Origin of the sequence: Alteromonas sp. LOR, from assembly GCF_000753865.1 — a bacterium.
GTDB lineage: Bacteria > Pseudomonadota > Gammaproteobacteria > Enterobacterales > Alteromonadaceae > Alteromonas.
Genome location: NZ_JQFW01000030.1, coordinates 1 through 57,671 on the forward strand (window position 1 = coordinate 1; position 57,671 = coordinate 57,671).

Consider the following 57,671-nt stretch of genomic DNA (forward strand, 5'->3'; position numbering starts at 1 on the left):
CCCGCCTAACGGCGGGTTTTTTGCTTTCTGCCCCAAAAAAATAATGGGGGTCAGAACCGCATTAATAAATGGGGTCAGAACAGCATTTATCTCCAATCTAAACAAACATAATCAAACTCAACGAACATAAAACAGGGTCAGAACCCAATATATTGTCGTCTTCAGTGTGAGTCTGGCTGTCAAACTCAAAAATAAACGAGGTCAGATCCCTATTTCTCATTATCCACAGTCCTTACAGCGGACAAACGATCAAAGAATGTGGTTCTGACCCCATTTATTGTTACCCCCTTTATTTTTTTGCGTAAAGATTTTCATACCTTATTTATGCAATACCATTGTCGTAAATTATGTCTTTCAATCAAATGGTGATATATAGACTATCCTTAATATATTGTTCTCATATTTGGTAACGAAATGCGTAACTTTTGTGGTTCTATGGTGCTTTCTCTAATGATTTTTGCAGCCTCGTTGCCACTTTCGGTTTTTGCGCAGGAAGAAGTTAAAACCGTTACTCTGGGGATCGTAGTATTTCCTCCACTTGTGATAAAAGACAGTGAAACTGGGCGGTGTTACGGTGAAGTGGTAGAGATGTCCTCTAAGCTTTTAAAGCAGCTTGGGTACGAGATGAGTATTGAATGTATTCCCCCTATACGGCTTTTCGAAAGGGTGAAACAAGGCGAGATTGATTTAACAGTTAACGTAAAAGGGACGGCTGCACTCGACGATCATGCTACGTTTATTGATAAGCCCGTAACAAACCTAACGCTAATGAGAGTGACAAATAATGCTCGCTTAAATGAAAAATCCATAGCCGGTATAAGAGGATACGATTACGTAGGTGAGCGCATTCGTCTAGTTGAAGAAGGGTACGAATTTGTCGATATGCCCTCAAGTGTAGATTCTATCAAATTTTTTCTCTTTGATAGAACAGCAAACCTTATAACCTACGAGCGACCTTTTTATTATTTTCTTGGCGACAATGAGCTTAATGACAGGACAAGTTCAATAACATTAAAAAAGAATATTCCCACATTCTTCGCAGTATCGTTACAAAGCAAATATAAAGATGATCTTCTAGAAAAACTTTCAGCCTACAGTGAGTCCTTCAAGGAAGGAACTATCTTAGAACATGCCACGAAACCCACACCACAGCTTTAAAATATTTAAGTCTGCGCAGTATTTTCGCGAGGGTGTTCACTCTCAAATAAAAAATATTAAGAAAAGTTAAAAATTTGTGAAAGCAAATTGTTAACACCTCGGTCTTATTTATTGAACGTCAACATTGTGGTTTAACAATAGAATAAATTTCCGAGGGCTAAAAATGAAGCAAATTAATAAAACATCAATAGCAACAGCGTTAGGTGCCGTAGTTATCGGTTCGTTAGCATCAAGTGTAGCTGTAGCAGATTCAAATCCATTCGGTATGCAATCTCTTGAGTCTGGTTATAGTCAATTTGCCGCAGAAGGAAAATGTGGTGAAGGTAAATGCGGCGGCGATAAAGCCGCAAAAGAAGGCAAGTGCGGCGGCGATAAAGCTGCAAAAGAAGGCAAGTGCGGTGGTGATAAAGCTGCAAAAGAAGGCAAGTGCGGTGGTGATAAAGCTGCAAAAGAAGGCAAGTGCGGCGGCGATAAAGCAGTAAAAGAAGGCAAGTGCGGCGGTGATAAAGCCGCAAAAGAAGGCAAGTGTGGCGGCGATAAAGCTGCAAAAGAAGGCAAGTGCGGTGGCGATAAAGCCGTAAAAGAAGGCAAATGCGGCGGCAACAAAGCAGTGAAAGAAGGTAAGTGCGGTGAAGGTAAATGCGGTAGCATGTAACCATTGCTTCCTATGACCCGTAAGATGGCCGTCAATTGATGGCCTTTTTTTTCAGTGCTGTTCTTGGAGACTAAGAGTGAATAATATCAAAGGTGCTGGTTTAGGCTTCAGACGTGAAATGCTTGATGAACTTTTTCCTACTCTTCCTAAAGATGTCGACTTTTGGGAAGTGGCGCCAGAAAACTGGATCCCTCTTGGTGGCATTTATCAAAAACAATTTAACCAGGCCACTGCACAAGCACCATTTAGTACCCATGGACTGTCTCTTTCAATAGGTAGCAGTGATAAGCTTGATGTTGAATTTATAAAAACCGTAAAGCAGTTCTTAGATGCCAACAATATAGGCCTATACAGCGAGCATTTAAGCTATTGTTCTGGAAGCGGCCATATGTATGATTTGATGCCTATTCCATTTACTGAAGAGGCAGTTAAGCACGTTGTCTCTAGGGTTGTGCAAGTACAGGACATTCTCGAGAGACCTCTCGTATTAGAAAATGTGTCTTACTATGTTGCGCCAGATCAGGATATCTCTGAACTTGAATTCACCAACGCAGTTTTATCTGAGTCTGGCTGCTCTATGTTGCTAGACGTTAACAATGTGTACGTAAACAGTATTAATCACAACTATTATCCACATGAATTTATTAAAGGACTGCCGTCTCACAAAATAGTCTACGGTCACATTGCGGGGCATTACGACGAGGCTGCAGATTTAAAAGTGGACACACACGGAGCCGATGTTATTGAGCCAGTATGGAAACTATTAGACTATGCGTATAGCGTACATGGCGTTTACCCCACTTTGCTAGAGCGTGACTTCAACATTCCGTCTGTGGATAATTTACTCAACGAAGTGCGTAAAATTAAAGCAATACAGTCAAAACACGCGTCTACTGAAATGAACTCTTCAAGTAGGGGAGTTGCGTGATGCCTTCGTTACAACAAAGCCAGAGTGAATTTGCACAAGCGATAAAAGACCCTTCAACGCTCAACGCGAAAAATGATGATCACTTAAGACGGATGAAAATCTACCAGTCGCTATTTTTCAGCAACATAAATGGTTTCGTTAGCTCAGCACTTCCAGTTTTAAAATCTATTATTATTGCTCAACATGGCGAAAACCAATGGGAGCAAGTAATCCGTCAGTTCTTTATTGAACATCAATGCAGGTCTCCTTATTTTAACGACATCAGTAAAGAGTTTGTAGAATACTTAGCGACATCTCCCGCTTTGGGTTTTGAACTACCAGCGTTTTCTTGTGAACTAGCCCATTATGAATGGCTAGAGCTAGAAATGGCCACGCGTAAAAGCAGTGAAAGCATCTCGTTTTACTCAGCAGGTGAGGATATTACCGAGGTAAAAATTTCACCGTTCGCCACCCTAGCGTCATATTCCTATGCGGTGCACCTTATTGGACCAGACCACTTACCCGACGGGCCTATGGACGCGCCCCAATATTATATCGTATATCGAGATGAAGAATATCAAGTTCAATTTGTTCATTTAACCGCGATGACCGCCATGCTGGTGCATACCGTAGAGGTAGCTGAAGAAGGCATTTCACTAGAGGTATTAGCTAACCAACTGATTGAGCAGGCGCCAAGTATTCCTCAACCAACGCTCAAAGCGGGAATAGAACAAACTGTCGTCGATTTGCTTCAAAAAGGGATATTAATGCCGGTATAAGCCTGCAAAATCTCTAAATATAAACAGCACAGTGCTTAATTTTTTATCATTTGATGTGTCTATTATTAACTTTACCCACCAACTGTATTTATTGTGAGCGTTTAACTATATTAGCGCTGTCAATCGGGCTTGCTTTCGATTAACATTTACGACCATTTTTTTGTTCACAATTATTGTTTAGGTAGTGCATATGGCTGACAATGAAGATTTTAAAGAAGTCTATAACAAGTGGTACTTCTTAGGTTCATTAGTAACTTTACTCGCTTTTCCGTTGATGCATATCATCGCCGGTTGGTTCACGTTCTGGTTATAAAGCAGACATATAAGGTATTATCGTGACTGCAGAATATATAAAATCAGTAGTGAAAACCGTTCCTGACTATCCCAAGCCAGGTATATTATTTAGAGATGTAACTAGCGTTTTGGAAGATCACAAAGCGTTTAAAAGCTGTATCTCATTACTTGTTGAAAAGTATCAGGGCATGGGATTTACAAAGATCGCAGGCACTGAAGCTCGCGGCTTTTTGTTTGGCGCGCCTTTAGCAATTGAAATGGGGATCGGGTTTATCCCAGTACGCAAACCTAATAAGTTGCCCAGGGAAGTCGTCAGTGAAAGCTACGAGCTGGAATATGGCACAGATACGCTACAAATCCATCGCGATGCAATTGTCCCTGGCGATAAGGTATTATTGATTGATGATCTTCTGGCTACTGGCGGAACTATCGCAGCATCGGCTAAGCTCATTCGCTCATTGGGTGGTGAGTTAAACCACGCTGGGTTCGTTATTAATCTACCCGATTTAGGTGGTCATAAAAAATTGACCGAACTAAACATTGAAAGCTATTCAATTTGCGAGTTTGAAGGCGAGTAGTTAGCCATTTAAACGGGCGCAAGAAAGCCACAATAAGGCGTGATTAAGCTTGATGAGGCGTAACAAGGCGTGACGAGGCAAAGAGTACAATAATGAGCTATCAGGTATTAGCAAGGAAATGGCGACCAGGGAAGTTCGGTGAACTTGTCGGCCAAGAGCATGTGGTGTCAGCCATTTCAAATGCCTTAGATAACGATCGTTTGCATCACGCTTATCTGTTCACTGGCACACGAGGCGTTGGAAAAACGACAATAGCGCGTATTTTTTCTAAAAGCTTAAATTGTGAAGAAGGTCAGGGAGCCAACCCCTGCGGGCAGTGCCATACTTGCAAAGAAATTGAGCAAGGAAATTACGTTGATTTGCTCGAGATTGATGCAGCTTCAAGAACGAAAGTAGAAGATACGCGAGAGCTTCTGGACAATGTTCAGTACAAGCCAACTCGTGGCCGCTACAAGGTGTATCTCATAGATGAAGTACACATGCTCTCGAAACACAGTTTCAACGCGTTGTTAAAGACGCTGGAAGAGCCGCCCCCTCACGTAAAATTCCTTTTGGCGACCACCGATCCACAAAAGTTGCCCATCACCATTTTATCTCGCTGTCTTCAGTTTAATCTCAAGGCCATGTCGCGAGAGCAAATTGTTGGTCAACTTACCCATATTCTAGAGCAGGAGCAATTGAATTTCGAGCCTCAAGCGCTGTCGCTGCTTGCAAGAGCCGCACAAGGCAGTATGCGTGATGCGCTCAGTTTAACTGACCAGGCCATTGCGCAGGGCGGAAACCAGGTAACTGCATCGGTGGTTACTGACATGCTTGGTTTAATGGACAAAAACCAGCTGCTCAAAATTATCAATGCGGTGGTAAATAAAACACCCAATGATGTGATTCAGTTGGTTAACGACTTGGCTGAGCAGGCGCCAGATTATGACAATGTTCACGGTGAATTGGCGAGCTTACTTCATCAGATAGCCTTGACCCAATGGGTGCCGGAGGCATGTAAGCTAGAGACAACATCGGCAAAAGCGATATATCAACTGGCTAAAACCATCCCCGCTGAACAAGTACAGTTGCTCTATCAAATTGCAATTCAGGGGAGAAAAGACTTACCTTTCGCAGCAGACGGTAAGAGCGCATTTGAAATGACATTAATGCGAATGATGTCGTTTGCACCTGCAACGCCTCCTGATAATGGTGCAGATAATATTGAGCGCGGAGGTAGTGAGCACAGCCTTCCCGTTAAGACCGCTCCTGAATCACAGACTGGTGATCCGGGAAACGTCGGTAAGCAAGAGGAAGCGCTTAAAAGCGAAACTCTTGCAGATGCCACACCACAAACAGAAACAGCAGAGCCGCAATTTCAAGGGCAGCCTACTTTTGATATAACTTCTGAATCTGATGTACAGCCTGAGCCTGATAAACAGCCTGAGCCAGAGCTTTCAGAGGCGTCTCACTCAGCTTATCGCGGTGGTGATACGGATACTGTTGAATCAGAGCCTTCAGCCGGACAGGAGCCTTCAGCCGGACAAGAGCCTTCAGCTAATAAACAGCCTTCTGAAAATACAGTGCCTGAATCCTCAGCTGATGCTATGAATGTCGCGAACCACGCCAACACTGCAAACGTTGACTCTGATCCTCAACTGGGTGAATCCCAGCATAGCGGGTCACTAAAGGCTGAATCGCAACGTCAAGTATCTCAACAGCCGGAACCCGAGCCGCAGCAGATAGACGCGAGTTCTGAAGCTTCGCACCCGCAAAGTGAGTTGTCGCCATTTTCTGATAATGAGCCTCCGTTAGATGCCTACTTGGATGATATGCCGCCTGCCAGTGATGAAGAGTATCCACCAGATATTGATAGCGGTTTTTCTCACCATGCTGACAGCGAGCAAAATAGTTCGCAAGACATTGCGCCAGAAACTGCACAGCCGTCTCCAGAAGAGCAGTTGAGTGCTACTGCAAGCATGCTTGCGCTTAGACAAAAAATGAAACAGCGCAAGGCACAAGACACAGAAGATAAAAAAGCGCAGGTATCTGCAGAAAGTCCTTCGCAGGACGCCGCTGATAGAATGCCTAACACCCTGCGTTCTCGATTCTCAAATGCTAACGCAACGCCATCAGCGCAGGATAACCAAGCCCAACCTTCGCAGCAGCATATTGAACATGAGCAATCAGACCCAAATCAATCACAGCTTCAATCTCAAATGTCAGAGGCAGAGGGTAGTGCGAATAAAGTGGTACCAGTTTTATCAGACTCAGTGAATTCAGCCTCTGATAATACAAGCTCGCCCATCACAGCAGATTTTCAGCCTTCTGTTAACAGTGACGAGAGCGGCCAAGGCAGTGCATTTGACGATGACGAGTTTTTCGATGCCGAATTTGAAGAAGATATGCCGTTTGCCAGTGACTCGCAGCCCGATTCGCCTGATTCGCAGAGCGCTTTATCGAACCAAGGCTCATTACAGCAAGACTCATTACAACAAGGCTTATCACAAGCAACTTCATCACAAAAGAATGCTAACGAAAACTTTTCCACAGAAGACCATCCACCGTGGGACACTGCACAGAGCAACGACTCTGCCGATTCAAATGGTACTGTGGCTTTTAATGATACTGCGGCGAGGGATTCATTACACAATACAAATGCTGAACAAATGCCTTTCCAGAGCGCTAATCAGCCAATTGATTCCCAGCAGCGCAATTACGACCAGGGCACTAGCTTCCAGTCTAATGTAGACTATTCATCAAGCAATGCTGAACGCGGCGATGGCTCAGAAGTCATTACCAGCACCCCAAGCGGTAGTTTAAGTGCATACCTCGAAGATGGAACTAAACTTACCCATGCTAGCCAAATAGATGAGTGGAGTAACTTAGTTGAGCAGATGCCAATTGCCGGGCTGTTAAAACAATTGTTCCTTCATGCTTCTTTTTCTCGAGATAACGGTAATGTGTCACTTGAAATTGATAACAGTCAGTCTCATCTACTTAATGAGAGCGCGAAACAGCAATTGCTAGACACACTGCATCATGGGTTGGGAGAGAACGTAACGGTGAATATTACGTTAGGTAAACCAAATTCAACGCCATTTGCACTGCAGCAAGATATTCATGCAATGCGCCAGGCGCATGCACATTCAGTTGTACAAACTGATGAAAAAATTCAAGCGCTGCTATCAATTTTTGATGCCTCAGTGCTGACCGATTCGGTTAAAGCACGATAGCAGATTAACTTAATACCAAACAAAGTGAGATAAAAATATGTTTAAAGGCGGTATGGGCAACATGATGAAACAGGCGCAGCAGATGCAAGATCGCATGCAGAAAGTGCAGGACGATCTCGCTAAGCTGGAAGTTACCGGTGAAGCCGGTGCAGGTATGGTTAAAGTTACCATGACGTGCAACCACAACGTACGCCGCGTTGACATCGACGACTCGCTAATGGACGACGATAAAGACATGATTGAAGACCTTGTTGCAGCAGCGTTTAACGACGCCGTCCGCCGAGTTCAAGAAACCAGCAAAGAAAAAATGGCTGATGTAACTGGCGGAATGTCACTTCCACCAGGTATGAAACTGCCGTTTTAAATCATGATAATTGGCTAATGCCAATGAGTAATGAAAAAGGCCGCGTTTACTCACGTAAACGCGGCCTTTTCGTGTTTTCAGGAACGTTAAATGTTAATCACTTCCTATATCGCAAATCACGTGATGAGCTACTCCATAACAGGATAAGGTAACCCTACATATTGCTTTGCAATGACCTCTTGACCAGCGCTATCATTTAAATAGAAGTCGAGTTCTGATTGCATAAAGCGATCAAACGTTTTCGCATCTAACTGACTCTCACTGTCAGCTTCATCATTAAAATCATGAAGCATATTACTCATCCACCATGAGAAACGTTCTGTTTGCCATACTCGCGTTAACGCTAACTCTGAATAGCGCTGTGTGGCGCAACTATCTTTGTCTACATAGTGTTTCACTAACAATTTGGATAAAATCGATACATCGGACGCAGCTAAATTCAAGCCTTTTGCGCCCGTGGGGGGCACGATATGAGCCGCATCACCAACTAAAAACAACTTTCCAAACTGCATGGGTTCACAAACAAAACTTCTTAGTGGTGCAATACTCTTCTCAATACTTTTGCCGGTGATTAATGATTCAGCCATCTCTTGCGGTAAGCGTTTCTTCAGTTCACTCCAAAATTGCTCATCGCTCCAGTTCTCTACTTTGTCTGTTGCCGGTACTTGTAGGTAGTATCGTGAGCGCGTCAATGAACGTTGGCTGGCTAACGCGAACCCTCGTTCTGTTTTGCAATACACTAGCTCAGCACTGACTGGCGGAGTGTCACTGAGTACTCCTAACCAGCCAAAGGGATAAACTCGTTCGAATTCTTCTCGTTTGTTTGCAGGAATAGTTTTGCGCGATACCCCGTGAAATCCATCGCAGCCAGCGACGAAATCGCACTCAATTGTGTGTTGGACTCCATCTTGTTCAAAACTCACTGACGGCGTATTGCTTTCAACATCGTTAATAGTGACGTTCGATGAACTGTAATAGGTGGTCAGTCCTTTTTCACTGCGCGCGTTCATCAAGTCTCGCGTCACCTCAGTTTGCCCATAGCACATAACCGTCTTACCGCCGGTCAATTTTTCTAAGTCCAATCGGTATGGGACGCCATAATAGCTAATCACAAATCCTTCATGCCTATGTCCATTGGCCTCCATATTTTGACTTACACCTGCCTCGTGTAAAAGGTCTACTAATCCTTGTTCTAAAATACCAGCACGTATTCTCTTCAGAATGTAGTCAGGAGATGCACGTTCAACAATAACGTTGTCAATCCCATGTTTGGCAAGTAATTGCCCTAGCAGTAAACCCGATGGGCCTGCGCCCACGATCATGACCTGTGTCTTAATGTTCATAGCCAATCCACTTATTATTTGAATTAGCTGTAATACTCGTCTAATTCCGCCGTGTTTGTAATGTATTAAATTGCCATGTTATTGTACTTTTTCGTCATCATATCTTAGTATTTCTATTCGTTTTATACGTAGATTTTGTGATGTCTCATACTATTCCATTTTATGATTTATATGGTGAAAGCCTTGTTAATAGGGCTCTTCATCATGTTCATGTTGAAGATATTGCGTTTCGCAGTAAAGGGCTGGGTTGGAAAATAAAACCGCATAGGCACGATAAGCTAGTGCAGGTGGTTTGTACATTTGATGATGCAGTGAGTGTTCAACTTGACGATTCAAAATACGAGCTTAATCACAGTTGTCTTGTAGTGATCCCTACAGGTGTAGTGCATAGTTTCAAATTTGAACCCAACATAAAAGGCTACGTTGTATCGTTCAGCACTGAAATACTCAATGCCATGGCCAAAAATGATGAGCGGTTTAATCTGCGGGAAATCATGCTGCAGCCCCAAGTACTATCGTTTCGCAACCCGTATCAGATGAAACGATTTGCTAATTATGTGGAGCTGCTGCGAGACGAACTTGCCCATTCAGAGCCAGATCAGCAGTGGGTTCTCGAACAATTGGTGCAGCTTTTGCTCATATCTGTAAAACGTCAGCAACAGCTTGAAGCGTTCAGTGATGGCGAGGCAGGGCGAGACGCTAAAACGTTACTAAACCTCAAGCATTATATCGATAAGCACTTTCGCGAGCATTTATCTGTTGCCGAGTATGCCAGTATGCTCCATGTATCGGTTTCTACCCTGAATCGACTGTGTCAATCACGGTTGAACCAAGGACCAAAAACATTGATAAATGAGCGGTTAATTACACAAGCTAAGCGGCTGTTAATTTTCACGCAACAAAGTATTTGCGATATTGCTTACGGCTTAGGCTTTAAAGATCCAGCGTACTTTAGTCGCTTCTTTAAGCAGTCAGTTGGAATGAGTGCGGGGGAATTTCGCAAATCTCATGATAGCCAGTGAACCATTAATGTTGTAAAAAGCAAAGACCCTCAACTTCAGATACTCAGTGTGAACTGTATTCAAGGACGTTGTGAAATTACCTTGGAGGGCAAAGACCAAACAGCAGCTATCTTCTTATTCTTTGATATTCAAAAAGATAACTCGATGGGAGTAATCGAGTTAATGACCCCAACATTTTATGTGGATGACGAGGGAAATTATTGGCTCTATAGAACCCTTACATACGCGGTAAATTAGCTTTCGCGCGATTATTGCGAGGCAATTGATTAAATCTGCTATAAACGGGGTTTCACCAGCTTTTACGCTATTAATGCATTACAATCGCGAGAATTTTGGAGCCATTCACAATGGCATCTCGTATTATCACTATCTAACATCGCTTATTAGGGCGTGTTGAGCTTTATTCTGCACTTTGCAGCGGTTTGTGTGCTGTTAAAATAAGGTCAACATGCTCTGACTATTTCTAGATAAAAAGGAACCCGTCTTGATCAGAAAAGGTTTGGTCACATCCACTCTCATTCTTATTCCTATTGCTATCGTATTAACTGTTTTCAGTATCTATTCCTTATTCAGTATAAAAACAGTCACCGTCGACCCGAAGTTAAGGGAGATATCGGGTATCGAGTTTGATAAAAAGCAGCGCCTTTGGGCGATTAACGACAGTGGCGATGGCCCCATTCTTTATATGCTAAATAAAGACGGTTCAATCGCTCGTGAAGTGACAGTGTCAAATGCTAAAAACGTCGATTGGGAGGACATGACGCAAAACCAGTTTGGTCATTTTTTCCTAGGCGATTTTGGCAATAACGACAACGATAGGCGTTGGCTTACTATTTATAAAATTGAAAATCCTATTGATATTAAAACCGACACCACGAAGGCTGAAATCATAAAGTTTACTTATCCTCAAATGGAAGAAGGCGAGATTAAACCAGAAGATAAAAACTATGATCTAGAGGCATTTGTTGAATTTAAGCGGCACCTTTATCTGTTTACCAAAAACAGAACTAAGCCCTTTGACGGTATTACCAAACTGTACAAAGTGGGCGATCACGCTGCTAATTTTGATGCTGAATTAATAGGCGAATTTAAAACCTGTACCACCCTAGAAAAGTTATGCTGGATAACCTCAGCGGCAATAAGCCCAAATAGAGAAAAGTTGGTTTTACTTGATTCAACCAGTCTTTGGCTATTTGAAAATTTTGATGGCGATAATTTTTTCAGTGGTGAGGTATCGCGCATAGACTTAGGCATTATTACGCAAAAAGAAGCGGTAACGTTTTACGATGACAACACGCTTGTATTTACCGATGAGGAATTCAAAGGCCTGGTGGGCGGAAATGTTTATGAAGTTAAACTCGACCAAGTAAAGCGTAACGTGATTAAATACCCTCAACAAAACGATAGCGAACGAACAGCGAAGTAGTCTCATTATGAAGTTCAGTCCCTTACTTGCAGAACTCATTCAGGCGTTAACGTGTCTGCCTGGTGTTGGTAACAAAAGCGCTCAGCGAATGGCATTTCATTTACTCGAGCGAAACCGAAAAGGTGCCGTTGCCTTAAGCGATGTATTGCATAACGCAATGGAGCACATCCACCATTGTAAGCGCTGCAGAACCTTTACTGAAGATGAACTATGTGACATATGTCGCCACCCTGAGCGTGAGGCCAGCGGCCTTCTGTGTGTGGTGGAGAGCCCGCAAGATGTATTGGCAATAGAGCAAACCATGAGCTTTAAGGGGCAGTATTTTGTTTTGATGGGGCACCTGTCACCTATTGATGGCGTGGGACCAGAAGAAATTGGTTTGAATGAACTGGAAGCACGGTTTGCTGCAGGGGGGATCTCCGAGGTAATACTTGCGACCAATCCTACCGTAGAAGGTGAAGCCACTGCCCATTACATCGGTCAGCTGTGCGCGTCAAACGACATCGATGCCTCTCGTATTGCTCATGGCGTGCCGGTGGGCGGCGAATTAGAATACATTGATAACAACACATTAACCCACGCCTTCTCCGGGCGGCGTAAACTTTAGTGTGATAAAAAACAAATAAATTTTCTCTCTTGTAGTTGAAAAACGCGCTTCGAGTCCACACCTGTCTATCAGTAACGTGATCCATTCAACGAGGAGATACTGGATTATGGCTGAAGCAGCCCATAAAGAAACCCACGGTTTTCAGACGGAAGTAAAACAACTTCTACATCTGATGATTCATTCTTTGTACTCAAACAAAGAAATCTTCTTACGCGAGTTAGTGTCTAACGCCGCTGACGCCGCAGATAAACTCCGTTTCCGCGCTTTGGAAAACGACAGTCTCTATGAAAACGATGGTGACTTGAGCGTTAAGCTAAGCGTAGACAGCGAAGCGAATACCATCACGATTGTCGACAACGGCATTGGTATGTCTCGAGATGAGGTAATCGCTAACCTTGGTACTATTGCTAAGTCTGGTACAAAGGACTTTTTCAGTAAGCTGTCTGGCGACAGTGCAAAAGACTCACAACTTATCGGTCAGTTTGGCGTAGGTTTCTACTCTGCGTTCATCGTGGCTGATAAAGTGACTGTTCGCTCTCGCGCCGCTGGTGCGGATGCGTCAACGGGTGTTGAGTGGGTTTCAGATGGTGGCGGCGAGTTTACTATTGCCGACATTAACAAACCCACTCGCGGTACCGAAATTACGCTTCACCTTCGTGAAGAAGAAAAAGAGTTTGCAGACACATGGCGTCTTCGTTCAATCGTAAGTAAATACTCAGACCACATCAGCATTCCGGTGCATATGTGGAAAGACGAAGTGCCTGAAAGCGAAGGACCTGACGGCGAGAAAATTGAAGCTCAGCCTGGTGAATGGGAAGCGGTTAACAAAGCAACTGCGTTGTGGACTCGTGAAAAGTCTGATATCAGTGATGACGAGTACAACGAGTTTTACAAGCATATTTCTCACGACTTTGCTGATCCGCTTTCGTGGGCACACAACAAAGTGGAAGGAAAAACGGAGTACACTAGCTTACTGTATATCCCTTCAAAAGCGCCGTTTGATATGTGGAATCGTGACCAAAATCACGGTTTGAAGCTGTATGTTCAACGCGTATTTATCATGGACGACGCCGAACAGTTTATGCCTACGTATCTTCGTTTTGTAAAGGGGCTACTCGATAGCAACGACCTACCACTGAACGTGTCTCGTGAAATTCTTCAAGATAATAAAGTGACTCAAGCGCTGCGCCAAGGTTGTACTAAACGCGTGCTTCAGATGCTTGAAAGAATGGCCAAGAACGACTCAGACAAGTACCAGACTTTCTGGAATGAGTTCGGTAATGCGCTTAAAGAAGGACCTGCTGAAGACTTTAGCAATCGCGAAAAAATCGCCGGTCTACTTCGCTTCTCATCGACTCACGGTGATTCTGATGCGCAAACCGTGTCACTTGCCGACTACATTGAGCGCATGAAAGAAGGGCAAGACAAGATTTACTTCGTTACTGCAGATAGCTTGCAAGCGGCTAAGTCGAGTCCTCACCTTGAGATATTCCGCAAGAAGGGTATTGAAGTGTTGCTAATGGGCGAGCGCATTGACGAGTGGTTAATGTCTCACCTGACTGAGTTTAACGAAAAGCAGTTTGTTTCAATTGCGAAAGGCGACTTGGACTTAGGCGATTTGGAAGACGAAGAGTCTAAGAAAGCCCAAGAAGAAGCTGAGAAAGAAATTGAAGGCGTGCTAGAAAGAGCAAAAGCGGCGTTAGGCGAGAAAGTGGTAGATGTGAAATTTACCCATCGTTTAACCGACTCTCCTGCGTGCATCGTAGCCGATGACAACGGCATGACAACGCAGATGATGAAGCTAATGCAAGCTGCTGGTCAAAGTGTACCAGACGTTAAGTATCACTTTGAACTTAACCCTGAGCACAGCCTAGTTAAAAAGCTAGCCGACACTCAAGACGAAGAGTTGTTCAATGAATGGGTAGGGGTGTTATTCGACCAAGCTGCACTTTCAGAACAAGGCAGTCTTAAAGACCCTGCTACCTTCGTTCAAAACATGAATGCATTGTTGATGAAGCTGGCAAAATAAGCGGCTTTTAAGCCACTGCAAACTTTAGAAAACGGGCTTTACGCCCGTTTTTTGTTTTTATATCTTAAAATCGAGTATACCCTTAATAATATGCTATATTTTCAGGCCTTAAATACGCAGCCGACACTGCTATTACGTGTGTGGGGTATAAAGCGTGTAGACAATGGCCGTTATCGTCGCAGTTTATGCGTTGCTCACAAAGTGACTATAAGTTGAACGTATATTCGCCATTAGTCGTAAGATTAGCCTTGGGGTACTGCTTACACTTGTCACTAATGTATTGAATGTGTAAAGTGCCCGAAGTAAAAATTTTAAAAAATCATAAGCGGAGAACGCACTCATGCGAATCATTCTTCTCGGCGCTCCTGGCGCGGGTAAGGGCACACAAGCTCAGTTTCTAATGGGCAAATACGGTATTCCACAAATTTCTACAGGCGATATGCTTCGCGCAGCAATAAAAGCTGGTACTGAACTTGGTTTAAAAGCCAAGCAGGTAATGGATGAAGGTAAGCTGGTTTCTGACGATATCATTATTGGTTTGGTGAAAGAGCGCATTGCAATGGATGATTGCAAAGACGGTTTTTTACTCGACGGCTTTCCTCGCACTATTCCGCAAGCGGATGCAATGAAAGAAGCCGGTGTGAAAGTAGACCACTGCATTGAATTTGATGTTGCAGATGACGTGATTGTTGAGCGCATGGGCGGAAGACGAGTACACCCTGCATCTGGTCGTGTTTATCACGTGGTATACAATCCGCCTAAAGAAGCAGGCAAAGACGACGCCACTGGTGAAGACCTTATTGTCCGTGAAGATGATAAAGAAGACACTGTACGTAAGCGTTTAGCTATTTATCATGAGCAAACTAAGCCACTTGTTAACTACTACATGGCAGAAGCAGATGCTGGCAACTGCGAGTACCACAAACTCGACGGAAACCGCCCGGTTGATGACGTTAGCGCTGACCTTGAAAAGCGCTTGAGCTAACCAGCTCGTCACATTACAAGAGGCCGCATTAATGCGGCCTTTTTATTGTGCAGATTTTATTATGCCTTTAAAGTGGGAAGACGGCGTGAGTTGCGTGTGCTGCCCCTTGAATAATGACTAACAGGAATAAAGTTAACAGGGAAAGAGTTAAGAGGGCTAGTAACTAAAAGTGTAACTGAGAGCGCTAACTAATAACGCATCACATTCAGCTATACGTTGTTAAAATCTCTATGCTACCTTAGAGACATAAGTTGCAAAAACGGTTGCAAGAATAATTATAAAAATTGGAGTTGATAATGGTTTTACCAATTACGGCCTTTTACGCCAGCTTATTAGGTATATGCTACCTTTACCTATCGTTTCTTGTTATTGGCGCACGTCGCAGGCACAACGTCAGCCTAGGTGATGGCGGCCATGAAGATCTGGGGCGCTTAGCCCGAGCCCATGGCAACTTTAGTGAATACGTACCCATCACGCTAATTATGATCGCGTGTTTTGAAGCTAATACGGGTCAAGCATGGGCTGTGCATGCATTAGGAAGTGCTATTTTGTTTGGAAGGGTATTGCATGCCTACGGTCTAGGAAAACACGCTGGCGTTAGCTGGCAGCGTTTTGCAGGTATGATCCTCACCTTTCTCGCTATGTTAGTTACCGCCGTTGGTAATTTAGCGTTAATTCACTTTGGGATGTAGTGAATGCCGTGTAAGCTTTTGCTAGCAAAGCGTCAACAACAAATAATGAGTCTAAAAAAGCCCGCGACGCGGGCTTTTTTTATGGCGATGACCCGTCCTAAATAGCGTTGACACTTTTCAAAATTATTTTGGAGAGTGTAATGCAATCAACAACTAAGCGTAGTCAACGCGATTATTCCCTTGCTTTTAAATTGGCAGTTGTAGAGCAGGTAGAAAAAGGAGAAATGACCTACAAACAAGCCCAGGAACACTATGGTATTCAAGGTCGTTCAACCGTTTTAGTTTGGCTTCGCAAGCATGGTCGGTTAAATTGGTGTGAAGGCACACCTGAACTTTTTAAGCGAGACGGTCGCGTGGATAAATCTAACACAGCGCTCACGCCTGAGCAGCGTATCAAGGCCTTGGAAAAAGAGCTCGCAGATACTAAGATGAAAGCAGAGTTTTTTGAAGCGGTAGTTAATGTGCTTGAGACTGATTATGGAGTCAGTGTTGTAAAAAAGCGCAAAGGCAAGTCATTCAAAAACAGGTAGTGAATAAGCTATCGATATCAAAGGCATGCGGATTCTTAGGCATATCGCGACAAGCTTACTATCAGCACCATACACGTTGTTTGAAACGCGCTGAATATGAAGCCCGAGTTGTACAGTTTGTTCGCTCAGAGCGAATGCTCCAACCTCGCATCGGCACTCGTAAGCTACAGTACCTAATGAAGGCTCACTCCATGAATATTGGGCGCGATAGATTGTTTTGTCTATTGCGCCACAACAGGTTATTAGTGGCGCCAAAGCGTGCTTATCATAAAACTACCAATAGTCATCATCGATTTAGACGTCACCCAAACCTCATAAAAGAGGGTTTCGTAGCGCAGCGGCCTAATCAATTATGGGTTGCAGATATTACTTATCTGCCGACTAGAGCAGGAGAAAGTTACCTTAGCTTAGTAACAGATGCTTACTCGAGAAAAATCGTCGGCTATAGCCTTGATGACAACATGAAAACAGTATCAGTGAAGAGAGCATTCCATGGCGCGTTAATGGGCAGGCACTCTGACGAGAAGCTGATCCATCACTCTGATAGAGGTATACAATATTGTTCAGCAGAGTATCAACAGCTTCATGAAAAATATGATGTGAGCTGCTCGATGACTGATGGATACGACTGTTACCAGAACGCACTTGCTGAAAGAGTCAACGGGATACTGAAAAATGAATATCTGTTGAGCAAGCCCAATGACTTAAACGAAGCTAGAAAAATGGTTAGAGAGTCTATTGAAATTTACAATAGTCGAAGGCCACATTTATCATTAAAATACAAAACGCCCGATGAGGTTCATCGAGCGTTTTTAACTGAAAAAAGTGTCAACTTATATCAGGACTAGTCACGAATTGATTCTACCAATCCGCATAGATCATTGGCCACTCAGAAGGTAATTATCTATGCGGACTAATGGTATTAATTCAGTGTCAACAAAACGCGGTCTTGCCTCGGTAAATAATAGTGACTTTTATCAAGAGAGAAAGCCACAGAGGTGGCCCTGCCTTGTATTTCAGAGATAGGGAATAGTCCATAGTAGCGAGAATCCATGCTGTTATCTCTATTGTCTCCCATAGCCAATATATAGCCTTTGGGTATGGTCACTGGGTGAAATGAGGATGCGGGGTTTTCAATCGAGGGGGGAGTGACGCCGCTGCTATCAATGTAATCACTGTTAGTCAGCGCAATAGTGCGAGAGTCACCTAGAAGCGCCTCTTGATAAAAAGGTGCAGAAAGTGGCGTGATGGTAGCTGATTCACCGTTTATAAAAAGACGATTGTGGCGAAGTTCAACAGTGTCGCCCGCCACGGCAACCGCACGTTTAACCAATCGATTCTGTGCTGCGCTGCTATTGATAATCACAATGTCGCCTCGCTCTACGTCGCCAGTATTGGCAATGACAATGTCACTAAAAGGCAATTCTAGGGTGTAAGCTGTTTTATCTACCACTATTCTGTCGCCCACTTGAATTGTCGGTTCCATCGAGCCTGAGGGCACATGATACCAGTCGGCCATACTGCTTCTGAATGAAAACATAAGGACGATAAAAAGAATAAAAGGGAGATTTTCTTTAATCAGGTTTTTTGCGTTTGGCAAAGCCGTGTCTTTGTTCAAGAGGGTATCCATCTAAAGTGTATGCTGTATTTAGTTAGATACCTAGAAAACAAAATGTTCATTATCAAGATGTAAAAGAGTGTGTCAGCACAAAAAAGCCCATCGTTATGACGGGCCTAATGGATTAACGTATCCGCGTAAAAGCTATGTTAGCTTTTAAAACTTACAAAGGGATTGGGTCACAAACTCTGTAACTGTATTTTCTTCTCTGGCCTTGATAGAAATCTTTTAACTTACAAGTTGAGCCGCTCTCGCCTCGGTGTAATGGAAAAACCTCATTTTCATCAACTGGAGAATCAGACTCAATATCTGTAGAGGTCATAGCGACAATGCCCAAAGCCGCAGCTTGTTCAAAGCGCTTTTCAATGCACGCGTTATCTATGAGCAGAGGCTTGTTGTTGTCTCTTAGTGATGAAAGGCTATAACCTGCTACTCTTGAAGCACCTTCGTTAATTTCAAAGCTCGTTATAACCCTATCATTGGTATCGTATCCAACAATGTCTACCGAAAAAACCAGTCGATCAAAAATTGAAGAAGGCCGTTCAGACTCACTGAAATTTAGTATATATGATTCAGTCCTCGGGTTGCCTATCGCAACTCGTGCCTCTGCTCTGGCATCACTTAATTTATTCGGATCCAAAAGTGTGGCTAAAGCGGTATCCGTTGGGCACGCAGAGTTCCATGATGTATTTCCTTGTTGCTCGTTATTCGTGGCGACGTGACTTGCAAACGCAATAGCAGCGGTAATAAAGCATCCTAGTATACGTTTCATCATTAACTCCTTGTAGCTGTTAACAGCAACCTACTCATTCAGGTTCTGCTTCACTCTAACAAGGTTTCTATCCGCTCGCAATTCGTGCAATTAAACACCCTTATACTCACAAAAAAGCCCATCGTTATGATGGGCCTTTTGCGTAAATAAGCGCTTATCTAGGAGCTTTTTTAGCAGCTTATTTAAAAAGAAGCGTTAAGAAGTTACTTATGGCGCTCTTGTAATACGCTCAGCGCATCGTTTAGCGACATATCGCTGGCTTGTAACAGCACGGTGAGGTGATACAACAAATCAGCAGCTTCGTTTTTAAGCTCTTCTTTGTCGTGAACTGTTGCGGCTAACGCGGTCTCAACGCCTTCTTCACCCACTTTTTGCGCAATGCGTTTAATGCCTTTGTTATAGAGGCTGGCAGTATAGCTGCTTTTAGGGTCGGCTGTTTTACGTGATGCCAATACGCGCTCTAAGTCGGCTAGAAACGTAAACGCAGGCGTACTGCCTTCAAACCAGCAGCTTTCTACACCAGTGTGACAGGTCGGGCCGTTCGGGTTTGCTAATACTAGCAGTGAATCGCTATCGCAATCACACGCAACACTCACCAAATCTAACGTATTACCCGATACTTCTCCTTTCATCCACAAACGCTGTTTAGAGCGGCTGAAGAATGTAACTTTGCCACTTTCTAGGGTTTTGGCCAGTGCGTCTTGGTCCATATAGCCTTGCATTAACACTTTGCCAGATAATGCATCTTGCACAATCGCAGGCAAAAGATTATCCATCTTCTCCCAGGCCAAGGTATCGCTGTTTTCATTCGTAATGATCATGGGTTAACTCCTTCTGCTTGCGCTGTTAAGCCATGACGCTTGCGCATAGGGACGCCGTTGGCAGTTAACTCTGCTTTCAACTCGTCTATATTAATAATGTTTTTATGAAATACTGAGGCGGCAAGGGCCCCATCGACGTCAGCTTGCTGAAACACGTCGGTAAAGTGTGCAATTTCGCCTGCACCACCTGATGCTATTAACGGCACTTCGCACGCATCTCTTACCGCTTTAAGCTGTTTAACGTCGTAACCATTGCGTACGCCGTCTTGATTCATGCAGTTAAGCACGATTTCACCAGCACCACGAGACTGCACTTCTTTTATCCAGTCTATGGTTTGCCACTGACTTTTTTGAGTGCGGCTTTCATCACCAGTAAACTTGTACACTTCATACTGATTAGTGGCTTCGTTGTAAAAGCTATCAATACCGATAACCACGCATTGCTGACCGTAAACGTCGTGTAACGCGTTTATCAAATCAGGGTTATTGAGAGCAGGGGAGTTAATGGAGATTTTATCAGCGCCCATTTCCAGAATGCGCCCAGCATCTTCAATACTCTTGATGCCGCCAGCAACACAAAACGGAATATCAATTACCTGCGCAATGCGGCTTACCCAGCTTTTATCAACAACGCGAGCATCAGAGCTTGCCGTAATATCATAAAAGACCAGTTCGTCAGCGCCTGCCTTGGCGTATTGCTCAGCAAGTGGAACAATATCGCCAATTATTTCATGATTTCTAAACTGAACCCCTTTTACTACCTTGCCGTCGCGAACGTCTAAACAAGGAATTATGCGTTTTGCCAGCATGCGATAGCCTCCTTCACGGTAAACTTACCTTCGAGTAAAGCGCGACCTAAAATAACGCCATCAACCTTGGTTGGCTTTAAAACGGCAATGTCATTTAGGCTTCCAATACCACCAGAGGCCTGCCATTTCACATTAGGAAACTGAGCTGCCATTTCTTCATACAGCGCTTTATTTGCACCTTGTAAGGTACCGTCACGGCTTATGTCTGTGCACAACACGTGTTTAGCACCCACAGTAGAGAAATCGTCTAACAGCCCCTCAAGGGCAACGCCTGAGTTTTCTTGCCAGCCATGGGTGGCAATCAGTTTTTCGCCGCTTTCGCTGATATTAATATCTAAGGCAAGTACGATATGTTCTGGTCCGTACTTCTCAACCCAAGACTTCACTAGCTCAGGTTGTTTAACGGCAAGAGAGCCAATCACAACGCGACTTACACCCGTCTCAAGTAGCTGTGCTACCTCTTCTTCAGAGCGAATGCCGCCACCAGCCTGAAACTTCATGCGCTTGGTGTCTACCATAGATTTAATCAATGACAGTTGACGTTTGCTGGTATCTTTTGCACCCGTTAAGTCAACGATATGTAGCCACGTAGCGCCTTGGTCAGCATAGTCGTGTACTACTTCTACAGGGTCTAATTCGTATTGTGTCTTTTGCTCGTAATCGCCTTGGTAAAGACGAACCACGTGTCCGTCAATAAGATCAATCGCTGGAATTATCATTATAAGTTCACAAAGTTGGTAAGAAGTTGTGCGCCAGCCTCGCCGGAGCGCTCTGGGTGAAACTGCACGCCATAAAAATTGTTTTTATTAATGGCCGCAGAGAATGACCCGCCGTAATCGCAACGGGCAAGGGTATGAGCATAATCAGGCACGGCAAAGCTGTGTACAAAGTAGTAGTAGGTGTCTTGCGGTATGCCTTTAAACAGTTCATCGTCACTGTGCTGTACAGTGTTCCAGCCCATGTGAGGTAAACGCAAACCGTTAGCTTCCATGCGCGCTACGTGCCCGGGCATAAGCGAAAGACACGGAATATCACCACTCGTGTTATTCATTCCACCTTCCGCACTGCTGTCTACCATCAACTGCATGCCTAAACACACGCCTAATACTGGTTGAGTGAGAGACTGTAGTGTAGCAACAAGTTCTTTTTGTTTAATGCTCGCCATCGCAGCAGAAGCCGTTCCCACGCCAGGTAAAAACACTTTATCTGCGGCGGTGATAACGCTTTTATCATCAGACACTTCTACCTCTACCCCTAAACGCTCTAATGCAAATCGCACGGAAGAGATGTTGGCGCAGCCAGTATTGACAATAACTATTTTCTGTCGCTGGTTTGTGTTTACCACGGACATTACAGGGCTCCCTTACTGCTTGGTAGTGCGTCGCCTTTTAATGCAATGGCTTGACGCAGCGCGCGACCAAATACTTTAAATAAGCTTTCAACCTGATGGTGCGCATTACCTTCGCTTGTCGATAAGTGTAGAGATAAGCCCATACTTTGCGCTAAAGAATAGAAAAAGTGTGGCACCATTTCTGTGGCCATTTCACCCACTTGGTCACGGCTAAACTCCGCTTCAAATTTAAGGTGAGGGCGGTTTGAGATATCCATTATGCATTCTGCGCGACACTCATCCATAGGCAGTGCAAAGCCAAAGCGACCAATACCGCGTTTGTCTCCTAGCGCTTTTTTAAGGGCTTCTCCAATCGCTAGCGCGGTATCTTCAACGCTGTGGTGATCGTCAATGTGCAAATCGCCATCTACAGACACATTAAGCTGAAAGCCACCGTGAACGGCAATTTGATCGAGCATATGATCGAAAAAGCCAAGCCCCGTGTGAATAGCCGATTTCTCTTGAGAGTCTAAATCTACACGCACTCTAATATCGGTTTCAGACGTAGTACGAACCACTTCTGCAATACGAGACGAAGCAAGAATGGTCTTTTGAACTGTGTTCCAGTCAAGGTTGTCGCGGTTGTATTGCAGCGCCTTAATTCCCATATTTTCAGCAAGCTGAACGTCGGTCATTCTGTCGCCAATCACATAAGAGCGGGTAAAGTCTACTTTGCCTTGCTGAAGGTAGTCTTTCACCATACCAAGCTTGGGTTTACGGCAGGTGCAGTTGTCTTCATCAAAATGTGGGCAAATAAGCACGTCGTCAAAGGTAACACCTTGGCTTTCAAAAATGCCCATCATGGCATTATGCGCTAGGTCAAAGTCTTTTTGAGGGAAGCTGTCAGTACCTAAACCGTCTTGGTTAGTTACCATTACCAGCTTAAACCCTGCTGCTTTGAGTTTTAACAGTACCGGTATAACGTTTGGCTCGAAGACCAGTTTTTCTAAACTGTCTAATTGCTTATCTACAGGCGGTTCTTCGACAAGAGTGCCGTCGCGGTCTATAAATAGTATGGCTTGCTGACTCATGCCCCGTCCTCATTTATAAAATCATTTATTAATTGCATTAATCGTAAATTTTGTTCTTCGCTACCAATGCTCACTCGTAGGCAGTTAGTAAGATTAAGCTGTTTAGACTGATCGCGTATCAGCATTCCTTTTGATACTAAGTACTGCATTAGCGCTGCAGACTTTGCATATCTAAATAGGATGAAGTTTGCCTTCCTGTCACCAACTAGATGAATGCCATCAATTTCTGACAGCGCAGTGGCAAGTATCTCTTTCTCGCGATTAATCGTGTCTACCTGCAGTTGTAAAAGCGTTAACGACTCTGTGGACAGTGCTTTTCCTGCAATTTGAGCAACCGGCTCAGGAATAGGGTAGGGCGCTATGACTTTCAGCAGTGCCTGAATAACAGGCTCTTGGGCTAAGGTAAATCCACAGCGAAGCCCTGCTAACGCAAAAGCCTTCGACAATGTGCGCAGTATAACAAGATTAGGGTAGGCCTCTAGGTCATTTGCCCAGGTGTTGTCGGCATCAAACTCAATGTAGGCTTCGTCTACTACCACTAACGCTTTATCTGCAAAGTGAGTTAACACTTGTTTAATGTCATCTCGAGCAACCTGGGTGCCGGTTGGGTTGTTAGGCGCACAAATAAACACAACATTGACGTCGTCGGTAGCGCAAACGCCATCTACGTCTAAGCTAAAGTCTTCGTTAAGCGGTACTTTTTTCACACCCACATTGCAGGTTTCAGCGCTTATTGCGTACATACCATAGGTAGGGGGACAAATAAGAATATTGTCTTTACCTGGCGTACAAAAAGTTCGAATGAGTAGCTCAATACCTTCATCGGCGCCGCGCGTAACAATAAGGTTGCTACTCTCGACACCCGCGTAAGTGGCATAACCATTCACAACATTGTTTGGCTGGCATGAAGGGTAGCGATTAAAGTTGCTGCTATCTACCGCGTAGTCGTTAGCATAGGGCGATTCATTCGCGTTTAACCAATCTTGCCCGCCAGAAAATAAACGTCGAGCAGACTCGTACGGCTTCAGGGGCACTAAATTTTCATTAATCAGCGTGTCTACTAAGCGGGACATTAGGCGTTGCTCCCATTATTGACATCAGCGTCATTGGAAGTGTCGTTCATGCCAAGCTTGTTCATACGAAGCGCCACAGCCTGCTCGTGAGCATCTAACCCTTCTGCTTTAGCGAGGGTCATGATTGCTGGACCAAGGTTGCGCATACCGTCGGCTGATAACTCTTGAATCGTGTAGCGGCGCATAAAGTCTAACAAGCCTAAACTTGAGTAGTTTTTCGCATAGCCATAAGTAGGCAAAACGTGATTGGTGCCTGATGCATAATCCCCTGCTGATTCCGGCGACCATGGGCCCAGAAAAATAGAGCCTGCGTATTTTATTTTTGGCAAATAGCTTCGTGCATCTTCAATTTGAACAATCAAGTGTTCCGCCGCATAAGCATTGCTTGCTTCTATTGCTTCGTCTATGGAACTGGCCAAAATATAACGTGCGTTTTCCATGGCCGGTCTGGCTATTTCAGCGCGAGACAAAGTAGCAAGCTGTCGTTCAACAGCGGCTTTCGCTGCGTCGATTAATTCACGGCTATCACTGACTAAAATTGCCTGTGAGTCTGGACCATGTTCGGCCTGAGAGAGTAAGTCGGCGGCAACAAATTCAGCATCAGCAAATTTATCTGCCAGTACCAAGACCTCAGAAGGGCCCGCCGGCATATCGATTGCCGCACCATCAGCACGTTGACTCACTTGCTGTTTAGCTTCGGTAACAAAGCTGTTTCCAGGGCCAAAAATCTTATCAACCTGTGGAATACTTTCAGTGCCTAATGCCATTGCTGCGACGGCCTGAGCGCCTCCGCATAAAAATATTTTGTCAATGCCGCATTTGCGAGCAGCATAGGCAATTTCAGGTGCAATGCGCTGCTGTTTATTGGGCGGAGTACATAAGAGCTTGCGCTCACACCCGGCCACAAGCGCAGGCACACCAAGCATCAATACGGTAGATGGCAAAGGTGCACTGCCGCCTGGAATATATAAACCAACGGCATCCAAAGCAGTAAAGCGAAGCTCACACTGCACGCCAGGCGTTGTTGTCAGTGAAATATCAGAAGGTATCTGCGCTTCGTGGAACTGCTTAATATTGTCAAAAGCGGTATCGATAGCGTTGGCTACTTCTACACTTACCTTCGAGGCCAATTCATCAATGTCGCTATGCGAAAGCACTAGCGACTGTAAATCAGGGCAATCAAATTTGCGGGTGTAATCTAAAACCGCACTGTCGCCTTTGGCCTCAACGTTAGCGATAATCTCGCTAACGGTTAGTTTAAGTTGCTGGCTATTGGCCATAGCCGGGCGCGAGAGCGCCTGTTTTTTCTCATCATTAGAAAGAGATGACCAAGTAATCATAATAGTCTGCCTTTAGCCCATCATTTTTTCGATTGGCATTACAAGAATAGAGCTACAACCAAGGGCTTTTAATTTTTCCATGGTTTCCCAGAATAAGGTCTCTGTTGATACTACATGGATAGCCACTTGTTCTTCATTGCCTGCAAGAGGAAGTACAGTTGGGTTTTCAGCGCCTGGTAACAAGCTTTTCACTTGCTCTAAATACGCCTTTGGTGCGTGAAGCATGATGTACTTACTTTCTTTCGCTAACAGCACACCGTCTACGCGAGGCATCATACGATTGATCAATGCTTGTTTCTCATCGCTCATTTCGCCGCCAACGCGCTTAATCAATACCGCTTTGGAGCGGAAAATTTCTTCTTTTTCAACTAATCCGTTAGCTTCTAACGTGGCGCCAGTGGACACTAGGTCACAAATAGCGTCTGCAACGCCAGCGCGAGGAGCAACTTCTACAGAACCCGTAAGCATGACGGCTTTTGCGTTAATACCTTGTTCTTCGAAATAACGTTCAAGAAGGTAAGGGTAGGTTGTTGCCACTTCTTTGCCATCAAGAGATTGAACACCATCGTAATCCATCTCATTAGGTACCGCGATGGATAAGCGACAGCCACCATAGTCTAGACGACGAAGAGTTTCGTATTCAAAAGGCTTTCCTGCAGCTTTTCGCTCAAGAGACTTTTCTTCTAACTCGTTCTCGCCAATAAAGCCTAAGTCAACCACACCGTCCATGACTAAGCCCGGAATGTCGTCATCACGCACGCGCAATAAATCAATAGGTTCGTTTGTAGAATGCGCAATCAGCAGACGATCACGAATATTGAGTTTTATGCCGATTGCCTTTAATAGTGCAATGCTGTCATCGCTCAAGCGGCCTGATTTCTGTACGGCAATTCGAAGTCTTTTGCTGTTACTCATTAAAACGTTCCTTACACATGTTGTGTTTACTTGTGATTGCGCAAAACATAAAAAACCCCCGGAAGTTTCCTTCCGAGGGCCGAGAATTTTTTATCTGCGCCATTGGAAGGAGACATAGACCTTCCAGCACGAACCTGAAAGGTTATGCTATGTGGTGATGGTGGTGTTTTGCAGCGCAATTGATCATTTTGAAAAAATATGTCCTGAAATTTAACGAGCGAAACATTAGCGGTTTGAGGCAAAATTTGCAAGGCTAAAGTGAACTCTTTGGCTGCAATACGTACAAATTAATAGGCATATAGTAAAACTTTTTGATCTGAGCGAAAGTAAATCTTTTTAAGCTGTGCTTAAATGGTTGTTATCTTGAAACAGATATGCCTTTATTCGGCGAGGCTTTTAATAGTGGAAGATTCTGTTAGTTACAGAGTTTATCGTTTTATTGGGTTAAGGTTTAAATAGGCGAAGACACAGCGGAGATACAATTATTATGAGTAACGACTTATTGTTTCCTATTTTACCGCGCAATACGAAGATTGTGATTGAAGAAGACAAGCGTGTAAAAAAAGTGGAAAAATCAAAAAAATCTGAGCACCTCTCTGAAGAAGATAGCGACCAGTTCGATGAAGTAAATCGCGCCGATGCGTTAGAGTACGCAACCAAGCACAGACACGAAACTAATAAGAAGGACGGCGACGTTAATAACGAAGGGGGGTTAAAGCATATCGACGTAGACGTTTGATAACCGGCAAACACATTATCTGTTTGCCGCTCATCAAACGTTCTAATACCACTGATTAGTTAAGTGTTTTGTCTACCCAAAACTTTGTACCTTTAACGGTAGCTTGCAGCGCCAATCCGCTTTCAGTCATGGTATACACAGTGACATCACCTAAATAACCTTCACCCTCAGCAGATGCGCCTTTGTTTCCAGCCTTAGCCGCTGCGTCAGCATTTGTACCTAATGTCCAGCCATTCTCAATAAAGTACGACATGGCTTTTTGCGAGTGGAAGACCATGACAATGCGATAGTCTTTAGCGCCTAAACCAAAGCCCACGCCTCCTTCAGCCATATTCATATAGGTTTTATTACCCGTTGCATTGTTGTTTACCACACCGTAACCCGTTCCTGCGGCAAAAAACACAACGTTTACATTAGCATTGGTAAAAACCGCATATCCCGCAGCATTTTGTAACTGTGAGCGCGTGTCGGGCTTTTCGCTGTAAAGACGGGTTAATGCATTTTGCTGCATGTCCAAAATAGCCTGTCTTTTTTCAGCAACACTTCCGTCTCCCATTGAGGCACAAGCGCCAAGCATAAAAATTGCAGCGAAAATCCATGCGTAAGAAGCTAACCATCTGAATTTCATATTTTTCTCCATAACGTATTCGTCTTGTTTATTACTAGGTGAAAACGGGAAATGTCTTCAACTTATTGGTGTACAGCACTATTAAAATCATTTTTCATTTATCTACACGTGCTCTATGCATTTACTCTGCCAGCTAATAGCTTGTCGAAATTCATGTGCACTGTGTTTTTGAGTTCAACGAATAGAATTAGTTGCACTATTTAAGAATAAACGCTGCCAGAGTGTCACGGCTGATGTCGCTAAAAGCAGGTGGTGTCGTTTTAAAGAACTTTAATACGATAGAAGGTAAATACGATAGAAGGTAAATATGAGAACTGGCTGCAGAGAAACTGCATAAGTGGCGCGCAGTAAAAGCGTCGTGGTGTTGGTGTAATGTAAAAGGATGAAATAAGCTGAGCGCAAATCATTGGGTTTAATAAACCGTGATGTTGACGAAATGGCTCAGCTTAGTTTTTACGGTAGCGCTTACGTAAAAGCTAACGGTAAAGCTAACGCAAAAGCTAGCGTTAGAATTACCGTTCTAGCGAATTAAAAGCTAAAAGTGCGAGAAATAGAAAATACGACTCGCTCATCAGCAGTGTCATAATCCAGATTCGTATTTTCCGCCGCCACTTCTATAGCAAAATTTTGATAACTCGTTTGATATGCAAGGCGATAGTGGTAATACGACGTTCCATCATCTTGCCATAGCCACTTGTCACCATCTAAAGAGTTAGACACATCGAAACTTGCCCGCAGGTTATGGTTCGGTGCAAGCTCAAAGGTATGGGCCACCATTGCAATAGCGTGTCCGCCACCGGTACCAAAATAGTCCCAGCTATACCAAAAGTTAAGCTCTGAGTTACCGTAGTCATTGGCCATACCAAATTTGGTATATACCTCAGGGTAGTTACCGGCACTGGAGTTATCACCCCCGTGATAGGAGTAGTACGCGATGCCGTAGTCTATGCTAACAGCATCGGTCAGCGTGAGATATCGCCCTACATAAAAATCCCATTCCACGTTAGTGTCGCCACCAAAATCTACATTAGATGCCCATGTTCCTGCGTAAGTGCCGTTGGTAAAGGCTTTGTCTAAACCTCCCTGAATGGCTGGGTCGTTTTGTGTCTGGCTTACGCCATTAAAAGTATAATCAGACACGCCAGATATATTGGCACTCCAATTTGCAAATGAAGGCGTGGCGAAAAGCGCTGCTAGTGCAGCAAAAAATGATACTACTATTTTCATATTATTAGTTTACGTTCTCTATTTTTGTGAAATCGATTTTGTTTTCTTTAGGCGATGTTGTGATTGTGGTCACCGACTTGAACCGCTTGCTCATAATGAACGCGAAGCAACCAAAGAAAAGGGCTATAACCAGTGCGCCTACCCATTGAATTTGCAAAAAGTTGAGCTTAAACAACAGGGTAAGTAGTGACAAAGCCAGCACATTCAACGCTATATAATTTGTCTTACCCAAACGCGCCACCGTAATGTTGAGGTTGTCGGTATAAAGTCGTATGAGTGAGTCAAGCGAGTTGATAACAAATACAACACCCACAAACACCATAGCCATATTAACTAAGCCGTCAGTTGGAATGCCCGCACTGTGATAGTGATAAAGCACGGCGAACCAAGCACCAATTGGAATGGATGGAAATACCAGCATTGCCAATAGCACCTGATAGGTACGAAGCCCACCCACAAAGCGCGAAGTGAACTGGCCAATCATAATGCTCCAGGCAAACCACCAAAATAGATAGAACTCGTGATACTCATTTATTGGCAAAACAAAGTGATGCAAATTCGCAAAGTATCCGCCAATTAAACCCATGTTGGTCATGTACTGAGTTAATTCGCCTTCACCGAAGATAAATGCGCTTGCCCACATTCCTACAATAAGTGCAATAAATACCCACGTGGTGGTTATGCTTAAGATGCGAACGTATTTAATGTTGGTGCTTGAATAAACAGCAAAGGCAATTGAAGCAAAAACAATAAGATAGAACTCTGGCACCAGTGACTCTCCGTCACCTAGCATGGGTAAATACCATGGCAAATTCGACAGTAGTAGGAACGCAGTAAATGCGCAGGTGCCAATAATCACCACGTTATTTATAAATTTAACCACAGGAATTTCGAAGAATTTGACCTTCGGCTCTACTACGCAGAAATAAAAACAAGTTAAAAAGTAAAACGCCCAAATGAAGAAACCCCAAAATCCAAATTCAATGGCGAGTGGATTGGTGAATGCATATTCAGGACTTGCGCTTATGTCAGCATAGCCAGCGAACTCGGTAAGCGGAAACATGATCAGTCCCACATCGAGCCCAGAGGTAAAAAGAATGGCAATAAAGGTAAAAGTTTTGACCGGAGTTACTCCCACTACCTTCATATTGCCCCATTTAAAGACAATATAGGCCACTGAAAGTAAGGTGAATAGAATGCCTGCACTAAGCCATGCCGTCATTGTCACCCTCCCAATACTGATAAAAATGTAACATCTTTTTTCCTTTTTTTAGTTATCAAGTGCTCACATCAAATACGCACAAACCGTGCACGTTTAACCTTGTGAGCGCGTTGCGATAAAATACCCGCAAGCGGTTATAAACATAGCGTCAACACACGCTGTTAGCGCTGGGCATGCTGCCAGTTCGAATTTATGTGAACCTGTGCGTTGCTGCGAGGTAGCGGTTCTTTGCCTAAAATTATGTCGGCGGCTTTCTCTGCCACCATAATGGTAGGGGCGTTAAGGTTACCGTTTGGAATAGTCGGAAATATGGAAGAGTCAACAACTCGAAGGCCACTTATGCCATGTACTTCTGTGTTTGAATTAACGACTGCCATATCGTCCTCACCCATTTTGCAAGAACAGGATGGGTGATAGGCGCTTTCGACTGCTTGTCGTACAAACGCATCAATTTGCTCGTCTGTTTGAACATGTTCCCCAGGCTGAATTTCGCCATCGCTAAATGCCTCAAAAGCAGGCTGCGAGATAATCTCTCGGGTTAGCCTTACGCAAGCGCGGAACCCTTCTATATCATCTTGATGCTCTAAATAATTAAAGCGAATGTTTGGAGCAACGGTAGGGTCGCTTGACACTACCGACACACTGCCACGGCTTTTCGGTTTATTGTGACCAACATGAACCTGAAACCCGTCGCCATCAAAGGCTGATTTACCGTCATATCGTATTGCTGCTGGCAAGAAGTGATATTGAATGTCTGGCCATTCGACGCCTGCTTTAGAACGAATAAATGCACATGATTCAAAATGGTTTGTAGCGCCAAGTCCTGAGCGATTCACTAACCACTGAGCGCCAATCATGCCTTTAGATATAACATCTAGTTTGCGATTAAGAGTAATAGGCTTTTTGCACTTGTACTGAAAGTAAAACTCAAGATGATCTTGTAAATTCTTTCCTACGCCAGGTAAATGATGAAGCGTATCAATGCCTGCGTTACTCAACACCTCAGTATCACCAATGCCTGATAGCTGTAAAATATGCGGTGAACCAATTGAGCCCGCGCTTAAAATAACCTCTTCAGCGCACGATGCTATTTGGGTTTCGCCTTTCACACGGTACTCAACACCTTTTGCAACTTTGTTGTCTAGTATTACCTTAGTCACAAGGGCGCCGGTGACTATGGTTAAATTGCTGCGAAATTTAATAGGGTCGAGATACTCTCGGCTGGTTGAGCTTCTCACTCCGCCTTTTACCGTCATGTGCATTGGGCCGAAGCCTTCTTGCTGCTGGCCATTGTAGTCGCTGGTGATATCGTACCCGGCTTGCTCTCCAGCTTTAACGAACGCGCCGTAAAGCGGGTTCTTCATTTCATTACCGTTATTTACGCCAATGTTGCCAGTGTCGCCACGATATGTGTCCGTGCCTTTGTACCAGGTTTCCGCTTTTTGAAAGTAGGGCAGGCACGACTGATAATCCCAGTTTTTGGCGCCGTGTTGCTCCCATTCATCAAAATCTTTCGCGTGGCCGCGCACATACACCATGCCGTTAATGGATGATGAACCACCCAACACCTTGCCGCGAGGACAGTGCATTTCGCGATTGTCTAAATAAGGCTCTTGTTCCGTTTGAAACTGCCACGCGTACTTTTCAGTATTCATGGGAATTGAGAGCGCAGTGGGCATTTTTATAAAGATGCTTTTGTCAGAACCGCCGGTTTCTAAAAGCAAAACCTTATTCGTGGGGTTTGCAGATAGTCTGTTCGCCAGCACGCAACCGGCCGAGCCAGCACCAACAATAATATAATCATACATAGTCATAGCGGCTCCTAAAACGGGCTTTCAATGTCAGTCATACCCACATAAACAGACTTGGTCTGTGTGTAGCTATTAAGTGTTTCAACGCCGTTTTCACGACCTACACCCGACTGTTTATAACCACCTACTGGCATTTCAGCGGGTGAATTTCCGTAGCTATTAATCCAACATATTCCGGCTTTTAGCTGGTGGATAACACGGTGAGCCCGCTGAATGTTTTGGCTAAACACACCTGCGGCAAGGCCTAAAACGGTATCGTTTGCACGAGAAATAACCTCTTGCTCATCGTCAAACACAAGTACACTCATCACTGGCCCAAAAATCTCTTCTTTCACGATAGTCATGTCGTCCGTACAGTCTGTAAATACTGTGGGCGCGACAAAAAAGCCATTAGGTGCTGATTCAGGAGATAGGGTGTGGCCGCCAGTTAATAGGGTCGCACCTTCTTGTTTACCTTTTTCGATGTAACTTAACACCAGGTTGCGATGATTTTCTGAGATTAACGCGCCTAAGTTCACTTCTGGGTCGAGAGGATCACCGGCAATGATGTTGCTGTTGGTACGTGAAATAAGTTCATCAACAAACGATTGATACACCGAGCGGTGCACAAAAACTCGGGTGCAGTTAGTGCATACTTCGCCTTGGGTATAAAAGTTACCAAGCATAGCTGCACTCACCGCTTGGCTTACATTGGCATCGTCAAACACAATAAGGGGGGACTTGCCGCCAAGTTCCATCGTGACATCTTTAAGATTAGAGGCGGCGCTTTGCATTACTTTTTTGCCCGTGCCCACTTCGCCGGTAAACGACACCTTCTCAATATCAGGGTGTGTTGTCAGCCACTGCCCAACTTCTGCAGCGCCCTGTACAACATTGAAGACACCATCGGGTACGCCGGCTTCCGTAAATATTTCGGCTAACTTTATAGCACCAAGAGGCGTTTCTTCAGATGGTTTGAAAATACATGCGTTGCCAGCGGCTAGGGCAGGGCCAGACTTCCAGCATGCAATTTGAAGAGGGTAGTTCCACGCACCGATACCCGCACAAATACCAAGCGCCTCTTTACGGGTGTAGAAAAAATCGCTGCCTACCTGTTGTTGCGAGCCTAATTGAGTTGGAGCAAGGCCTGCAAAATACTCGATTACATCGGCACCTGTTTCAACATCAACGCAATTTGCCTCTTGAATAGGTTTTCCGGTATCAAGTACTTCTACTGTTGCTAATTCATCGTTTCGTTCACGTAATAGCGCCACGGCTTTGTTTAAAATACGGGTGCGCTCGATAGGCGTCATAGTGGACCATTTCTCAAATCCGGCTTTTGCGCTTTCAATAGCCTGCTTCTGCACAAACTCATCAGCAACTTCAACGTGGTATATCACTTTACCTGTTGCTGGATTAGTAACAGAAAACGTTTCTCTGCTTTTATTCGCGAGAGCTTTACCGTGAATGTAATTCTGATAAGTAGGTAATGACATTGATAAGTTCCTAAAGTTGCTGGTTAACCATTGTGAACAGTCGCTGACAGACAGTGCTTCAATTGAAAAAAACTACTGCATAACACTACGGGGCACTTCTTACCTAAGCGTATGAAAGTCCGTCGATTTACTATTTTCAGCGGCCATTTAAACCCATGTTAAACGACGTATTTTATTTTGATTGACCATTCAATAAAGAATAAATTGTATAGTGTTCTAACTATTGATTCAAGTTGGTGTGCTGGTTTTTGTCCGTGAAACGTGTGATTTCTCAATGCTTTTTAATATGTAACTTTTTGTATTTTATTGTTTTTATCATGGTTTGGTTAGTGCGTGAACTTTATTTATATAAACTGAAATGCACATAAAATACTTAGTGCTAACAGTATTTTTAATGTTGAATTTACCTTCGCACTCCCTTCGCACTTTGCCTCTTTAAAATAGTAGGCTCAACTACTGACATAGTAAGGGCGCGTTGCGACTTTTAATCGTGGTAACATATTAGTAGGTAACATATTTACAGTTAGCTTATTGGTAATAGCTTAACTGCAGTAACGCAGTTAAGGTCATTACAAGTAGTCATTGGATAAATATTTGGAGTTCTAGCATGCCCAAGGTGGGAATGGAGCCGGTTCGCAAAAAGCAATTAATTGAAGCGACATTAGAAGTGATGACAGAGGTTGGCTATCACGGGACAACGATTAGCTTAATTAGCAAAAAAGCGGGATTGTCATCGGGGATCGTGAGCCATTACTTTGGAGACAAGCAGGGGCTTATAGAAGCGACGATGCGGCATCTATTGGAAGCGCTGAAAATAACCACCCATATTGCCGACCCGCTAGAGCGGATAGACTTTATTATTGAAAATAACTTTTCGCAAACACAGGGCGCAAGTTCGGCGACAAATACGTGGTTTAACTTTTGGGCGCTGTCATTGCACAATAAAGGCTTGCACAGGTTACAGTGCATTAACCACAGGCGCCTTGAAAGTAATTTAGCGTACAGTTATCGACAGCTTTTACCGCCCAATGAAGCAAAAAACGCAGCAGCGTCAACCGCTGCGCTTATCGATGGCTATTGGCTGCGTTATTCCATGGGAAGCGTTGGCAACGGCAACTTCGAAGAGCCGGTAGTGAGAATTAAGCAATACGTAAGAGACACTATCAATCTCTTTGCTGGCTGAAGGCCTAATCGGTAAACCATCGGCAATAAAAAAGAACCTTAACGGTTCTCTATAATTCAATTTCCAGCTCTAGTGCGCCTGGGTGATCGGTCTGGCCAACCATTTCTTCATAGGGTGTATTTTGTCTTAGCCACACGTGTTCAAAAGATTGTGTGTCGAAATGCTCCCTTATTTCATTCAAACAATGAAATGTCTTTGGTTGCGAACTCTTGTCCCTTACAAGTGCACGGGATGCTCCGACACCGGTAGATGCAAGATAGTTACCGCCTTCTAGTGATTCAATGTACAAGTTCATAGCTGAATTTCTCCTTAACGTTACCTAATGCTTAGTCGAAATATTTGAAAAGTGATCATTAATTATGATTCATTTATATAAACCGACGCGCCGCCGTGGCTAAATCTGGCAGCAGCTACCACCATTTATTGCTGCATCTCAGTAGGCCTGCCGATGTCAGGTGTGTAGAGAGTTGGTCTTTATCTGATTCGTTTAAAAAACTGCCAACCTCACACTCACATAAATCGTCTTTTAAAATAATTCGGGGTAACCGGCCAAAACGGGTGTCCTCAATAAAATAGAGATAGGACGCGGTTTTGTTCAACATCCAGCGATTACCTTGGGAGGTGGTAATTTCGATAGTCGCTGGGGTAATGGTGATATCTTCCCATCGATAGGTTGCGCGAGAGGTAATATACATAACACAAATGAGTGCAAATACTTCAGCGCCAGCAAAAGGAAGGATTACCCATGCACCCGCTACAGCCCAAGCGGTCGCTATTGAACTAATAAATAGCGCAAAGGCTAGCATAAGAAACTTTGTCTGCTTCCACGTGGCAGACCTATTCGGCGTTATATGAATAACGGTGTCGTTATTTTCTGTTGATACTACTATCATGTCGCTGCGTTAACGATACGGCCGTGAAAACAAACATGAAGCCTTATACGTATCGATTTAAGCATTTAGATTGAAATTTGTTCAGTTGCAGGTGGCAACTCGTACACTCAGTTAATTCGTTGTAGGAAAAAGAGACTTGTCATATTCCCTATCATTGCCACTGTTTTCTCGCAAAAGAGCGTGGTTTTTTGCCTTTGTTGCGGTATGGGCTTTTGTTATTTTTTCACAAAATGATGTGAGGACTTTGCTGCAAGAATATGGCTTCTTTACCTTTGTCGGCATAGTAGGGGCGGTATTTGCCAATGCCACAGGTGCTGGTGGCGGCGTGATTTTTGTCCCCTTTTTTGCATATCTCTCCTTTACCCCTGACAGTATTGTAGCAACAAGCTTTGCTATTCAGTGTTGCGGTATGACGGCTGGAGCCATTACATGGGCTCGCTTTTTTTGCTCTCAACGCCAAACAGACCAACATAAAACAGACAGTCAGTGGGGCGCATTGCCAAGTGCTCTATTATTAACTGTCATACCTTCTCTTTGTGGTGTTCTCTTTTCGCAATACACCACACATGGCTCAGCGCTTCTACTCAATATATTGGGTGGGCCTGAAAACCTGCATACGGTATTCGGCGTGTTCTCCGTTATATTGGCCATTGCAATAATAGCGTCAATTCCGCTGATGAAGCGCCAGGTGTTCAGCAACGCGTTGGCAGGAAACGATATTGTTTGTCTTCCCACCATCGCCTTCTTGGGCGGGTGCATTACTGCTTGGCTTTCTATTGGTGTGGGCGAACTCGTCGCGGTTTACCTCATTATCCGCGGCTTCAACGTCACCATGTCTATAGCGGTGGCGGTTATTTTATCTGCGTTTACAGTGTGGTCAGCACTTCCCTTTCATGTACTTGTCAGCCATGCCATAGTATATGACGTTGTCATATTTGCTGGCGCAGGCGCTATTTTGGGTGGTGTTATGGCTAAATACCTCGTGCTGGCTTTTTCTACGCAATCACTAAAGCTATTTTTTGGGTTATGGGTATTTTTACTAGGCGTAACCAGTTTACCTATTTTTTAGCGTTTTTTTATATGTCGCTTTATATTTAGCAAAGATAAGCGACTGACCCTTACAGGGAGTTAGTCTATGGAATTTGACGTAACACCTCGTCCTCTATATCGGGTATCGCAACCCAAGTGGTCTTCCCACGCGGTTATTTATCAAGTAAACACCCGGCAGTTCAGTACTAAGGGAACCTTTGATGGGGTGACTGAAAGCCTTGAGCATATTAAGAGCCTAGGCGCAGATATTATATGGTTAATGCCAATTCATCCTATTGGTAAAAAAAACAGAAAAGGGCAGCTCGGTAGCCCCTACGCGGTCAGTGATTATCTCGATGTAAACCCAGAGTTCGGCAATAAAGAAAGCTTCAAACAGCTTGTATCTCAAGCTCATAAGCTCAACCTTAAAGTCATTCTAGACTGGGTACCTAATCACAGTGCATGGGACAACGCACTTGTCGACTCTCACCCTCATTGGTATGCAAAAGATCACAAAGGCGACTTTCGTCCATCGCCCTGGTGGGATTGGTCTGACATTATCGAGTTTGATTATTCCCAGCCTGGTCTGAGGGAATACATGATTTCTGCAATGCGCTATTGGGTAGAAGCGTTTGATATCGATGGATTTCGTTGTGATGTTGCAGGCTATATCCCCGACGACTTTTGGGAGCAAGCTCGTCACGCTCTCGACGCCATTAAGCCGGTATTTTTGCTTGCTGAGTGGGAAAACAGAGATTTACACGAGAACGCTTTCAATATGACCTATGCGTGGAGTTGGAATGAAACTCTTCACGAATTAGCTAAGGGGCGCTGCAGTTTAGACCGACTCAGAAAATACTACTCATGGAATGAGAGAGCATGGCCGCATAACGCCTATCGCATGACGTTTGTGAGCAATCACGATAAAAACGCATGGGACGGCACGCAGCGTGAGCAGTTTGGTGACGCACTCGAGGCGTGTATTGCGCTTTCAGTTATAGGCGAGGGGATGCCCCTTATTCACAACGGACAAGAAGCTGGAGAGACCAAACGTCTGGCCTTTTTTGAACGAGATCCCATTGAGTGGCAAGAACATCCTATTGGCGAACTGTACCGAGAACTCATCGCCCTTAAAAAGTCGAAGCCATTTTTAGGCAATGGTGAGTTCGGAGCACGCATGATTCAAGTGCCTAACTCATCCATGTCTCAGGTATTTAGTTTTGTAAGACGAGAAGAGCGCGAGGACGACAAAGTCTTTGTGGTGATTAACTTTTCTGATGTGCCCGTTACGGTGACATTTGAAGAATCGTTGCATCTAGGTACGCTGCAACATTGGAAGCGAAATAAGAAAACGACGTTTTCATCCGATACTACGCTCACGTTAAAACCCTGGGGCTTTGAAATATGGCACATTTGAAATCTGGCACAAATAACAGGGGGAGATGTTTATTTTTACATGTGTTGTTCGATAGGTTTTCAACGCTGTTTTTGGCATAATGCGCGCCTAACAATGCAATGTATTTGAAACGTCCCAAAAATGCCCACTATTAAAAATGTATTTTCATCTGATGGCCTGCTGGCAAAAACCATAAAAGGGTTTGTGCCAAGAGAGGCGCAAACCGATATGGCCAACGCGGTAAAGCACGCTATCGATACAACGGGCAGTTTGGTGGTAGAAGCCGGTACCGGAACGGGCAAAACCTTTGCTTATCTTGCGCCGGTGTTAATCAGCAGTGGTAAAGCCATTATTTCCACCGGAACGAAAAATCTGCAAGAGCAGCTTTTTCATCGCGACCTACCGCTAGTAAAAAAAGCGTTGAGCAGCAAGCGCAAAACGGCACTGCTAAAAGGGCGGTCGAACTATTTGTGTTTGCACCGATTATCTCAGCATGGCGGTAACTCCACCTTGGTAGAAAAAGAGGTGTTAGGTCAGCTATCTGAAGTGAAACGCTGGTCAAGTACAACCAAAAGCGGAGATATGGGAGAGCTTAAAACCCTTCCAGAAGATGCGCGAGTGCTGCCCATGGTGACATCTACCGTAGACAACTGTTTAGGCCGAGAGTGTCCAGACTACGAAGACTGCTACCTAGTTAAAGCCCGCCGCAAAGCCCTCGATGCCGATATTATTGTGGTTAACCATCACCTTTTCTTCGCCGATATGGCGCTGAAAGACACGGGGTTTGGCGAGCTTATTCCCGAAGCCGATGCCATTATTTTTGATGAGGCCCACCAAATCCCTGATATAGCCAGCGACTACTTTGGTGAGTCATTGTCTACGCGCCAAATTCAAGATATTGCCAAAGACATTACCTTACTGTTTAGAACGGTACTCAAAGATGCTGGGCAGCTAGATAAAGCCGCTGATAAATGCCGTATGATTGCGTCAGATTTACGCCTGCTTTTTCCTCATGATCCTGAGCGAGGAAATTGGGCACTCGCACTCGATCGCGACGAAGTTCGCCTACAGGTGGGTAAGCTTGCCGAAGCATTAGGTGTGCTTTATGAAGTGTGTAAACTGCATTTGGGCCGCGATAAAGACTTAGACAATATGTACGAGCGCATTGTTGCATCAAGAGAGCAACTTGACGCATTGAGTGATAACAAGCAACAAAACGTAAGCTTGTGGTATGAAACAACGCAGCGTCATATTGTTATGCACTTAACGCCATTGTCTATTGCCGCAAAATTCAGACGCTTTGTTGAGTCGCCGCCGCGAGGCTGGGTGTTTACGTCGGCCACGTTGATGGTCAATGGTGGTTTCGATCACTTTCAGCGTCGAATGGGGTTGGAAGATTCAGAAACCCTTGGTTTAGACAGCCCCTTCAACTACCCAGAGCAGGCTATGCTGTGTGTGCCGCGCTACTTGCCCGAACCAAACAGCTATGCAATGCGCGAAACTCTGCTGCACACGGCGAAGCGCTTAATTAAAGCCAGTCGCGGGCGTTGTTTCTTGTTGTTTACCAGCCACGCGATGCTAAGAGAAATAGCAAAGAAATTAGAAGATGAAATAGATAATCCGCTGCTTGTCCAAGGAACTACCACAAAACAAGCATTGTTGGATGCGTATTTAGCCGATGAGAAAGCAGTACTCATGGGCACAGGTGCATTTTGGGAGGGCGTAGACGTTCGTGGTAACGACCTCGTCTGCGTGATGATAGATAAACTCCCGTTTGCTTCACCAGACGATCCGCTGCTTCAAGCTCGAATGGAAGATGTGAAAAAACGCGGTGCAAACCCCTTTGGCGTTATTCAAATTCCACAAGCAGTTATCACCTTAAAGCAGGGGGCAGGGCGCCTTATTCGCGACCCTACCGATAAAGGGGTGTTGGTCATTTGTGATAATCGCTTAGTGACTAAACCTTATGCAAAAACGTTTATAGGCAGCTTGCCCGACATGAAACGCACGCGAAGCCTAGATGATGTAGAGGCATTTCTTGCCGGCATCGATGATGAAGAATGATAGAGAGTTGTAATGAATATTTTAGCTATTGATACAGCAACAGAAGCGTGCTCAGTCGCCTTAGAAGTCGACAATACGCTATACACCCATTTTGAAGTATGCCCCCAGCAGCACAGTCAGCGCCTGTTACCCATGATTGATGCAATACTAAAGGAAGCCGGTGTTGAATTAGCTTCTCTTGATTTATTGGCGTTTGGTCGCGGTCCCGGTAGTTTTACGGGAGTGAGAATTGCAACCGGAATGATTCAAGGGCTAGCACTTGGCACAGGGTTACCCGTTGCAGGCGTAAGCACGCTAAAGGCAATGGCGGTTGAAGCTGCACAAAAGAGCACCGGCCAATTTGTTGCCGTTGCGTCAGACGCACGTATGAATGAAGTCTATTTCTGTGTATACAAACAGTTGGAAAACGGGTTAGAAATAATCGTTCCTGAACAGGTATGTCCACCCGCAGACGCAGTCAATTACCTCAATGAATTAGGCGAAGCGCTAAACAATAATGTGACTGTTGCTGGTACTGGCTGGGCCGCCTATGAGGAGCTTCAGCAGTGGTTGAATACGCAAGATGCTGCAGAATCAGCAGCAAGCACAGCAGCAAACACAGAGAAAAAACCAGCCGTGACATTACCAAACGCTGCATTCATGCTTGAAGACGCCAAAGAAGCTGCCCGTGCAAATACAACTACAAGCGCTGCAGAAGTGAAACCGGTTTACTTAAGAGATAAAGTAACGTGGAAAAAGCTTCCTGGTCGAGAATAAGGGGTACCTTATACTGGGTATGAAAATTGCAAAAGCTAGAGCGTTTTGAAAATTACAGAGCGTTATGAAAACCATAGAGTGTTATGAATATAAATACTAATTTTGGCATAGCATCTTCTGACGCCGCTCAAGGCCGGGTCTCGAAAATTTCGAAAGACCCTCAACAGGAGAACAAAGGGCAAAGCGAATCGTCTGAGATTAAGGCGGTCGTTGTTGCGCCTGATGAACAGGGCACGAGCAATGCAAAGGCCTACCAAGATTTTATAAAAGAAGACAGTAATGCCTATTCTCAGCAGGCCATTGCGTCTTACCAGAGCTTTGAAAAACAGCAGCAGCGAGAGTCGATACAAGTCATGTTTGGTGTTGATATCTACGCGTAGAGGGGAGCCAGTCCTTTGCCAACTAGCCCATTACTACCTGCTTAGTCGCTCCCATTCCTTGTTTAGTATTGTTGCTGCTAATTCGGGGGAATGCTTACTATCATCAGAGCTCACTAACAGCCTGAAATTATCCGGTGGTAATACATTGAGTGTCAGGTGGCTGAAATTCCGAAGCTTTTACAGGGTTTGTTTTAGAATCTTTATCATTTTGTAACAGAACTCTAGTGGTTCTGTGAACGTATCAATGCTAACTTAGTCTTAGTTATGAAGCCCTCAAATGCTCGACGAAAAAGCAAGACGAAGGCTGTCTACACAATTTTCTACTTCAGTGGTAACGCCGGGGTTAATCGTCAAATGATGTACAAAGGAGCGCGCATATGTCTCGATATTTACTTTTATTGACCGTGTTCATGTTTGCAGGATGTGCCATGGTGCCAGATACCTTAGAGGTACCCGAAGGCACCGCATTAGTTTCGTATCCAAGTGCCGTTACGTCAGGCGCCAGTGCTCAAGGGCAAAAGGCTCGCTGGGGCGGCATTGTGGTTGGTGTTGAGAATAAACCGAACAAAACCTTTATCGAACTCGCGCACTTCCCACTCAATCACTACGGTAAGCCCCGCAGTTCTGGCGAGACATCTGGGCGCTTTAAAGTTCAGATAGACGGCTTTGTCGATCCTATTGTGTTTGAAGAGGGTCGAACTGCCACCTTTTTGGGTACGCTTATCGCACCCACCACGGGGATGGTAGGTGAGCAGCCTTATATCTACCCCACTATTGCGGCCGATGATTACCATATGTGGCGAGATAGGGAAGTGTACGACGTAAACACATTCTTCTTTAATTACCACAGCGGGTGGTATTCACCCTTCTATGGTCTGCGCGGCCCATGGGGATGGGGCGGAGGTCCTTGGATGGGCGGACGCTTCATGGGGGGCCCTTGGATGTTCCCGCAAATGAATCGAATGCGAGTGATACGCTATAGCAATGCGCCTAGACGCGCTAGAATAACCAATATGAATGGACCTAGCCCGGCAAAAAGAAGCTCCAGGTCAAGCGGCGGTCAAAAAGGGCCGGTGATAACCAACCCCAAAGTCCAGCAGTATTAGTAGCAAGAGGCGGCAAGTTGATGCCGCCTTTTTTGTTTTCAACTGAGTTTAAAAAGTAAATGTGGCAATAGTTTGCCGCCAATGGTGATGCGTTTATGGTTGAGTTTGAAGCAATGGCAGGCCCGCTTAAATTAGCGGGTTTAGACAATCAAGGAAGTGGACAAGTTGTCATTGGCCTTCACGGTTACCTCGATAACGCGGAAAGCTTACGAGTATTAGCGCCTTATTTATCGTCCTGTCGCTATGTAGCTATCGACCTTGCTGGTCACGGTCGCTCATCTCATCGCCCTGTGGGCGCTCACTATAATCAAACTGACTATTTACAAGACCTGCATGGGCTCATTGAGAGCGAGGGCTGGGACAATGTCATTCTTATAGGGCATTCTCTTGGTGGTATCCTAGTGACTATGTATGCCGCGTTATTCCCTGAAAAAGTAAAAGCGGTAGTGAGTATTGATGCGTGTGGGCCGCTTTCTGAAAGCGAAGAAACGACGCAGCAGCAAATGCGAAATGCGTTAATTAGCAGGCAGGGTAAATCAAGCGGCCACCGCCGTACGGTTAACCTTGATGATGCGGTGAAAGCGCGGTGCAAAATATCAGATATGACAGCTGCTCATGCGCGGCAAATACTCATGCGAAATATGATTACAGAGGCAGATGGCAATACCTATTGGTGTAGCGACCCTAAGCTTCGGACAAAATCCATACTTAGACTTACAGAAAAACAAGCACAAACCTTAATGGAGTCGGTGACATGTCCTATACTTTTTATCGGCGCATCGGCGAGTTTTAAAAATTTACCTCATGTTTATGAGCAACGAGCACACTGGTTTGAATCTGCGCAATATGAACAATTTGTAGGCGGCCATCACATTCATATGGAAAATAGTGAGGATGTAGGGCGTCTTATTTGTCAATTTGTTGAGCAAATGTAAATTGCAGCGTTTATTTTTTTTTACACTTCCTATACTATTCGCAGGTTATCAGACCAGTTACATGGGCGCGGTTTCTCACGGGCTCAATTATTAGTAGAAGAATAAAGTAAAGGAGGTTTTGGTGGAAAAAACCTGGCTTAAACATTACGACCCTCGTGTATCCGCAGAAATTGATGCCGATCGCTACAACTCTGTCGTCGACATTTTTGAACAATCGGTAAAAAAGTTTAAAGATAAAGAAGCCTTTATTAATATGGGGCATTCAATGACGTTTGGTGAGCTTGATACGTTATCAGCTCAGTATGCGGCTTATCTACAGGCTAGCGGACTAAAGCGCGGTGATGCCGTAGCGATAATGATGCCGAACCTTCTCCAATACCCTGTTGCCATGTTTGGTATTTTGCGCGCCGGTATGGTCGTTGTTAATGTTAACCCGTTGTACACGGCCAGAGAGCTAAAACATCAGCTTAACGACGCTAATGTAAAAGCCATTGTCATTGTCGAAAACTTTGCCTGTACCCTAGAAGCAGTGATTGGCGATACCCAAGTAAAAGAAGTGTTTCTTACTGCACTTGGTGACATGCTTCCAGCGCCAAAACGCTGGGTAGTGAACGCGGTAGTTAAATACGTGAAGAAAATGGTGCCGTCGTTTAATCTATCGGCCACCACATCGTTCATGTCGGCAGTCAAAAAAGGGCAGTCTTTAGAATACAAACGTCCAAATATAGAAAACTCAGACATAGCGTTTTTGCAATACACCGGCGGTACAACAGGTGTATCTAAAGGGGCAATGCTGACTCATAGAAATATGGTTGCCAATTTAGAGCAAGTATCTGGAATACTTGAAACCGTTATAGAAGAAGGTAAAGATTTTGTCGTGACGGCACTGCCGCTTTACCATATCTTCGCGTTGCTGGCGAACTGCTTGATGTTTGTGAAGTACGGCTGTCGCAACCTACTTATCACTAACCCACGGGATATGCCTGCATTTGTCAGTGAGTTAGGGAAATACCCATTTACGATATTACCCGGTGTTAATACGCTCTTTAACGGCCTGCTTAACACACCCGGGTTTGACGAATTAGATTTTTCTAATTTCAAGTTTGGACTAGGTGGCGGTATGGCGGTTCAGCGCCCTGTGGCAGAAAAGTGGGAAAAAGTAACGGGCACCGTACTTTTAGAAGGCTATGGCCTCACTGAATGCTCGCCAGTTGTTGCGGTAAATCCACCTCAGATAGAGGCGTATAAAGGCGCAATCGGTATGCCAGTTCCTTCTACCGACATCAAGCTATTAGATGACGACGGCAATCCAGTAGAAAAAGGTGAACCAGGCGAGATGTGGGTAAAAGGCCCGCAAGTCATGAAGGGATATCTAAATCGCCCAGAAGCGACGGAAGATATCTTGAAAGATGGATGGCTTGCCACAGGTGACATTGCCACGGTAGACGATGAAGGTTACTTCTATATTGTTGACCGCAAAAAGGATATGATCCTAGTTTCAGGCTTCAATGTGTTCCCTAATGAAATTGAAGAAGTCGCTGCTATGCACGAAAATATCGTCGAAGCGGCCGCGGTGGGTGTACCTCACGAAGTTAGTGGTGAGGTTGTTAAGTTATTCGTAGTACGTAACAACGACTCGTTAACTGAAAAAGACGTTATCGCTCACTGCCGTAGTGAACTAACAGGCTACAAAGTGCCAAAACAAGTTGTCTTTAAAGATGATTTGCCAAAAACCAATGTAGGTAAAATACTGCGTCGGGAGCTTAGAGACTAATTTCTTTAACTAGTTTTTAAAGCCGGCGTGAGCCGGCTTTTTTATTTAATGTGCGAAATAATGCAATATCAATTAATTACAACATACGAACAGCTAGACAACGTGTGCGCTTTGGCACAACAGCAAGGTGCTGTGGCTCTTGATACAGAGTTTGTACGAACGCGAACGCTTACGCCTCACCTTGGGTTAATTCAGCTCTACGATGGGCATCAGCTTGTTCTTATCGACCCTATTGCCATAGACAATATGCAGCCATTCATCGATTTGCTGGAAAATAAATCGCTTGTGAAGGTATTGCACTCATGTTCTGAAGACTTAGAAACGTTTCTCGTTGCTTTCAATACGATCCCTGAGCCTGTTTTCGACACCCAGTTTGCGGCCAGTCTATTAGATATGGGGCCAAGTTTAGGGTATGCCCGTCTTGTAGAGATGATTTGCAACGTGAGCCTTGATAAAGGTGAATCTCGAACCGATTGGATTGCCCGTCCACTGCGTGAGTCGCAGCTAAGTTACGCTGCTAACGACGTGTTGTATCTGCTGCCTTGCTATGAGGATTTGGTAGATAAGATAAAAAACGCTGGTATTGAGAACTGGGTTTACCAAGAGATAGCCTTGCTCGCTGCGAAAAAGCGGGCGCAAATGCCAGCAGATTTTGCCTACCTCACTATTAAAAATAATTGGCGATTGAACAGCGAACAACTTACGGTACTTCAGGCACTAGCGTCGTGGCGTTTAACAACGGCAAGAAAAAAAGATCTCGCGTTAAACTTTGTCTTTAAAGAAGGGCATTTGTTCGAGGCGGCACAGCGCCTTTTATCGAGTAAATCAGACTTATCAAAAATTAACGATTTAAATCACCAGGCAATACGTCGATATGGCGATACTATTATCGACTTGATTGCCGAGGCTCGTGAGCGGTTCGCTCAAACTCCGGATAAATTGCGACTACCGCAAGTACTACGCTTGATGGATATTCCTAAGTACAAGAAAACACTTGCCGATCTCAAAGTTATCAGCGAAGAGATTGCTAAAGAAAATGGCGTGAATAACGAAGTAATGTCATCGAAAAAGCAGCTGAATCAATTATTAAAGTGGTATTGGTTTGATGTAGATGAAACCCGTATCCTGGGCTTAAAACCTGACGTGTTATCAACATGGCGTGGGCCACTCTTTATGCCAAAAGTGGTTGAGTTACTTGGTGAACTGCCTGAGGGCTAGAATACTTCTTCGCAATGAAAGCGCTCAATTAAAAGCGCTTAAAAAGAACCGAAATAAAAGCGCTGAAACGCTAAAGCCAAAATAAAACGTCAGTTTTGGTAAACATAAACACAGAATAGAAACGAGAAATAGTATGTTATGTGCGGTTTATAAAACCCAAAAAAAACAGGGCATGTATTTATACGTGCCTAAAAAAGATGTATTCGACGACGTGCCAGAGCCTCTTATGCAGCGCTTTGGCAAGCCTGAGTTAGTAATACTGCTAGCATTAGACAAGCGTGAAAAGATAGCAGGCATCGACAAGCAAAAGCTCACAGATGAATTAAATAGCAACGGCTTTTACCTACAAATGCCTCCTAAAGAGGACGATCTTCTGTCTACTCATCGAGTTTCTCTTGGCCTATCTTCTTCACCGGACAAAAAGTTTTAGTATGCGTTTAACTATGTTGTTAGCAATGCTGGTGGCGAGTATTGCTGTGTCTTCATCTCAAGCCAGCGACAATGAATTTAATGATTATCTTAAATCGCTGAAAAGCGAAGCGATAGAAAAAGGCTACGACGTACAGTTTATTGATAGCGCATTTAGCGATATCACATTTCGACCTACCGCCGTTAAATCAGATAAAAACCAGCCGGAAAAGAAAATCACCTTAGACGATTACATTGTATCGCGAGTACCTGATTGGAAGGCTGAGCAGGCAGTACAGAAATACCTTTCTAATAAAGCATTACTGGACGAAATTGGCCGCAAATATGGTGTTCAACCACGCTTTATCGTGGCGCTATGGGGCAATGAGTCAAACTTTGGAAAAATACAGGGTTCGTATAGCGTACTGTCGGCATTAGCCTCTCTTGCGTATGAAGGGCGTAGGGAAGCACTATTCAAAAAGAATTTCTTTGCTGCGCTTACTATTTTAAGTGAAAAGCACGCACAGGTGGATAATTTTAAAGGCTCCTGGGCCGGAGCGATGGGGCAGACCCAATTTATGCCAGTATCGTTTCTCACCTATGCTGAAGATTATGACGGCGATGGCAAAAAAGACATTTGGGGCACAAAAGCCGATGTGTTTGCCTCTATTGCCAATTATCTAGCCTCAGAAGGCTGGGATGACGAGGGGACCTGGGGCCGCCAAGTAAAACTGACTAAGCCAGTAACGGTATCGGGCTTAGCTAAAGAAAACATGAAGCCGCTATCGTTTTGGCAAGACCAAGGCGTAAGACGGTTTGACGGTAGCGACCTTCCCAATGTGGATATTAAAGCGTCGTTAATTATGCCTGACGGCGAAAACGGCAGGATCTATCTTGTCTATAATAATTTTCATACCCTAATGAAATGGAATCGTTCGACCTATTTTGGCGTTTCCGTTGGATATTTGTCTGAGCGCATAAAGAGAGGATACTAATGCCTTATCAACACAAAAGCGTAGCTGGGCAGCCTATTGCTCTTCCTGTCAATAAAGTTGTGTGTATTGGTAGAAACTACTTAGACCATATTCAAGAAATGAACTCAGTGGTGTCTGAGGACCCTTTGCTTTTCATGAAGCCCAAGTCGGCGATGTGTGATATGACAATGCCACTTGAAATTCCCAGCGATAAAGGTGCCTGTCACAATGAGCTAGAAGTCGCTGTGCTGTTAAAAAATAGCCTCAAAAATGCCAGTGAGTCTGACGTTGCCGACGCTATCTGGGGTATTGGTTTAGGGCTAGATTTAACGCTACGGGATGTGCAAGCATCGCTTAAAAAGCAGGGACAGCCCTGGGAACGTGCAAAGGCTTTTGATAACAGCGCACCACTTTCATCTTTTGTTCCATTGGCAGAGTTTGATAATCTCGACGACTTGCGTTTTACCCTTAAGATTAATGGCGAAGTGAGACAGCTAGGCCACACGGCGTTGATGCTGCATAAAATTATTCCCCTAATTGCGCACATGTCCACCGTATTTTCTCTCGACGCCGGCGATGTTATCCTCACAGGTACGCCAAAAGGCGTTGGTCCGCTTAACGACGGCGATACAGTCGAAGTATCGTTAGACCCTTTCTTTTCGCTTCAAACTAAGGTAATCGTGTAATGCCCGCAACGTCAGCGCCATTTTGGGAAACTAAATCATTGGAAGAAATGAACCAAACCGAGTGGGAGTCACTTTGCGATGGATGTGGTAAGTGCTGTCTACACAAGTTTATCGATGATGAAAGTGTAGAAGAATACAGCCCAACTGACTTTATCAATGCTAACGAGCAGATACACTATACCAACATTGTATGCTCTTATTTAAATACAAAAAAATGTGAGTGTACCGAGTATCAAAACAGAACCGTGCTAGTGCCCGATTGCGTCAAACTGACGAAAGAAAACCTGAAAGACATCTTTTTTATGCCAACAAGCTGTACCTACAGAAGGTTACATGAGGGCAGGGGAATGCCGTCGTGGCACCCGTTGCTTAACAAGGGTAAAAAACATGTCATGCACGCTAAAGGGATGTCTGTTCGCAATAAAACCATATTCGAGACCGATGTAGATTTAAATGAATTTGAGAACTACATTGCCATATGGCCGCTGGAAGACTTAGATTAGGCCTGAAGTTTATTCGTTATCTTATTCGTTACTTTATTCACTAATAAGCGCATAAAGTAGGGCGTCTCTGCCAAAAACACGCTTGCGGCATAGCCCTTCTTTTATAGCACCTATACGCTCGGCTACTCGCAAACTGGCTTTATTGTTTGGCTCAACAAAACACTCCAATCTATTTAAGTTCATTTGAGAAAAGGCGAGCTTTTTCAATGCCTCACAAATTGCTGTGGCAAGGCCTCTGCCACAGGCATCTGGACGCAACCAGTAACCAAGGTTTGCACTAAGATGAGTATGATGTATGTGGTTGATAATACCCATGCCTAAGCATCGCTCTTCATGCACTAGTAAATAGGTTAAGCCATAGCCACTCTCTCTCGCCCTTTCCATACTCTCTATACACTGCTTAGACAAAGCCGGTGTAACGGGGCAGGTTGACGCTCCAAACCATGGCTTTACATGATGAATAGACTGTTGCCCGGCTTCACACAGCATGTCGCAGTGCTTGCGAGCAATACGCTGTATGGAGACGGGGCCTTGCTCAGTATGAATAGGAGGAAGGCGAGAAGGGAGTATTGATAAATCAATCAAAAGGGCTTTTTATCCAATAGCCTGCATGCAAACACGACGATAAACGCAATGGCATAGGTGGCGAAGATGATTTGCATCCATTCTGCCATGCCCATTGACAGGAATTGCCATGTGTTTTCCAGGCAGTCACCCTCAGCGGCGAACACGGCAGGAAGCCACTCATGAAGCTGCAGCCAAGATGGAAAGTTAGGCACAATCTCACAGCTTGCAAAAAACGGATTGGACGCATTTAGAAGCTCAACATGCTCAGTAGCAAGTAAATACCCCCATCCCGCGGACACTGCCCACCCGGCAAAACCAAGCATCCGGGTAAACCCATTATTACTAATCACTACAATTAGCGCTGAAAACACGATGCCATACATCGCCGTTCGCTGGTAAATACACATGATGCAGGGCTTCAATCCCATGGCGTACTGAAAATAAAGTGCTGCAATCTCAAGTGCCAGTGACGAGGCAAAAAGCACAAGCCATGATGACTTGTGCTCTGCCCACTGACTAATACCGTGAATAACGCTTCGCATTACTTAGTGTCCCACCGCTTCAGTGCCAACCGCGGTGGCAGAGTGGTGCTCAATTAAGTGCATATCGTATAACCATGCGGTGGCATCGGCTAACCCTATATAGGTTGCCAGCAAACCAACAATGGTCAGCACGACGGTATACGGCAGTGCCATAATAACCATTTTCCCATAGGACAGGCGCAGTAACGGCGCTATGGCAGACGTCAGTAAGAATAAGAACGCAGCTTGTCCGTTTGGTGTTGCCACACTTGGTAAATTCGTACCTGTGTTAATGGCTACCGCAAGCATGTCGTATTGATCCCGTGTAATCTGTCCAGCTTCTAAGGCTGCGGTCACTTCGGTAATGTATACCGAGCCTACAAACACATTGTCGCTCACCATTGAGAGAACACCATTTGCCAAGTAGAACATCACCATTTGCGTTTCACCTTCAAAGGACAGTACCCAGTGAATGACTGGTTGGAAAAGCCCTTGGTCGATAATAACGGCAACAACACCAAAGAAAACAGCAAGTAGTGCAGTGAATGGCAGTGCCTCTTCAAAGGCTTTGCCTAAGGCATGTTCTTCAATAACGCCGCTCATAGAGGTGGCTAGCACAATAACAGAAAGACCAATCAGGCCAACGGACGCCATATGCGTGGCTAAACCAACAATTAACCAAACACCGATTAACGCTTGAACCAGTAACTTCGCTTTTTCGCGCTTACTGCGCCCTTCATCCATATGCATATTGTAATCGACAAGAATTTGTCTTACCGCAGAAGGGAGTTCAGCGCCGTAAGAGAACAGCTTCGTCTTTTCTACAAAGATGGTCGTCAGTAAACCAAACACAAAAACAGGCAGTGAAACGGGCGCCATACGAATAAAGAATTCGACAAAATTCCAGCCCGCTTTGTCGGCAATAATAAGGTTTTGAGGTTCACCTACCATGGTCATAACACCGCCAAGTGCTGTACCAACGGCAGAGTGCATCATAAGGTTGCGTAAAAACGCACGGAAGTCTTCTAAATCATTTCGACCAATATCGTGCACGCCATCATCACTGGTATGGTCGTGGTCAGAGTGAAACTCTTTGCCCGAAGCGACTTTGTGGTAAATAGAGTAAAAACCTAAGCCAACACTGATTATAACCGCAACAACGGTAAGGGCATCGAGGAACGCTGATAAAAACGCAGAGGCAAAGATAAATGAAAGGGAAAGAATGAGCTTATTTTGAACCTTAATAACCAGTTTGGTAAATAGGTACATCAGCAGGTCTTTCATAAAGTATATGCCCGCGACCATAAAGACCAACAGTAGCAGCACTTCTAAATTAACCTCAATTTCATGCATCATATGACCGGGGGTGGTCATTCCGATGAACATGGCTTCTATAAGCAGTAATCCTCCTGGCTGAAGGGGATAGCATTTAAGTGCCATGGCAAGGGTGAAAATAAACTGAATGACCAGTGACCAACCTGCAATATATGGGTCCACCATAAATATAAAGGGGTTGGCAATGAGAAAGGCAATAATCGTCTTTTTGTACCAATCGGGCGCATGTCCCAGGAAGTTCTTATAGATCGCCGAGATCATTGAGGTTTGCATGAGTTCCTGTTCCTTTTACAACAAAGCACGCATTTGTGCGCATCTTTACACTGTATGTTTGCGATTCATCGCGTTACAAATCTGTCGATGAGTAGTCTCACTCACCGTAAAAACAGTTTTATCGCAGTTATTATAGTCGGGATTTAAGCGTACATGATATTAACGTGTTGAGAAAGCAATTCACGGGTATCTAATGACGAAAGTTACTGAAAACCTGCCAAATTTTTCATCATGGAATAACAGCTTATTCGAAAGTCAGTCGAATGTGAGCATTTTGTGAACAAAAAATCAGTTTATCTCTTTGCTTCGGGAACAAAACTGAAGGTAATAGCGTCTAGGTCCCACAGCTGGCGTATATTTCGTTGTGTAAATGTGCAACCATCTGGTACAATCAGTTGTTAAATTTTATGATCTTATGTAAACGTGCAGGCGATTAGTTATGATATATAAGGCGCAGAGTCCCGCTGGATTCGCCGAAGAATACATTGTGGAATCAATTTGGAGCGGCCGCTTTCCACCAGGTACTATTTTACCTGCAGAAAGAGAGTTATCTGAGCTAATTGGTGTTACCCGAACTACGCTACGAGAAGTGCTTCAACGACTCGCTAGAGATGGATGGTTAACTATTCAGCACGGCAAACCAACAAAAGTGAACAACTTTTGGGAAACGTGCGGTTTAAACATTCTAGAAACCCTTGCTCGACTCGATCAAGAGGGCATTCCTGAGTTAGTTGATAATCTGCTAGCAGCACGCACAAACTTAAGTGCAGTGTTTATTAGAGGTGCTATTCGTCACAACGCTCAAGCGTCGGCCGATATCATTGCTCGATATAAAAACGTAGAGCAGGAAGGCCTTGCCTTTGCGCAGTTCGATTATCAAATGACCCACGATTTAGCGCTTGCATCTAACAATAATGTATTCGTGCTAATGATGAATGGATTTCGCGGTCTGTATTCACGCATTGGTGGATATTTCTTTGCTCACCAAGACGCTCGCGACATCGCCATGAAGTATTATGCAGATTTGCTTGAAGTTGCAGAGAGTGGCGACCATGACCGTGTGCCAAATGTAGTAAGAAACTACGGCATAGAAAGCGGAAAGATGTGGCAAGAAATTCGTAACGACATGCCAAAAGATCTCGTAGACTAATCATTTAGTTTCACGCTTTTGATAAAAAACGCCTTTCGGTAAGATTACTCAGTGCAGGGAAAACCTGCCAAATTAGAGTATTTTCACCGAAGGGCGTTTTTTTTACTTTAATTTTGTTTTTAGTATGCGGTTTCTAATTGTAAAGCGTAGAGTTTAGTTATGGTGTTTAGTCACACCCCAATTAGGCACTCATAGGAGCTCAAAATGACTACTAAAGATACTATCAAAGGCAAAATTAATGACGCTGAAGAAATGGCGCGTAAAATTTGGTTAGCAGGTCTTGGCGCTTATGGAAAAAGCGTTGATGAAGCTCAAGGTCGCTATGACAAGCTAAGTGAAGAAGCAAACAAAATGTTTGATGAGCTTGTGTCAAAAGGCGAAACCCTAGAAGGTGATGCACGCAGTAAGTTTAAATCAACAACAAATGATGTTGAACACCGCGTTGCTGATGTTCGTAAAAAGCTGGGTTTAGATGCAGAGCCAGCTGACCAACGTATCGACGAGCTATCTGCAAAAATTGATGCGTTAACTGAAGCGGTTGCTAAGTTAGCTGCAAACAAGTAATACCCAACGTGCTGCTTTTAAACATTAGCGCAGCAACCATACGTTAAAAAGATAGGTGGTGTTGTTGGAAAGTCCGAATTCGGATAATGACTACACCATCTTTATCTCCTTCATCAAGGAGGCACCATGAGTAACAATCCTACAGAGCCGAAAAAGACCGTTGTGGTTAGCGCTGAAGTAAAAGCTCCGGCTACATCGCAAGGCTCTATCACGACATCATTAAAGTCTTCGCCTATTTTTGGTTGGTTTTATGCTGGAGCAGATATGCTTTCTGCTGAGCTGGACCAAGTGGCAGGCTTAGTGAGCAAGCAGATTGATAAAACCAGCGAAACCTTGCAAGAGATGCAGTCAAAAGGCATTGAAGTTGAGGCTGATTTAAGACGCTCATTTAGTCCGTTTGTGTTTTTTGATGCTGCTCAGAATTTAGTAAAATCGACATCTGTCTATTCAGTGTTATCTGGCGGGCAAAAGCAGCAGCGTAAAGCGCAGCAAATAGATGAGCTTTCCGCTAAGGTAGATGCGTTAGTAGAGCAGGTTGCACTCCTTGCGACGAAAGAGGCGGCGAAAGAAGCGGTTAAGCAGGCTGAGAAAAAAGAGGCGCCTAAACGAGCTTCTACAAAAACAGCTCCTGCAAAAACAGCGACGAAAGCCTCGACAACCAAAACAGCAGCTGCCACGGCTTCAAAAGCAAGCCAAGGGAAAACTGCTGCGTCGGTTACCGTAAAAGCGACTGCGACTAAACCATCAGCAAAGGCGACTGCGCCTAAACCATCACCAAAGGCAACTGCATCGAAAACGGCTGCGCCTAAAACATCGGCTAAGGCGACTGCGCCTAAAACATCAGCTAAGGCGACTGCGTCTAAAGCTGCACCAAAAGCAGAGGCTTCGACTCCTGCTAAAGCTGCGAGCGCAACCGTTTCACCGAGCAACACCGACAAGAAAAATGGTTGAGTGAGTTTTTAACTTTGCTTAAGCAACACGCCCTAGCTTGAGTGAGGCGTTTAATCAAACAAAAAAGCAAACCTTTCGGTTTGCTTTTTTTTTGGCCTATATTTTTATCTAGGGCATGAGACCATTAATCGCAACATTACTCATTAGATATGAGCTTACGTATTTTTTGCCCAAATGTTTTGGTGCTTTTTAAAGCCAAAGAAGTCATGGGGCTCCCAGAAACTTGGCACTAAATCATCTAATGATTCTTGTGAGAAGTTACTCGATAACTGGCTCATTATTTCACTGAGTCTGGCTTCTCCCAACCGCATTAGTTTTTTTCTATTGGCAGGGAAGTACAGGTTTCTGCTCTTTTCTATCACTTCTTGAGCGCCGCTGGTCACAAAGTTCTGATTTCGCGTCACTACTTTGCAAATTGGCTCGGCGGGTTTAGCTGGATTAAGCCCCGTTACTATCGCATATTCAAACTGGTTTTTTTCCTCGCCTTTTTCATTTTTCGGAATAAATGCAACACCAAAACCTTGAGGGAAATACCCGACTAAGTTCATAAAGTCTTGTGCCAAATGTTTGTTCAAGCTCCCTTTTTTTGCCAGCTGCTCTATAAGTAAGTAGCCTTTCGGCAAATCTAGGCGGGTATAATCTGCCTTGGTAGATAGCACAATAGACACATAAATCTGCGGTATTTTGACCAGTTCTCCCAGCCCTGTTTTTGACAAGAACGCGTCTTTAACCAGCTGTTGAAGAAACTCAGACGCCTCTGTATGGGCTTTAATAAAGCGGTCTCTTTCTTCTCTTATATTACCAGTGTATTTAGGAATGCCTAAACCGTCAGATAAATACTTCATAGTAAAGTGATAGTTTATCTTCAGTAAGTTTTTGCGCTGCTCTTCATCAAGCAATCTAAACTCGTCTAAATCGCCATCTTTACCTTTTAAAATGGTAAGTGCTGCCGGGCTTTGCAAGCCAATATCTTGAAGTAGGGCTGCGGCGATTAGCGGCACACCCAATTCAGTTTTCCACTTCTCTTTCCAATACTGATCGTTTCGAAAGCGGGAAATAGCTTCGCGGTATTTAGATAAATAAGAGTGGGCTATCGTGTCGTGGTCTAACAAGCGATCAGCCAGCCTTAATGTAAGAACGGCTTTGTATATAGGCTTGTAGCGTTGATGTACTTTTGCAAAGTTACCCTCGGCGCCGCGAGTAAGCAGCATTAATGTTCCTAGAAACTTGGCGCTTAATTGCTGAGTTTCAGCCCAGGTTTCACCCTCACATAGCTTAATCACTTTAGTGCAAACGGTTTCAAGTCGTTCAAGGCGGGCTAACCTCTCTTCTTCAAGTTTTTCGTTATTGTTTTTAATCTGTTGAGCGAGTTGGCTAGCAAGTACCTCTTTGTCTTTTTTATCTTTTATTATGAGTAGCTGCTCTTTTAAATCGGTGGTGTGCTGTTCTAATGTTGTGGTAAGCGTGAAGTAGTGTCGCGCATCCTCAAAGATAGAACCGAACCCGGTCTCCTTGGGATACACTAAAGAAAGCAATTGTTTGACTTGTTGTGTGTAAATATTGTCGGGGTTTTGGCTTTGTGAACTCACCGTGATCCTTTAAATTGTTCTCGCATCAGCCAACGACACATTGCCATAACGTACTCGCGTTATGGCGTGTGATGCGCAAGATGTCGAAGCTCCACCGCTTCTCGTTTTTTTAACTGCGCTAAATGATAACGCAGTTTCTCACTAATTTTGGTATTTCTTTCTATTACATGGAGTTGCGGCCAAGACGCTTGCTCTCCGCTAGTCATTAACTCATCCATACTTTCTAGCGTTGGATTAGCCAATACCTTTGAAATATTGCTCAATTGACGCTTCGGCAAAATATTAATATCGCCGACATATTGCTGATCAATTATCGACCTTACTTTGTGAATAGCAAGTTTAGCACTTTTATTGCCCACCATTTTTTCAATCATATCAATAGCGAAAACGCTGTTTGATTTCGCCAGCTGACCAATGTGACGAGTTGTCATGTCCCACAGAGAATGTGCATCAATTCTTCTGGAAGAGATAAAGGGTACTGCTAGTGGGTTCGTTTGGCTCACAATGCTGTGATTAACACCATAAAGCCGAGCCAATCGTTTAAACGGTAAATCGGCCATTAACGATCCATCTGCAAATCGTCGGTTGGGAATGTAGGGCACAATCTCGCCCGATGGCGTCTTCGCTTTTAGCTGCACGGGGCTAAATACGATGGGCACAGCGCAAGATGCTCTTACGGCTTGACTGATAATAGCATTGGGCGATGTTTTTGCATTTAGTAAGCGAGAGTGCTGATGCAAATCGGCAGGCGATACCGTAATAGTAACGTGACGACCTGTTTTTCTAAAGGCTTCTTCAAACGTCGTTAAGTCGAATAACTCAATAAGTGCATTTTCCAGCATGGAGCTATCAAACAAACTACCTTTATTAAGGCCCGCAAAAGTACGCCAGTGCTTAAACATTTCGTAAATTCGCTCTGAGTCTAAGGATTCTTCAAGCTCATCGTGGGTTCGGGTGGCCAGCATAGCGCCAATAATGGAACCTGCAGAGGCACCAGATATAACGGTGGGTAACAGTCGTCTTTGATTTAACGACTTTACAACGCCTGCGTGAAAGAAACCAAGGCCTGCGCCGCCAGACAGCATAAGGCAGCTGCGCCCGAAAGCGTGGGCAGTTTCTTCAAAAAACGAGAGTTTTTCATAAAAGTCCACGTCGTCTTCATTTGCATTCACAATCTGCTCAAGCGTTAAAGAAACCTCATCAATAAATTGTTCAATGAGCTTTTTTGTGCCTATTTTGCAGTGAGTTTGTAACGCAGGATTAGCAATATTGCCCAAGTTTCCATGCAGTCCCTCATGCAATATGGACATCAGGGCATGGATATCGCCTCGACCTCTTGCAATTTGAAGGCGCTGCACCCGTTTTTGAATAAGTTTGTAGTCGTAGTCTTCACTTTCATCCTTTGCCTTCCAGTCGTCAGCGCCAGACATGGCATCATAAGCCAGACAAGCAGCCTCATATTCGTCGTAGTTACTTGCGTGTTTAATATCACGTTCAAGCTTTTTTAACGGTAAATCGAATGCTGTCATGGCAACCACCTTATTTATTCCAAGGACAAAACGCCTAATATCATAGTAGATATCAAAATTAGAATTCACTACCTAAGGTTGGGTATAAATCGCGTTATTTAGCGTAACTTAGTAACATCGCATAGGCATTGGGTGTGAAAATTTGTTTTCTATCAACAATTACGTCTAATTACATTTTTTACGTTGACCAAATCATAAGCACTCAGTAGCCTGAGTAGTAGAATAATAAATTGGAACGTTTGTTCGCTATATGGACTGGAATATTCAAACCCTTACCTTGCTATCAATACCACTGATAAGTGCAGTAGTTGGTTGGGCGACAAATTATCTTGCAGTTAAGATGATGTTTTACCCCATCGAGTTTGTGGGCATTAAGCCTTTTCTGGGCTGGCAGGGTCTCATTCCGGCTAAACGTCGGCAAATGGCAGAAAT

Annotated in this window: 56 protein-coding genes and 1 other annotated feature (1 of these 57 running past the window's edge); of the genes, 33 read left to right on the forward strand and 23 right to left on the reverse strand. The window is 44.3% G+C overall.

The features are described from left to right. Window positions 1-414: 414 nt before the first annotated feature. From JV36_RS0110920 to JV36_RS0110950, 7 genes are all read left to right on the forward strand, one after another. Entirely contained in the window at window positions 415-1,158 is a 744-nt protein-coding gene (locus JV36_RS0110920) for a hypothetical protein (RefSeq protein ID WP_052010151.1), read from the forward strand. A gap of 163 nt (window positions 1,159-1,321) precedes the next feature. Next, window positions 1,322-1,813, forward strand: coding sequence for an HvfA family oxazolone/thioamide-modified RiPP metallophore (locus JV36_RS0110925; RefSeq protein ID WP_032095908.1), 492 nt, complete (start codon window positions 1,322-1,324; stop codon window positions 1,811-1,813). A gap of 76 nt (window positions 1,814-1,889) precedes the next feature. Then, on the forward strand, window positions 1,890-2,741 hold the full coding sequence (locus JV36_RS0110930) for an HvfB family MNIO-type RiPP peptide maturase (protein WP_032095909.1): 852 nt from the start codon (window positions 1,890-1,892) through the stop codon (window positions 2,739-2,741). Beyond that, window positions 2,741-3,499, forward strand: a complete 759-nt coding sequence (locus JV36_RS0110935) for an HvfC family RiPP maturation protein (protein WP_032095910.1) — start codon at window positions 2,741-2,743, stop codon at window positions 3,497-3,499. Before JV36_RS0110930 ends, JV36_RS0110935 begins: the two co-directional genes overlap by 1 nt. A gap of 335 nt (window positions 3,500-3,834) precedes the next feature. Then, window positions 3,835-4,371 carry an adenine phosphoribosyltransferase gene (gene apt, locus JV36_RS0110940; protein ID WP_032095911.1) on the forward strand — a complete coding sequence of 179 codons (537 nt, stop codon included), beginning with the start codon at window positions 3,835-3,837 and terminating at the stop codon, window positions 4,369-4,371. 92 nt (window positions 4,372-4,463) lie between these two features. After that, window positions 4,464-7,586 (forward strand): DNA polymerase III subunit gamma/tau, encoded by a 3,123-nt coding sequence (gene dnaX, locus JV36_RS0110945; protein WP_032095912.1) that lies wholly within the window; start codon window positions 4,464-4,466, stop codon window positions 7,584-7,586. A gap of 37 nt (window positions 7,587-7,623) precedes the next feature. Further along, on the forward strand, window positions 7,624-7,950 hold the full coding sequence (locus JV36_RS0110950) for a YbaB/EbfC family nucleoid-associated protein (protein WP_032095913.1): 327 nt from the start codon (window positions 7,624-7,626) through the stop codon (window positions 7,948-7,950). A gap of 128 nt (window positions 7,951-8,078) precedes the next feature. Here JV36_RS0110950 and pobA read toward each other — a convergent pair whose 3' ends face one another. Continuing rightward, window positions 8,079-9,293 carry a 4-hydroxybenzoate 3-monooxygenase gene (gene pobA / locus JV36_RS0110955; RefSeq protein WP_032095914.1) on the reverse strand — a complete coding sequence of 405 codons (1,215 nt, stop codon included), beginning with the start codon at window positions 9,291-9,293 and terminating at the stop codon, window positions 8,079-8,081. A 140-nt stretch (window positions 9,294-9,433) separates the two neighbouring features. Here pobA and JV36_RS19250 point away from each other — a divergent pair, with 140 nt between their 5' ends. The 7 genes from JV36_RS19250 to JV36_RS0110995 all read left to right on the forward strand — a co-directional run bounded on the left by JV36_RS19250 (window position 9,434) and on the right by JV36_RS0110995 (window position 17,432). Continuing rightward, window positions 9,434-10,315 carry a helix-turn-helix domain-containing protein gene (locus JV36_RS19250; protein WP_052010152.1) on the forward strand — a complete coding sequence of 294 codons (882 nt, stop codon included), beginning with the start codon at window positions 9,434-9,436 and terminating at the stop codon, window positions 10,313-10,315. 499 nt (window positions 10,316-10,814) lie between these two features. Then, window positions 10,815-11,741, forward strand: a complete 927-nt coding sequence (locus JV36_RS0110965) for a hypothetical protein (RefSeq protein ID WP_420837618.1) — start codon at window positions 10,815-10,817, stop codon at window positions 11,739-11,741. A gap of 7 nt (window positions 11,742-11,748) precedes the next feature. Further along, entirely contained in the window at window positions 11,749-12,348 is a 600-nt protein-coding gene (gene recR, locus JV36_RS0110970) for a recombination mediator RecR (protein ID WP_032095916.1), read from the forward strand. A gap of 106 nt (window positions 12,349-12,454) precedes the next feature. Beyond that, entirely contained in the window at window positions 12,455-14,377 is a 1,923-nt protein-coding gene (htpG, locus tag JV36_RS0110975; RefSeq protein WP_032095917.1) for a molecular chaperone HtpG, read from the forward strand. A gap of 340 nt (window positions 14,378-14,717) precedes the next feature. Continuing rightward, window positions 14,718-15,362 (forward strand): adenylate kinase, encoded by a 645-nt coding sequence (gene adk, locus JV36_RS0110980; RefSeq protein WP_032095918.1) that lies wholly within the window; start codon window positions 14,718-14,720, stop codon window positions 15,360-15,362. 296 nt (window positions 15,363-15,658) lie between these two features. Further along, complete coding sequence (locus tag JV36_RS0110985; RefSeq protein WP_032095919.1) at window positions 15,659-16,054, forward strand: MAPEG family protein; 396 nt, start codon at window positions 15,659-15,661, stop codon at window positions 16,052-16,054. 140 nt (window positions 16,055-16,194) lie between these two features. Next, a protein-coding gene (locus JV36_RS0110995; protein ID WP_152561532.1) for an IS3 family transposase occupies window positions 16,195-17,432 on the forward strand; the annotation gives its coding sequence in 2 pieces (ribosomal slippage) (window positions 16,195-16,546 and window positions 16,546-17,432; 1,239 coding nt in all). A 74-nt stretch (window positions 17,433-17,506) separates the two neighbouring features. Here the strand turns inward: JV36_RS0110995 and lepB are convergent. The 10 genes from lepB to hisG all read right to left on the reverse strand — a co-directional run bounded on the left by lepB (window position 17,507) and on the right by hisG (window position 26,353). Beyond that, window positions 17,507-18,202, reverse strand: a complete 696-nt coding sequence (gene lepB, locus JV36_RS0111000; protein WP_268746582.1) for a signal peptidase I — start codon at window positions 18,200-18,202, stop codon at window positions 17,507-17,509. 163 nt (window positions 18,203-18,365) lie between these two features. Continuing rightward, window positions 18,366-18,977 carry a hypothetical protein gene (locus tag JV36_RS0111005; protein WP_160173590.1) on the reverse strand — a complete coding sequence of 204 codons (612 nt, stop codon included), beginning with the start codon at window positions 18,975-18,977 and terminating at the stop codon, window positions 18,366-18,368. A 200-nt stretch (window positions 18,978-19,177) separates the two neighbouring features. Continuing rightward, window positions 19,178-19,795, reverse strand: coding sequence for a bifunctional phosphoribosyl-AMP cyclohydrolase/phosphoribosyl-ATP diphosphatase HisIE (hisIE, locus tag JV36_RS0111010; RefSeq protein ID WP_032095922.1), 618 nt, complete (start codon window positions 19,793-19,795; stop codon window positions 19,178-19,180). After that, window positions 19,792-20,604, reverse strand: coding sequence for an imidazole glycerol phosphate synthase subunit HisF (gene hisF, locus JV36_RS0111015; RefSeq protein WP_032095923.1), 813 nt, complete (start codon window positions 20,602-20,604; stop codon window positions 19,792-19,794). The genes hisIE and hisF overlap by 4 nt, the downstream gene beginning before the upstream one ends. Beyond that, a complete protein-coding gene (gene hisA, locus JV36_RS0111020) occupies window positions 20,586-21,323 on the reverse strand; it encodes a 1-(5-phosphoribosyl)-5-[(5-phosphoribosylamino)methylideneamino]imidazole-4-carboxamide isomerase (RefSeq protein WP_032095924.1) in 738 nt (245 codons plus the stop codon). The genes hisF and hisA overlap by 19 nt, the downstream gene beginning before the upstream one ends. Continuing rightward, the gene (gene hisH, locus JV36_RS0111025) at window positions 21,323-21,955 is read right to left on the reverse strand and encodes an imidazole glycerol phosphate synthase subunit HisH (RefSeq protein WP_032095925.1); all 633 of its coding nucleotides are present in this window, start codon (window positions 21,953-21,955) and stop codon (window positions 21,323-21,325) included. Before hisH ends, hisA begins: the two co-directional genes overlap by 1 nt. Next, window positions 21,955-23,025, reverse strand: a complete 1,071-nt coding sequence (gene hisB, locus JV36_RS0111030) for a bifunctional histidinol-phosphatase/imidazoleglycerol-phosphate dehydratase HisB (protein WP_032095926.1) — start codon at window positions 23,023-23,025, stop codon at window positions 21,955-21,957. Before hisB ends, hisH begins: the two co-directional genes overlap by 1 nt. After that, window positions 23,022-24,098, reverse strand: coding sequence for a histidinol-phosphate transaminase (gene hisC, locus JV36_RS0111035; protein WP_032095927.1), 1,077 nt, complete (start codon window positions 24,096-24,098; stop codon window positions 23,022-23,024). Before hisC ends, hisB begins: the two co-directional genes overlap by 4 nt. Continuing rightward, on the reverse strand, window positions 24,098-25,438 hold the full coding sequence (gene hisD / locus JV36_RS0111040; protein WP_032095928.1) for a histidinol dehydrogenase: 1,341 nt from the start codon (window positions 25,436-25,438) through the stop codon (window positions 24,098-24,100). The genes hisC and hisD overlap by 1 nt, the downstream gene beginning before the upstream one ends. 12 nt (window positions 25,439-25,450) lie before the next feature. Beyond that, window positions 25,451-26,353, reverse strand: coding sequence for an ATP phosphoribosyltransferase (gene hisG / locus JV36_RS0111045; protein ID WP_032095929.1), 903 nt, complete (start codon window positions 26,351-26,353; stop codon window positions 25,451-25,453). A 47-nt stretch (window positions 26,354-26,400) separates the two neighbouring features. Further along, window positions 26,401-26,520, reverse strand: a sequence feature (His leader region). Window positions 26,521-26,840: 320 nt separating this feature from the next. Here hisG and JV36_RS0111050 point away from each other — a divergent pair. Beyond that, window positions 26,841-27,092: a hypothetical protein gene (locus JV36_RS0111050; protein ID WP_032095930.1), complete on the forward strand. Its 252-nt coding sequence runs from the start codon at window positions 26,841-26,843 to the stop codon at window positions 27,090-27,092. A 55-nt stretch (window positions 27,093-27,147) separates the two neighbouring features. Here the strand turns inward: JV36_RS0111050 and JV36_RS0111055 are convergent, their stop codons facing one another. From JV36_RS0111055 to betB, 5 genes are all read right to left on the reverse strand, one after another. Continuing rightward, window positions 27,148-27,720 (reverse strand): YSC84-related protein, encoded by a 573-nt coding sequence (locus JV36_RS0111055; RefSeq protein WP_032095931.1) that lies wholly within the window; start codon window positions 27,718-27,720, stop codon window positions 27,148-27,150. A gap of 528 nt (window positions 27,721-28,248) precedes the next feature. Further along, on the reverse strand, window positions 28,249-28,947 hold the full coding sequence (locus JV36_RS0111060; RefSeq protein WP_032095932.1) for a TorF family putative porin: 699 nt from the start codon (window positions 28,945-28,947) through the stop codon (window positions 28,249-28,251). Between the two features lie 4 nt (window positions 28,948-28,951). Further along, window positions 28,952-30,169: a choline transporter gene (locus tag JV36_RS0111065; protein ID WP_032095933.1), complete on the reverse strand. Its 1,218-nt coding sequence runs from the start codon at window positions 30,167-30,169 to the stop codon at window positions 28,952-28,954. Window positions 30,170-30,330: 161 nt separating this feature from the next. Then, the gene (betA, locus tag JV36_RS0111070; RefSeq protein WP_032095934.1) at window positions 30,331-31,983 is read right to left on the reverse strand and encodes a choline dehydrogenase; all 1,653 of its coding nucleotides are present in this window, start codon (window positions 31,981-31,983) and stop codon (window positions 30,331-30,333) included. Window positions 31,984-31,991: 8 nt separating this feature from the next. Next, entirely contained in the window at window positions 31,992-33,455 is a 1,464-nt protein-coding gene (gene betB, locus JV36_RS0111075; RefSeq protein ID WP_032095935.1) for a betaine-aldehyde dehydrogenase, read from the reverse strand. A 607-nt stretch (window positions 33,456-34,062) separates the two neighbouring features. Here betB and betI point away from each other — a divergent pair. Continuing rightward, a complete protein-coding gene (gene betI, locus JV36_RS0111080; RefSeq protein WP_235207824.1) occupies window positions 34,063-34,638 on the forward strand; it encodes a transcriptional regulator BetI in 576 nt (191 codons plus the stop codon). A 49-nt stretch (window positions 34,639-34,687) separates the two neighbouring features. On the opposite strand, the gene JV36_RS0111085 is transcribed toward betI, so the two are convergent. Then, window positions 34,688-34,933 (reverse strand): DUF6482 family protein, encoded by a 246-nt coding sequence (locus tag JV36_RS0111085; RefSeq protein ID WP_032095937.1) that lies wholly within the window; start codon window positions 34,931-34,933, stop codon window positions 34,688-34,690. A 115-nt stretch (window positions 34,934-35,048) separates the two neighbouring features. Next, window positions 35,049-35,531 carry a DUF2244 domain-containing protein gene (locus tag JV36_RS0111090; protein WP_032095938.1) on the reverse strand — a complete coding sequence of 161 codons (483 nt, stop codon included), beginning with the start codon at window positions 35,529-35,531 and terminating at the stop codon, window positions 35,049-35,051. Between the two features lie 154 nt (window positions 35,532-35,685). On the opposite strand from JV36_RS0111090, the gene JV36_RS0111095 reads away from it, so the two are divergent. The 13 genes from JV36_RS0111095 to JV36_RS0111155 all read left to right on the forward strand — a co-directional run bounded on the left by JV36_RS0111095 (window position 35,686) and on the right by JV36_RS0111155 (window position 48,760). Beyond that, a complete protein-coding gene (locus JV36_RS0111095; RefSeq protein WP_052010155.1) occupies window positions 35,686-36,600 on the forward strand; it encodes a sulfite exporter TauE/SafE family protein in 915 nt (304 codons plus the stop codon). Between the two features lie 66 nt (window positions 36,601-36,666). Next, a complete protein-coding gene (locus tag JV36_RS0111100) occupies window positions 36,667-37,977 on the forward strand; it encodes an alpha-amylase family glycosyl hydrolase (protein WP_032095940.1) in 1,311 nt (436 codons plus the stop codon). Between the two features lie 120 nt (window positions 37,978-38,097). Continuing rightward, on the forward strand, window positions 38,098-40,020 hold the full coding sequence (locus JV36_RS0111105) for an ATP-dependent DNA helicase (protein ID WP_032095941.1): 1,923 nt from the start codon (window positions 38,098-38,100) through the stop codon (window positions 40,018-40,020). A gap of 12 nt (window positions 40,021-40,032) precedes the next feature. Then, complete coding sequence (tsaB, locus tag JV36_RS0111110; RefSeq protein ID WP_032095942.1) at window positions 40,033-40,776, forward strand: tRNA (adenosine(37)-N6)-threonylcarbamoyltransferase complex dimerization subunit type 1 TsaB; 744 nt, start codon at window positions 40,033-40,035, stop codon at window positions 40,774-40,776. 83 nt (window positions 40,777-40,859) lie between these two features. Further along, a complete protein-coding gene (locus JV36_RS0111115) occupies window positions 40,860-41,156 on the forward strand; it encodes a hypothetical protein (RefSeq protein ID WP_032095943.1) in 297 nt (98 codons plus the stop codon). A gap of 377 nt (window positions 41,157-41,533) precedes the next feature. Further along, entirely contained in the window at window positions 41,534-42,262 is a 729-nt protein-coding gene (locus JV36_RS0111120; RefSeq protein ID WP_032095944.1) for a Slp family lipoprotein, read from the forward strand. A 95-nt stretch (window positions 42,263-42,357) separates the two neighbouring features. After that, window positions 42,358-43,197, forward strand: a complete 840-nt coding sequence (locus JV36_RS0111125) for an alpha/beta hydrolase (RefSeq protein ID WP_032095945.1) — start codon at window positions 42,358-42,360, stop codon at window positions 43,195-43,197. A 121-nt stretch (window positions 43,198-43,318) separates the two neighbouring features. Continuing rightward, window positions 43,319-44,971 (forward strand): long-chain-fatty-acid--CoA ligase FadD, encoded by a 1,653-nt coding sequence (gene fadD, locus JV36_RS0111130; RefSeq protein ID WP_032095946.1) that lies wholly within the window; start codon window positions 43,319-43,321, stop codon window positions 44,969-44,971. Between the two features lie 60 nt (window positions 44,972-45,031). Next, on the forward strand, window positions 45,032-46,189 hold the full coding sequence (gene rnd / locus JV36_RS0111135; protein WP_032095947.1) for a ribonuclease D: 1,158 nt from the start codon (window positions 45,032-45,034) through the stop codon (window positions 46,187-46,189). Window positions 46,190-46,322: 133 nt separating this feature from the next. Further along, window positions 46,323-46,619: a YcgL domain-containing protein gene (locus JV36_RS0111140; RefSeq protein WP_032095948.1), complete on the forward strand. Its 297-nt coding sequence runs from the start codon at window positions 46,323-46,325 to the stop codon at window positions 46,617-46,619. 1 nt (window position 46,620) lies between these two features. Continuing rightward, window positions 46,621-47,592, forward strand: a complete 972-nt coding sequence (locus JV36_RS0111145) for a lytic murein transglycosylase (protein ID WP_032095949.1) — start codon at window positions 46,621-46,623, stop codon at window positions 47,590-47,592. Further along, entirely contained in the window at window positions 47,592-48,257 is a 666-nt protein-coding gene (locus JV36_RS0111150) for a fumarylacetoacetate hydrolase family protein (RefSeq protein ID WP_032095950.1), read from the forward strand. The genes JV36_RS0111145 and JV36_RS0111150 overlap by 1 nt, the downstream gene beginning before the upstream one ends. Further along, window positions 48,257-48,760: a YcgN family cysteine cluster protein gene (locus JV36_RS0111155; RefSeq protein ID WP_032095951.1), complete on the forward strand. Its 504-nt coding sequence runs from the start codon at window positions 48,257-48,259 to the stop codon at window positions 48,758-48,760. The genes JV36_RS0111150 and JV36_RS0111155 overlap by 1 nt, the downstream gene beginning before the upstream one ends. A gap of 33 nt (window positions 48,761-48,793) precedes the next feature. On the opposite strand, the gene JV36_RS0111160 is transcribed toward JV36_RS0111155, so the two are convergent. Genes JV36_RS0111160 through nhaB form a run of 3 tightly spaced genes read right to left on the reverse strand, consistent with a single transcriptional unit; the run spans window position 48,794 to window position 51,456 of the window. Continuing rightward, window positions 48,794-49,345 carry a GNAT family N-acetyltransferase gene (locus JV36_RS0111160; RefSeq protein WP_032095952.1) on the reverse strand — a complete coding sequence of 184 codons (552 nt, stop codon included), beginning with the start codon at window positions 49,343-49,345 and terminating at the stop codon, window positions 48,794-48,796. Beyond that, window positions 49,342-49,869 carry a disulfide bond formation protein DsbB gene (dsbB, locus tag JV36_RS0111165; RefSeq protein WP_032095953.1) on the reverse strand — a complete coding sequence of 176 codons (528 nt, stop codon included), beginning with the start codon at window positions 49,867-49,869 and terminating at the stop codon, window positions 49,342-49,344. The genes JV36_RS0111160 and dsbB overlap by 4 nt, the downstream gene beginning before the upstream one ends. 3 nt (window positions 49,870-49,872) lie before the next feature. Then, complete coding sequence (gene nhaB / locus JV36_RS0111170) at window positions 49,873-51,456, reverse strand: sodium/proton antiporter NhaB (RefSeq protein WP_032095954.1); 1,584 nt, start codon at window positions 51,454-51,456, stop codon at window positions 49,873-49,875. 439 nt (window positions 51,457-51,895) lie between these two features. On the opposite strand from nhaB, the gene fadR reads away from it, so the two are divergent. The 3 genes from fadR (at window position 51,896) to JV36_RS0111185 (ending at window position 54,121) form a co-directional block, all read left to right on the forward strand. Then, window positions 51,896-52,606, forward strand: coding sequence for a fatty acid metabolism transcriptional regulator FadR (gene fadR / locus JV36_RS0111175; RefSeq protein WP_032095955.1), 711 nt, complete (start codon window positions 51,896-51,898; stop codon window positions 52,604-52,606). A gap of 204 nt (window positions 52,607-52,810) precedes the next feature. After that, a complete protein-coding gene (locus tag JV36_RS0111180; protein WP_032095956.1) occupies window positions 52,811-53,170 on the forward strand; it encodes a phasin-related domain-containing protein in 360 nt (119 codons plus the stop codon). A gap of 126 nt (window positions 53,171-53,296) precedes the next feature. Continuing rightward, the gene (locus JV36_RS0111185; protein WP_032095957.1) at window positions 53,297-54,121 is read left to right on the forward strand and encodes a hypothetical protein; all 825 of its coding nucleotides are present in this window, start codon (window positions 53,297-53,299) and stop codon (window positions 54,119-54,121) included. Between the two features lie 155 nt (window positions 54,122-54,276). Here the strand turns inward: JV36_RS0111185 and JV36_RS0111190 are convergent, their stop codons facing one another. Then, a complete protein-coding gene (locus JV36_RS0111190) occupies window positions 54,277-55,710 on the reverse strand; it encodes a hypothetical protein (protein WP_032095958.1) in 1,434 nt (477 codons plus the stop codon). A 59-nt stretch (window positions 55,711-55,769) separates the two neighbouring features. Then, a complete protein-coding gene (locus JV36_RS0111195) occupies window positions 55,770-57,239 on the reverse strand; it encodes a DUF3336 domain-containing protein (protein ID WP_032095959.1) in 1,470 nt (489 codons plus the stop codon). A 250-nt stretch (window positions 57,240-57,489) separates the two neighbouring features. Here JV36_RS0111195 and JV36_RS0111200 point away from each other — a divergent pair, with 250 nt between their 5' ends. Then, window positions 57,490-57,671 carry the 5' portion of a DUF445 domain-containing protein gene (locus JV36_RS0111200; protein ID WP_032095960.1) on the forward strand. The gene runs 1,027 nt beyond the window's last position, so the window shows 182 of its 1,209 coding nt (coding positions 1-182); its start codon is at window positions 57,490-57,492; its stop codon lies beyond the right edge, outside the window.

Excerpts from the sequence above, each read along its gene's own strand:
- adk (WP_032095918.1), top strand. The coding sequence starts at position 14,718 with ATGCGAATCATTCTTCTCGGCGCTCCTGGCGCGGGTAAGGGCACACAA.
- htpG (WP_032095917.1), top strand. The coding sequence starts at position 12,455 with ATGGCTGAAGCAGCCCATAAAGAAACCCACGGTTTTCAGACGGAAGTA.
- JV36_RS0111120 (WP_032095944.1), top strand. The coding sequence starts at position 41,534 with ATGTCTCGATATTTACTTTTATTGACCGTGTTCATGTTTGCAGGATGT.
- hisF (WP_032095923.1), bottom strand. The coding sequence starts at position 20,604 with ATGCTGGCAAAACGCATAATTCCTTGTTTAGACGTTCGCGACGGCAAG.
- JV36_RS0111065 (WP_032095933.1), bottom strand. The coding sequence starts at position 30,169 with ATGACGGCATGGCTTAGTGCAGGCATTCTATTCACCTTACTTTCAGTG.
- rnd (WP_032095947.1), top strand. The coding sequence starts at position 45,032 with ATGCAATATCAATTAATTACAACATACGAACAGCTAGACAACGTGTGC.
- JV36_RS0111090 (WP_032095938.1), bottom strand. The coding sequence starts at position 35,531 with ATGATAGTAGTATCAACAGAAAATAACGACACCGTTATTCATATAACG.
- hisC (WP_032095927.1), bottom strand. The coding sequence starts at position 24,098 with ATGTCCCGCTTAGTAGACACGCTGATTAATGAAAATTTAGTGCCCCTG.
- JV36_RS0111180 (WP_032095956.1), top strand. The coding sequence starts at position 52,811 with ATGACTACTAAAGATACTATCAAAGGCAAAATTAATGACGCTGAAGAA.
- pobA (WP_032095914.1), bottom strand. The coding sequence starts at position 9,293 with ATGAACATTAAGACACAGGTCATGATCGTGGGCGCAGGCCCATCGGGT.
- JV36_RS19250 (WP_052010152.1), top strand. The coding sequence starts at position 9,434 with ATGTCTCATACTATTCCATTTTATGATTTATATGGTGAAAGCCTTGTT.
- JV36_RS0110950 (WP_032095913.1), top strand. The coding sequence starts at position 7,624 with ATGTTTAAAGGCGGTATGGGCAACATGATGAAACAGGCGCAGCAGATG.
- JV36_RS0111005 (WP_160173590.1), bottom strand. The coding sequence starts at position 18,977 with ATGATGAAACGTATACTAGGATGCTTTATTACCGCTGCTATTGCGTTT.
- JV36_RS0111105 (WP_032095941.1), top strand. The coding sequence starts at position 38,098 with ATGCCCACTATTAAAAATGTATTTTCATCTGATGGCCTGCTGGCAAAA.
- tsaB (WP_032095942.1), top strand. The coding sequence starts at position 40,033 with ATGAATATTTTAGCTATTGATACAGCAACAGAAGCGTGCTCAGTCGCC.
- betB (WP_032095935.1), bottom strand. The coding sequence starts at position 33,455 with ATGTCATTACCTACTTATCAGAATTACATTCACGGTAAAGCTCTCGCG.
- JV36_RS0111185 (WP_032095957.1), top strand. The coding sequence starts at position 53,297 with ATGAGTAACAATCCTACAGAGCCGAAAAAGACCGTTGTGGTTAGCGCT.
- JV36_RS0111150 (WP_032095950.1), top strand. The coding sequence starts at position 47,592 with ATGCCTTATCAACACAAAAGCGTAGCTGGGCAGCCTATTGCTCTTCCT.
- betA (WP_032095934.1), bottom strand. The coding sequence starts at position 31,983 with ATGACTATGTATGATTATATTATTGTTGGTGCTGGCTCGGCCGGTTGC.
- JV36_RS0111145 (WP_032095949.1), top strand. The coding sequence starts at position 46,621 with ATGCGTTTAACTATGTTGTTAGCAATGCTGGTGGCGAGTATTGCTGTG.
- hisH (WP_032095925.1), bottom strand. The coding sequence starts at position 21,955 with ATGTCCGTGGTAAACACAAACCAGCGACAGAAAATAGTTATTGTCAAT.
- JV36_RS0111085 (WP_032095937.1), bottom strand. The coding sequence starts at position 34,933 with ATGAACTTGTACATTGAATCACTAGAAGGCGGTAACTATCTTGCATCT.
- hisA (WP_032095924.1), bottom strand. The coding sequence starts at position 21,323 with ATGATAATTCCAGCGATTGATCTTATTGACGGACACGTGGTTCGTCTT.
- hisIE (WP_032095922.1), bottom strand. The coding sequence starts at position 19,795 with ATGATCATTACGAATGAAAACAGCGATACCTTGGCCTGGGAGAAGATG.
- nhaB (WP_032095954.1), bottom strand. The coding sequence starts at position 51,456 with ATGCAAACCTCAATGATCTCGGCGATCTATAAGAACTTCCTGGGACAT.
- JV36_RS0110920 (WP_052010151.1), top strand. The coding sequence starts at position 415 with ATGCGTAACTTTTGTGGTTCTATGGTGCTTTCTCTAATGATTTTTGCA.
- recR (WP_032095916.1), top strand. The coding sequence starts at position 11,749 with ATGAAGTTCAGTCCCTTACTTGCAGAACTCATTCAGGCGTTAACGTGT.
- dsbB (WP_032095953.1), bottom strand. The coding sequence starts at position 49,869 with ATGCGAAGCGTTATTCACGGTATTAGTCAGTGGGCAGAGCACAAGTCA.
- betI (WP_235207824.1), top strand. The coding sequence starts at position 34,063 with ATGCCCAAGGTGGGAATGGAGCCGGTTCGCAAAAAGCAATTAATTGAA.
- JV36_RS0110985 (WP_032095919.1), top strand. The coding sequence starts at position 15,659 with ATGGTTTTACCAATTACGGCCTTTTACGCCAGCTTATTAGGTATATGC.
- hisG (WP_032095929.1), bottom strand. The coding sequence starts at position 26,353 with ATGAGTAACAGCAAAAGACTTCGAATTGCCGTACAGAAATCAGGCCGC.
- dnaX (WP_032095912.1), top strand. The coding sequence starts at position 4,464 with ATGAGCTATCAGGTATTAGCAAGGAAATGGCGACCAGGGAAGTTCGGT.
- hisB (WP_032095926.1), bottom strand. The coding sequence starts at position 23,025 with ATGAGTCAGCAAGCCATACTATTTATAGACCGCGACGGCACTCTTGTC.
- JV36_RS0111140 (WP_032095948.1), top strand. The coding sequence starts at position 46,323 with ATGTTATGTGCGGTTTATAAAACCCAAAAAAAACAGGGCATGTATTTA.
- JV36_RS0111195 (WP_032095959.1), bottom strand. The coding sequence starts at position 57,239 with ATGACAGCATTCGATTTACCGTTAAAAAAGCTTGAACGTGATATTAAA.
- JV36_RS0111155 (WP_032095951.1), top strand. The coding sequence starts at position 48,257 with ATGCCCGCAACGTCAGCGCCATTTTGGGAAACTAAATCATTGGAAGAA.
- JV36_RS0110925 (WP_032095908.1), top strand. The coding sequence starts at position 1,322 with ATGAAGCAAATTAATAAAACATCAATAGCAACAGCGTTAGGTGCCGTA.
- JV36_RS0111100 (WP_032095940.1), top strand. The coding sequence starts at position 36,667 with ATGGAATTTGACGTAACACCTCGTCCTCTATATCGGGTATCGCAACCC.
- JV36_RS0111050 (WP_032095930.1), top strand. The coding sequence starts at position 26,841 with ATGAGTAACGACTTATTGTTTCCTATTTTACCGCGCAATACGAAGATT.
- fadR (WP_032095955.1), top strand. The coding sequence starts at position 51,896 with ATGATATATAAGGCGCAGAGTCCCGCTGGATTCGCCGAAGAATACATT.
- hisD (WP_032095928.1), bottom strand. The coding sequence starts at position 25,438 with ATGATTACTTGGTCATCTCTTTCTAATGATGAGAAAAAACAGGCGCTC.
- JV36_RS0111115 (WP_032095943.1), top strand. The coding sequence starts at position 40,860 with ATGAATATAAATACTAATTTTGGCATAGCATCTTCTGACGCCGCTCAA.
- JV36_RS0110935 (WP_032095910.1), top strand. The coding sequence starts at position 2,741 with ATGCCTTCGTTACAACAAAGCCAGAGTGAATTTGCACAAGCGATAAAA.
- JV36_RS0111055 (WP_032095931.1), bottom strand. The coding sequence starts at position 27,720 with ATGAAATTCAGATGGTTAGCTTCTTACGCATGGATTTTCGCTGCAATT.
- JV36_RS0111060 (WP_032095932.1), bottom strand. The coding sequence starts at position 28,947 with ATGAAAATAGTAGTATCATTTTTTGCTGCACTAGCAGCGCTTTTCGCC.
- JV36_RS0111125 (WP_032095945.1), top strand. The coding sequence starts at position 42,358 with ATGGTTGAGTTTGAAGCAATGGCAGGCCCGCTTAAATTAGCGGGTTTA.